This window comes from Pseudomonas sp. LBUM1651, assembly GCF_059716135.1.
Genome location: NZ_CP166805.1, coordinates 1541837 through 1599507 on the forward strand (window position 1 = coordinate 1541837; position 57671 = coordinate 1599507).

The window sequence follows — 57671 nt, forward strand, 5'->3', positions numbered from 1 at the left end:
AAGCCGAAGCTGTTGCTCATCACGGTGTTGAAGGCGACGTCTTCGCGAGTCTTGGTCAGGATCGGCATGTCTGCCACTTCCGGGTCCAGTTCGTCGATGTTGGCGGAACCCGCCATGAAGTTGCCTTCCATCATCAGCATGCAGTAGATCGCTTCGTGAACGCCGGCGGCGCCCAGGGAGTGACCGGACAGGCTCTTGGTGGAGCTGATGGCCGGGGCCTTGTCGCCGAACACTTCACGCACACCTTTCATTTCCGCGACGTCGCCGACCGGAGTCGAAGTGCCGTGGGTGTTCAGGTAGTCGATCGGTGCGTCAACGGTGGACATGGCCATCTGCATGCAGCGGATGGCGCCTTCACCGCTTGGAGCGACCATGTCGTAGCCGTCGGAGGTCGCGCCGTAGCCAACGATTTCCGCGTAGATCTTCGCGCCGCGGGCCAGAGCGTGTTCCAGCTCTTCGACCACGACCATGCCGCCACCGCCGGCGATGACGAAACCGTCACGCTTGGCGTCGTAGGCACGGGAAGCTTTTTCCGGGGTTTCGTTGTACTGGCTGGACAGTGCGCCCATGGCGTCGAACAGGAACGACTGGCTCCAATGTTCTTCTTCGCCGCCGCCGGCGAACACGACATCCTGCTTGCCCATCTGGATCTGTTCCATGGCGTTACCGATGCAGTGAGCACTGGTGGCGCAGGCAGAAGCGATGGAGTAGTTCAGGCCCTTGATCTTGAACGGGGTGGCCAGGCAAGCGGAAACGGTGCTGCTCATGGTCCGCGTTACACGGTAGGGGCCAACGCGTTTCACGCCTTTCTCGCGCAGAATGTCCAGCGCTTCCATCTGGTTCAGCGTGGAGGCGCCACCGGAACCGGCGATCAGGCCGGTACGCGGGTTGGAGACTTGCTCATCGGTCAGACCGGAGTCGGTGATGGCGTCTTTCATGGCCAGGTAGGCGTAAGCCGCCGCGTGGCCGACGAAGCGATAGATCTTGCGATCGATCAGCTCTTCGAGGGGAAGGTCAATGGAGCCGGAAACCTGGCTACGCAGACCCATTTCGGCATATTCCGGGTTGAACCGGATGCCAGGGCGGCTTGCACGCAGGTTAGCGGAGACGGTCTCTTTGTCATTGCCCAGGCACGAAACGATGCCCAGACCAGTGATAACGACGCGGCGCATGCGGATAACCCTTAGAAGTTGTCAGTGGAGGTGAAAACGCCGACCCGAAGGCCTTCGGCGGTGTAGATCTCGCGACCGTCGACAGTCACCGAACCATCGGCGATGGCCAGGTTCAGCTTGCCTTTGAGGACGCGCTTGATATGAATGTTATAGGTCACTTTCTTCGCGGTCGGCAGAACCTGACCAAAGAACTTCACTTCGCCCGAACCCAGGGCGCGGCCGCGGCCCGGCAGGCCTTGCCAACCGAGGAAGAAGCCGACCAGTTGCCACATGGCGTCGAGGCCCAGGCAGCCTGGCATCACCGGGTCACCTTCGAAGTGACAGGCGAAAAACCACAGATCCGGAGTGATATCCAGCTCGGCGACCAATTCACCCTTGCCGTACTTGCCGCCTTCTTCGCTGATCAGGGTGATGCGGTCCACCATCAGCATGTTCGGGGCGGGCAGTTGCGCGTTACCCGGGCCGAACAGCTCACCGCGACTGCAGCGCAACAGGTCTTCCCGAGTAAAGGCGTTTTGTTTGGTCATGCGAGCTCCTCAATAGTCCCATGCGGCAGGTGGGGCAAATCTTCCCGGCCGATCGAAGCGTTCATGCCTCGAATCAGCAGCCTACTCATAGACTATTGCGTTGTGGTGAAAGTCACAGCACCAAGGACATGAATGTACACTTGTGCACTGAAATTTTTATTCAAGCCCCTTTTCGGGCCTGTTCGGGTGCCTAAGACTGCCGCACTTTCGCCTTTCACGCCAGTCGCAGATGGTCGAAAGGCCTGCACTACTGCACCCATCGCTGCAGAATTTGCTGCAAATCAGTGCGTTTGAACGGCTTGGCCAGGTAATCGTTCATTCCCGCGGATAAACAGGCTTCACGGTCGCCCTGCAAGGCGTTGGCGGTCAGCGCAATGATCGGAAGGTCGGTGCAACCGGGCAGTTGGCGAATCTGTCGGGTGGCTTCGTAGCCATCGATGATCGGCAGTCGGCAGTCCATGAGAATGGCTTCGAAGATCAGACTTTCGGCGCTGCGTACCGCCTGAGCGCCGTCGGTGGCGACGCTGACAGTAAAGCCCAGGCTGCGCAACATGGCTTCGACGACGGTCTGGTTGACCGGGTTGTCCTCGACCAGCAGCACATTGCGGCCTTCGCCATCACCACTGCCGGTCTGCGCGCGTGGCGTGCGCACCGGCAGCGTTTGTTTGTAGAGCGCCAGCGGGATTTCCAGGGTGAATACCGAGCCGCGACCTTCCTCACTCTGGGCGCGCAAGGTGCCGCCCATGCGTTCCGCCAGGGTGCGGGCAATTGGCAATCCCAGTCCGGTGCCGCCGTAACGCCTTGAAATAGAACTGTCGGCCTGCTGGAACGCATTGAACATCAACTCCAGGCTTTCGGCCGGGATACCAATCCCGCTGTCGCGCACGGTGCAGGTGAACCACAACAATTCGTGATCCAGCGACTGCCATTGCGGTTCGATGGTGACGCGGCCCTGCTCGGTGAACTTCAGCGCATTGCCCACCAGGTTCACTAGAATCTGCCGGATCCGCGTCGGGTCGCCCTGAACCTGCAACGCACGCATGTCTTCGGGGATCAGCAACGCCAGATCGAGCCCGCGTTGCAAAGCGCTGTGCTGGAACGACTGGGCGCAACTGCTGATCAAGTCCGCCAGATTGAACGGAATGTGTTCCAGCTCCAGTTCCGAACGCTCGATGCGCGAGAAGTCGAGAATGTCGTTGATGACTTTGAGCAGGTGTTCGGTGGACTCCGAGGCCAGCGCCGCGTACTCGACCTGCTCTTCGGTCATCTCGGTGGTTTCCAGCAGTTGCAGCATGCCGAGCACGCCATTCATCGGTGTGCGCAGTTCGTGGCTCATCATCGCCAGGAAATCGGATTTGGCGTTGTTGGCCTTTTCCGCTTCTTCGCGCGTCTGGATCAACTGCGCCATGGCCTGATGCTGTTCACGGCTGGCCTGTTCGAGACCGTTGGCGAGGTTGTTGATGTGCTGCGACAGCGCGCCCAGTTCGGTGTCGTCGACAATCGGCAGCGGCGTCTTGTAGTCGCCGCTCTGGATCGCCTTGACCGCATTGCCGATATCGCGGATCGGCTGCGACAGGCTGCCGGCCAGGCGCCGGGCGATCAGGAAGGTAAACAACAGGGCGAACAACGCGAGGACACCGGCCTTGAACAGGATTTCCTGTTGGCGCTTGCTGAAGGCGTCATTTGACAGACCGACGATCACTCGCCCCAGATAATCCTCGGCGGGGGCGGTGGTGGCGTTGGCGCCCTGGAAGAAATCATTGTGCAGCTCGATCCGTTGCAAGCGCACCGGCGCCTGGAACACTTCGACCTGTTGCGAGCGGGTGTGGGTTTCCGACGGGTGCTCGACGTACACCAGAATCCGGTTGGCGCTGTCCTGCACTTCCAGAAAGCGCACATTGGGCGTGGCCAGGGTGGCCTTGAGCAGACTTTCGAGCACCTCGTTGTTGCCCGAAATGACCCCATATTCGGCGGCCGGCGCCAGTTGGTTGGCAATCAGTTGACCGGTGTGATTGAGCTCCTGACGCAGGTCCTGGATCCGCACGAAGGTGAAGAAGCTGATCAGCAACAAGGTCAGCAGCAGGGCAGGGCCGAGGCTGATGATCTGCGTGCGGGTATTGATGTCCCAACGACGACGGAAAGTCATGGGCGGCTTTCTCCTTCGGCCAACTGTGTTGCGACCAACGCTTCATTGATCTGTTCAATGCCTAATGAACGAGCCACTTGCGGGTTACTCAAGACTTTGAAGCGATTGGCGTAATGCGTGCGTGGCCAGTTGGCCGGTGGCTGGTCGAGCAGTTCGTCGAGAATCGCCAGCCAGTCGCTCTGGTCGCTGTAGCTGCTGGTCAGGCTTCCGGCCTTGACGAAGCCGGCGTTCGGGCCGATCAGCGCGGTTTGTCGTGCATAGCTGCTGAGCAGCAGGTTTTTTGCGGTTTTGGGGTTATACAGGTCGGGATCATCGAGGCCCAGCAGCACGTCGCTGTTTTTCAGCAGGGTTTGCAAGGGGCGGCTGTCATTGGTGTTGTCCCAGCGTTCGGTGACGATTTCGAGGCCAAGCGGTTGAGCGGCCTCGCGCAGTTCATTCAGAAGAAACTCGCTATGGTTGTCGTACAGCACGCCGATTCGTCTGGCCTGAGGCAGCAGGATTCGGGCCAGGCGTAATTGCCGATCAGGCGGCGGATCGCTCCAGAGCAGACTCAAACGGGCAGGCAGGACAGTGCCCAGGCGTTGACGGGCTTGCAGGCGACTGATGCGCAGCACCAGCGTCGCTGGGCCCTGGGCATCTTGCAGGCGCCAGTCGAGGCTGGGCAGATCCAGCAGGATCAAACGAATGCCGGTCGGCAATTTGCTCGGTGCCGGCAGACCGGCCAATGGCTGGAAGCGCACCGTGTCGCCAGGGCGCAATTCGCCAAGGGCCGTCGCGAAAGCCTGCATGCCGGGGCTGTCGTCGGCACCGGTCAGCAGAATGTCCTCGGCGCTGACCGGCAGGCTCAGCAGCCAACCGGCAAACACCAGGCACAACCCGGCCAGCAGGCGGCCAAGGATTGGCGTCTTGCGCGACGGACACAGCAGCATCTAGAACGCCAGCTCCGCGCTGAAGTACATCACCCGTCGCTCGTCGTAGTTGTTATCGACGAACGTGGTGGGTTGATTGTCGAGACGTTGCTGGAGCACGCCGGCCAGTTCCAGGCTGGCCTTGCCCAGACTGATGCGCTTGGCGATGCGTGTGTCGATCCGTTCAAAGCGATAGCCGTTGAGCGCGTCGTCACCATAATAGAAGAGTGCGCTGTTCCAGCCGTGGCCCCAGTTGCGCAGCCAACCGGCGGAGCCACTGTTGCGTGCGGTCTGTTGCGCATCCAGCGGATTGCTCGCCTGAGCATCGACGTAGGCGTAGGTCAGGCGCAGCCGGTCGGCACTGCCGAGGCGCCAGTCGAGCTGGGCTTCCGCCCCGGTGAAGCGCGAGCTGTTGGCGTTGCTGGCGATGTACTGATTGTTGCGCAACGGCTCGCTGATCATGCCGGTGATCTCGTCGTGGAACACCTTCACGTCCACCGCCAGCCCCCGCTCGGCGAAGAAGCCGTTGTAGCCCAGTTCTCTGGAGCGCATGTGTTCCTGCTCAAGGTTACCGGGCCCGCGGGTCCTGACGAAATAACGGGCGCTGCTCTGGCCATAGGCAGCGGGTTGCAGGTTGGTCACCCGGTAACTCCAGTTGACGTTGTTCTCGAACATGTCTGGCGAACGGATGGCTTCCGAATACACCGCACGCAAACCGTGGCGCGGAGTGATCAGATAGTTGACCGCCACCCGCGGGGTCAGCGAACTGCCGGTCAATTGCGTGTCTTCGAACATCGCACCGCCCTGCAACAACCAGTGTTCGGTCGCTCGCCACTCGAGTTGGCCGAATGCTCGCCACGTAGTGTCATCGAGCGTGCCGTTGAAATAGGTCTCGGAATCGGCCCGGTCGTAACGATAGTTCAAGCCGCTGACCAGTCGCAGACTGTCGGACAGGCTGAGGGTGTCCTGCAATTCGAGGTCGTAGCGCGATTCCCGGGTGCTCTGGTCAATGTCACCGCACAGGGTTCGCCGGGCGCCGTTTCGCCACTGGTCCAGCACTTGATTGGCCAGGGCTTGCTCCGCCGCCGTGCCGGCCGGTGCGCCGGGACCGAGGTAGCGCTCGATGTTGCGCGCCAGGCGTTCGGTGTAATTCGGGTTGAGCTGCCAGAGTTCGGTCAGTTCGGGGCTGAACGAGACTTCAGCGTCGCAGGCGCGCCAGGTTTGCTGACGATCCCAGTGCTGGGCCGAGCCTTGAATATAAAGGCTGTGATCGGGATTGAGGTCGAGATTCCAGCGCAAGGAGCCGGCGTAGTCTTTGGCGACGACGTCGGAATTGTTCCCAGCGGCAGTAATCCCCGAGAACACTGGACGGTAGGTATAAGGCCGCTGATTGCTCCCGTCCTTGGCATTTAATTGCCAGTCGATGCTTTGCTGTTCGTTGAGCGTCTGGCTGACCGCAAGGTTGAAGCGGTTCAGGCGGCGGCTGTCGCGATAGTCGGCGCCCTTGCGGTCCGAGTCGAAGCCGTCGTCCTGTTGGCCGGACAGTGACAGACGCAAGTCGCCACCGTCCCAGCCCACGCCCTGACTGGCGTAGAAATCGTCGATGCCGCGCTGGCCGCGGGTGACCTTCATACGCGTGCCGTGGCTGTCGGCCGGATTGCGGGTGATGATGTTGACCACCGCCATCAGCGCATTGGCGCCATAGCTGACGGTATTCGGGCCGCGAAAGACTTCGATGCGCTCGATGTCTTCCATGGCCACCGGAATGTCACTCCAGTCCACCGTGGCCAGGCCGGCGCGGTACACCGAACGGCCGTCGATCAGCACCTGCATGCGCCGCGCTTCGCTGGCGTTGGTGCCGTGGTAATTCACCGCGGCCTGATTGCCGGTGATGTTGCCGACCATCATTCCTGGCACCAGACGCAGCAACTCGCTGATGTCCCGGGCGCCGCTGGCGTTGATCAGTTCGCTGTCGATCACCGTCATGCTCCCCGGCACCGCGGCCGGCGACTGTTTCAGGCGCGTAGCCGTCAGCACGTGGGGTAGCGGCTCGCTGTCGAGAAACAGGTCGTCGGCCAGCAACGGCGGGCTGAAGATCAGCGCCAGAACCAGCGGCGAGGGGGGTGAAGCAGAGCCAAACGACACAACACATCCTTGATAGCGACTTTACTGGCGCGCATGTTAACCGAGCCGGTCGACTTTTCCAGTCACGATGACGGCATTTTCCTCGGATTTATTGGTCTTCTTCAGACAAGTGCCGGTAATTGACGCGGGGGCTGGCCGCCACTGGGCCGCTCCGTATAATGCCGGCATCGCCACTGGTATGGATTAACGGATTGCATATGACTGAACAGCGCCCGATTGCGGTCCTGGGAGGCGGAAGTTTTGGTACCGCCGTGGCTAACCTGCTGGCCGAGAACGGGCTTCAGGTCCGGCAGTGGATGCGTGACCCTGAACAGGCAGAAGCCATTCGGGTCAATCGCGAGAACCCGCGTTACCTCAAAGGCATCAAGATTCTGCCGGGCGTGGAAGCGGTCACTGACCTGCAAGCCACACTGGAGGCTTGCGACCTGTGCTTCGTTGCGCTGCCGTCCAGCGCACTGCGTTCAGTGCTGGTCCCGTACGCCGAACGATTGAGCGGCAAACTGCTGGTCAGCCTGACCAAAGGCATCGAAGCCCACACTTTTAAACTGATGAGCGAGATCCTCGAAGAGATCGCCCCGCAAGCGCGCATCGGCGTGCTGTCCGGGCCGAACCTGGCCCGTGAAATCGCCGAACACGCACTGACCGCCACCGTGGTCGCCAGCGAAGACGAGGAACTCTGCCAACGGGTTCAGGAAGCGCTGCACGGCCGCACCTTTCGCGTGTACGCCAGCGCCGACCGCTTCGGCGTAGAGTTGGGCGGGGCGCTGAAAAACGTCTACGCGATCATCGCCGGCATGGCGGTGGCGCTGGGCATGGGCGAAAACACCAAGAGCATGCTGATCACCCGGGCGCTGGCGGAAATGACTCGCTTTGCCGTGAATCAGGGCGCCAACCCGATGACGTTCCTGGGGCTCGCGGGCGTGGGGGATTTGATCGTGACCTGTTCGTCGCCGAAAAGCCGCAATTATCAGGTCGGGTTCGCCCTCGGCCAAGGCTTGAGCCTGGAAGACGCGGTGACGCGCCTGGGCGAAGTCGCTGAAGGTGTGAACACTTTGAAAGTGCTCAAGTCCAAGGCTCAGGAGGTGGGCGTGTACATGCCGCTGGTCGCCGGGCTGCACGCGATTCTGTTCGAAGGGCGCACGCTGAATCAGGTGATTGAATTGTTGATGCGCGGCGAACCGAAAACCGACGTCGACTTTATTTCCACCAGTGGTTTCAACTGATCACGCTTTTAAAACAGGCAGGGACTTGCATATGAACGATCCGAAAGTGGAAGCCAGGTACGAATCCATCCTGCTGCGAGTGTTGTGGATGATCGTCTTCCTGCTGGTCTGGCAGGTGGCGCAATTCATCCTCGGCGCCGTGGTGCTGGTGCAACTGGTCTATCGTTTGATTTATGGCGCCCCGAGCGCCAGCCTGATGAATTTCGGCGACAGCCTGAGCCAGTTCCTGGCGCAGATCGGTCGTTTCGGCACGTTCCACAGCGACCAGAAGCCCTGGCCGTTCGCCGACTGGCCAACGCCGCGTACGCCGGAAGGTGAAGCGCCACACGTCGTGGCGCCTGCGCCGCATCCGGCCCGAGATGAGGAACCCAAGCTATGAAACTCTGGGTATTGCGTCATGGTGAAGCCGAGCCACACGGCAAACGTCCTGATTCCGAGCGGGCATTGACGGCACACGGTCGTGAGGAGGTGTTGCGCACTGCTGCCAAGCTGATCGGCACACCGATTACAGCCATTTATGCCAGTCCTTACCTGCGAGCGCAGGAGACGGCAGAAATTGTGCGTACGGCGCTGAATTTCGCGCCGGAGATTCGCACTGTCGAATGGCTGACCCCCGACAACCGCCCGCAAGCAGTGGCTGAACAGTTGGTGTCTGTGGATCACGCTCTGCTGATCAGTCACAACCCGCTGGTGGGAAACCTGCTCGGTTACCTTCAGCACGGTCATGTGCAAGAACCGGAAGCGGTGCAAACCGCGGGCCTGGCGGAACTGGAAGGTGATTTGCCGGTGGCGGGCGCAATGAAGCTCAAAGGCATCAAGCATCCGTAACTGCTTTTGCTTTTGTAGGAGCAAGGCTTGCCCGCGAAGGCATCAACTCGGTTTGACTGAAACACCGTGGTGTCTTCATCGCGGGCAAGCCTTGCTCCTACAGGGGCGTGTTATGTTTCTTTGTGTGAAATAGTCAACCAAGCAACCGCTTGGTTGACTACGCTTGCTCCAGACCAAAAATAAAGGAGCGAGTCGCATGTCTGCTGCTTTTCGTTTGCCGCTGGACGTCTTTTACGAACGTGAGACCCGTCATCCCCGTCAGCGCTTTCTGGTTCAACCGGTGGGCGGCGGTCAGGTCGAAACCCTGACCTGGGAAGACGTCGGTCATCAGGCCCGTTGCGCCGCGCACTGGCTGCGGGCGCGGGAATTGCCGCAAGGCAGCCACATCGCCCTGATCTCGAAAAACTGTGCGCACTGGATCGTCGCCGACCTGGCGATCTGGATGGCCGGGCACGTTTCGGTGCCGTTGTACCCGAACCTCACCGCCGAATCCGTCGCGCAAGTCCTCGAACACTCCGAAGCGGCGCTGGCGTTCATCGGCAAGCTCGATGACTGGCCCGGCATGTCCCGCGGGGTCCGCCCCGACCTGCCGACCATCAGCCTGCCACTGCATCCGCCGGGCAGCTTCGATTTCAGCTGGGCCGACCTGCAAAGGAGTTCGCCGATTCAGGATGACCCGAAGCCCGCCGCCGACCAACTGGCGACCATCATTTACACCTCCGGCACCACCGGCATGCCCAAAGGCGTGATGCACAGCTTTGGCACTCTGGGCTTCGCCACCACCCACGGCACGCAATTGTTCGGCCTCAATGAGTCGGATCGGCTGCTGTCCTACCTGCCGCTGTGCCATGTCGCCGAACGAATGTTCGTTGAACTGGCCTCGATCTACACCGGACAAACCGTGTTCTTTGCCGAGAGCCTCGATACTTTTCTGACCGATTTGCAGCGTGCGCGGCCGACCGCGCTGTTCGGTGTGCCGCGCATCTGGACCAAGTTCCAGATGGGCGTGTACAGCAAGATCCCGGCGAAACGCCTCGACTTCCTGCTCGGATTGCCCTTCATCGGCAAGCGGGTAGGGCATAAAGTGCTCGCCGGGCTTGGGTTGGACGCCTTGCGCGTAGCGTTGTCCGGCGCGGCACCGGTGCCGCAGACCTTGTTGCTGTGGTACCACAAACTCGGGCTGGACGTGCTGGAGGTTTACGGCATGACCGAAAGCTGCGGTTATTCCCACATCGGCCGGCCCGGCGAGAACAAGCCCGGCTGGATCGGCAAGCCTTGCCCGGAGGTTGAAGTGCGGATCGCCGAATCGGGCGAGGTCATGGTACGCAGCGGCGCGACCATGCTCGGGTATTTCAAGGAGTCGGAAAAAACCGCCGACACGATCAGCGAGGACGGCTTCCTGCGTACCGGTGACAAAGGTGAGCAAGACGCCGAAGGCAACCTGCGCCTGACCGGACGGCTGAAGGAAATCTTCAAGACCAGCAAAGGCAAATACGTGGCCCCTGCACCGATTGAAAACCGCCTGGCCGTACATTCGCGAATCGAACAGGTGTGCGTGGTCGGCGACGGTTTGAGCGCGCCGCTGGGACTGTGCGTGCTCTCGGCGGTGGGGCAGCAGGACGCGGGTGGAACCGCGCGCGCCGGTCTGCATTCAAGCCTGGAAAAACTGCTGGAGGAGGTCAACGACGCCCTCGACAAGCATGAGCGCCTGCGCCGGCTCGTGGTGGTCAAAGACAGCTGGGCGGTGGAAAACGGTTTTCTGACACCGACCCTGAAGATCAAACGCAGCGTGATCGAAGCGGCTTACGGGGCCAGGTTCGAAGAATGGAGCGAGCGCAGCGAAGCGGTGCTGTGGCAGGATTGAGTCACGAACAAAACCAACAAAGGATGTCTGCAATGAGTTTGTGGCGTACCACTCCCAACATCGAGCAGTTGAACGCGATTCAGAAAAACACCATCGGTGAAGTGCTGGATATCCGCTTCGAAGCCTTCGACGAAGAGTCACTGACCGCGAGCATGGTCATCGACCACCGCACGCACCAGCCTTATGGTCTGTTGCACGGCGGTGCCTCGGTGGTACTGGCGGAAACGGTCGGCTCCATGGCCAGCTATTTGTGCATCGATGCCAGCAAGTTCTACTGCGTGGGCCTGGAAGTCAACGCCAACCATTTGCGTGGACTGCGCAGCGGTCGCGTGACAGCCGTGGCCAAGCCGATTCACATCGGGCGCACCACCCATGTCTGGGATATACGGCTGACCAGCGATGAGGGCAAGGCCAGTTGTGTGTCGCGGTTGACCATGGCCGTTGTGCCGTTGGGAGAAAATCCGCCGGCGCGTTGATTAACGGCCCGCTCCGCTGCGGGATGTGCGCCAGGCTCCTTGAAACATAGGCATGACCGGACTGTCATCATTCCTGGCAGTTACGGTCATTGCTGTAGGACGTCGTCTTACGGACAATCAACGCCTGTTCTCGCTTATGGATTTGCCGGTATGTCGCAGCAGATATTTTTCGCCCACGCCAACGGTTTTCCTTCGGGGACCTACGGCAAGTTGTTCGCGGCGCTGGCGCCCGAGTATCAGGTGACGCATCTGGAGCAGCACGCCCATGACCCGCGTTTCCCGGCGGACGACAACTGGCACAACCTGGTGGACGAGCTGATTCATCACCTCGAACAACAAGCAGAGCCGGTGTGGGGTGTCGGCCATTCCTTCGGCGGCGTGCTGCACCTGCACGCCGCGTTGCGCTGTCCCGAGTTGTACCGCGGCGTGGTGATGCTCGATTCGCCGGTGCTGACTCGCGCAGATCAATGGGTGATCCTCGCCGCCAAGCGCTTCGGCTTTATCGACCGCCTGACCCCGGCCGGTCGTACGCTGGGGCGTCGGGAAGAGTTCGCCGACCTCGAAAGCGCCCGCCGCTATTTTGCCGGAAAAACCCTGTTTCGCAGCTTTGATCCGGAATGTTTCGACGCCTACCTGCAACACGGTTTGCACAAGGTCGGCGACAAACTGCGCCTGCGTTTCGACCCGGCCACGGAAATCAGCATCTACCGTGGTGTGCCCCACACCAGCCCCGGCCGCGCTCGGCAGTTGAAGGTGCCGCTGGCGGTGGTGCGCGGGCACAAGAGTCGAGTGGTGATGCGTCATCACGCCAGTTCTGTCGGTCGCATGCCGTTGGGCGAATCCCTGACCATGCCGGGCGGGCACATGTTTCCCCTCGAACGTCCCCAGGACACGGCCTTGCTGCTGAAAAACCTGTTCAGCCGCTGGGACGGTCGCCATCAACAGGATTGTGCATGAGCCATGTCGTCGAAGAAGTCCGCCTGAGCCTGCCGCACATCGAACTGGCAGCGCACCTGTTCGGTCCCGAAGACGGTTTGCCGGTGATCGCCTTGCACGGCTGGCTGGACAACGCCAACAGCTTTGCCCGGTTGGCGCCAAAACTCAAAGGACTGCGCATCATTGCGCTGGACATGGCCGGTCACGGTCATTCCGGGCATCGTCCTGCGGGTGCCGGTTACGCGATGTGGGACTACGCCCATGACGTGCTGCAAGTCGCCGAACAACTTGGCTTGAAGCGTTTTGCGCTGATGGGGCACTCCATGGGTGCGATCGCTTCGTTGATCATTGCCGGTTCGCTGCCGGAACGTGTCACCCATCTTGCCTTGATCGACGGCATCATTCCTCCTACAGACAAAGGCGAAAATGCCGCCGAGCGCATGGGCATGGCCCTGCAAGCGCAGCTGGATCTGCGGGAGAAAAGCAAACCGGTCTACAACACCCTCGACCGCGCCATCGAAGCGCGCATGAAAGGTCTGGTGGCCGTCAGCCGCGAAGCCGCCGAACTGCTGGCCCAGCGTGGCTTGATGCCGGTGCCGGGCGGCTACACCTGGCGTACCGACAACCGCCTGACGCTGCCGTCACCGCTGCGTCTGACCACCGAACAGGCCATGGCCTTCGTCCAGCGGGTCAGCTGTCCTGCGCTGCTGGTCGTCGCGGCCGACGGCATGCTCGCCAAACATCCCGAGTTGCTGGAGCGTCTACCCTTTAGCCGTGAACAGCTGCCTGGCGGTCATCATTTGCACCTGAATGACGAATCCGGTGCCGACCTTGTCGCAGACTGTTTCAATCGGTTCTTCGCCGTTCCTTGACTTGCGCCGGGCAACTGTCGAGGCTGGGCGGGTTGAAATGGGAGACAACCATGATAGATCTCTACACCGCTGCGACCCCGAATGGCCACAAGGTCTCTATCGTGCTCGAGGAACTCGGCCTGCCCTACACGGTGCACGCCTTGAGTTTCGATAAGAAGGAACAGAAGTCCGCGGGCTTCCTCAAGATCAACCCCAATGGCCGCATTCCGGCGATTGTCGACCGCGCCAACGGCGATTTTGCCGTGTTCGAGTCCGGCGCCATCCTGATTTACCTCGCTGAAATGACCGGCAAACTGCTGCCTCAGGACCCCAAGGGGCGTTCGGTGGTGTTGCAGTGGCTGATGTTCCAGATGGGTGGAATCGGCCCGATGCAGGGCCAGGCCAACGTGTTTTTCCGTTACTTTCCGGAGAAACTCCAGGGCGCCATCGACCGCTATCAGCATGAAACCCGTCGCCTGTATGAAGTGCTCGACACGCGCCTGCAAGACGTGGAATTCCTCGCGGGCGAGTACAGCATTGCCGACATCGCCACTTTTCCGTGGGTGCGTGGGCATGAGTGGTCCGGTGTCGACGTGGACGGCTTGACGGCCCTGCAACGCTGGATGGCGACTATGGAAGCGCGTCCGGCGGTGCAGCGTGGTTTGCTCGTTCCCGAACGCATCGACGACGCCAGCGTCGTCAAGGGTGCCCAGGCCATGCTGATCCAATGAGCTTATCCATGCGTTCAATCAGTCTGCTGGCGCTGTGTTGTTTCAGTCCTCTGGTGTTTGCCGCCGATGTGCCGGGCAGTCAGGACCTGCCGATCGTACCGCGGGTGACCGATTCGCAGATCGTCGACTATCGCCCGGCGGTCGAACTTGAGCGGATCTATCCGCTGGGTTCAATCCGCAAGATCAGCGGCCAGTTGCGTTTCGACGGTCAGGTCAGCGCCCGTGGGCAAACCACTTCGGTGACCTACGAGTTGCCACCGGAACATTCGTCTACCGAAGCATTTACTGCCGCTCGCGAAGCCTTGCAGAAGCAGGACGCGCAGTTGCTGTTCTGGTGCCAGGCCCGTGATTGCGGTGAAAGCAGCCTGTGGGCCAATGAAGTCTTCGGCAATGCCAAGCTCTATGGCGCTGACGATCAGCAGGCCTATCTGCTGTTGCGGTTGGCGGCGCCAAAGGACAACACGCTGGTGGCGCTGTACAGCATCACTCGCGGCAATCGCAAAGCCTATCTGCACGTTGAACAGTTCGATGCTGGCGCACCGCTGGGTGATCTGCTGCCCACTTCCGCTACCTTGTTGCGAGAGCTCAAAAGCACCGGTGAACTCGATTTTCCGAAACTGACCAATGCGCCCGACGAGACCTGGCTGCGCTTGCTCTCGCGTGGCCTGAACCTGGACACGACCCTGCGGGTGACCGTTTCCGGACCCAATGCCGAAGCCTGGCGTCAGGCATTAATGAGCCAGGGTGTACGGTCGGCGCGGATGGAGACGGGCAGCGTCGAAGGCTCTGGCCTGCACATCGAGTTGTTGCGATAAGCTGGATCAGGCGGACGCGCTGGCCGCGTTCGCCTACTCTTTTGCGAACTGACTTTTTTCGAGATTCGGATGATCAATAACGATCGGCTGTTGGTGCAAATCCTGCTCCTGGTGCTGTTTGGCGCGAGCTTCTGGGTGATGGCGCCGTTCTGGTCGGCGTTGTTCTGGGGCGCGGTGCTGGCGTTTGCCAGTTGGCCGCTGATGCGTTTGCTGACGCATTGGCTCAACGGTCGCGAATCCCTGGCGGCGGTATTGCTGACTCTGGGCTGGATGTTGGTGGTGGCGGTGCCGCTGGTGTGGCTGGGTTTCAACCTGGCGGACCATGTACGCGACGCCACGGCGTTCATCAAGGATGTGCAGATGGATGGCTTGCCTGAAGCGCCGACCTGGCTGGGCAGCATTCCTCTTGTTGGTGAACGGTTGGTGGTGATCTGGAACACTATCGATCAGCAAGGCGCGGCGATGATGGTGTCGCTCAAACCTTATCTGGGGCAGGTCGGTAACTGGCTGCTGGCGCGCAGTGCACAGATTGGCGGCGGCATTCTCGAGCTGACCCTGAGCATCGTGTTCGTATTCTTTTTCTACCGGGACGGGCCGCGCCTGGCGGCGTTTGTCCACGGCCTGCTGCAACGGTTGATCGGTGATCGCGCCGGTTACTACATCGAACTGGTGGCGGGTACGGTTCAGCGCGTGGTGAACGGCGTGATCGGGACGGCGGCAGCCCAAGCGGTGCTGGCGTTGATCGGGTTCCTGATTGCCGGAGTACCTGGAGCGCTGGTGCTTGGCATCGTCACTTTCATGCTCAGTCTGATTCCCATGGGGCCGCCGCTGGTGTGGATACCGGCGACCGCCTGGCTGGCCTGGAAGGGCGAGTACGGGATGGCAGTGTTCCTCGGGATCTGGGGCACGTTCATCATCAGCGGAGTCGACAACGTGCTCAAACCTTACCTGATCAGTCGCGGCGGGAATTTACCGTTGGTGATCGTGCTGTTGGGGGTGTTTGGCGGGTTGATCGCTTTTGGGTTCATCGGCCTGTTTATCGGGCCGACGTTGTTGGCTGTTGCGTACAGCCTGTTGACTGACTGGAGCAAGAGTCAGGCGCGGGTGGAAGATCGGCGGCCTTGAGGTTTTTTGTCGAGGCGTAGGGCCTCTTCGCGGGCAAGCCTCGCTCCTGCAGGTCATATGTCGTTCACGGACAATACGTACGACATATGACCTGTAGGAGCAAGGCTTGCCCGCGAAGCTTTTGACTCAGCTCGTTACGTTAAGGTACTTGCCCACTGTCGCCACCTTGTCGAGCGAGTACTGCTTGCTCAGGTTGGCGATCATTTTGTTCAGCGCTTCCGCCACGTTCGCCTGATCGGTCGAACTGTCGCTGTTTTTCTCGCGACCGGCCTGCAGCGCGGCTTTCAACTCGTCGCTGCTGACTCCGCCACTGCTGTCGCTATCCAATACCTTGAGCAGCGCAGCACTGGTGTAGGTGCTCGTCGATGGCGTGCTGTCACTCGCCTGCAACGCGCTGCTCAGTTCGGTGGCGCTGACACTGCCATCGCTGTCCGCATCGAGCTGGCTGAACAGTTCTTCGCCGGACACCTGCTGAGGTGGCAGCGGTGGCGGGGCGAGACTGGCGGCGAGTTCGTCCTTGCTGACGACGCCATCTTCGTTCTTGTCCAGGGCCGAGAAGATTTCCGTGCTGTCAGCGCTGCTGCCGGCGCTGGTCAGACCGTTGCTCAGTTCGTCGCCGCTGATGGCACCGTCGCCGTCGGCGTCCAGAGCGCTGATCAGCGCGTCGGCCAGTTCGGTGTCCGGCGCCTGATCATGCGGCGGTGGCGGAGGCGCCATCGCGGCCATTTCTTCGCTGCTCAGGCTGCCGCTGTCGTCACTGTCCAGGTCGGCGAAGTTTTTACTCAGACTGACCAGCAGACCGTCATCGGATTTCTGTGACAGGGCGCTTTTGAGCTCGTCCTGATCCACCGAACCATCGCTGTTGGTGTCGAGTTTGGAGAGCAGTTCTTTCTGGAATTGCTGGCTACGGGCATTGCTGGTGGTGGTGCTGGCGGTATTGTTATAGCTCGTGTAGTTGCTGACGCTACCGATCATTGGGCTCACTCCCTGGAATGGAAAGCCGGCGGGTGCACCGGCTTATGCAGCCTCAAGGAGCTAGTTGTCGTGGGTATGTGGGGTTTGTACCGAGTGGTATACACAGGTCTCCGGTCAGACTCAGATCCTTGTGGCTCAGGTGCGGGGCAACGAGATAACGGCGGTCAGGCCACCACCGGGGGTTTCTTCCAGCGTCAATTGCCCACCCAACCGTTCAGCCGCCTCACGGGCAATGGTCATACCCAGCCCGACACCACCGGAGTTGCGATTGCGCGAACCTTCCAGGCGAAAGAAAGGTTCAAACACGGCTTCGCGTTTGTCAGCCGCGATCCCCGGTCCGTGGTCGATCACCCGAATCACCAGGTGTTCGCGATTGTCTTCAAGCGCGATCTGCGCCTGCCCGGCATAACGCAGGGCGTTATCCAGCAAGTTGTTGATGCATGAACGCAGAGCCATCGGCTGAACCTGCAACGGTGCGCAGTGGCCGTTGGCCTGGACATCAGAACCCTGGTCCTGGGCGTTTTCACTCAGGGATTCGACCAGCGCCTGCACGTCCATCCACTGCGGGGCCTCGCTGGTGCGCTGCTCGTGCAGGTAGGTGAGGGTGGCGTCGAGCATGCTGATCATGTCGTCCAGATCCTGGCGCATCTGACCTTGCAGCTTGTTGTCGTCGATCTGCTCCAGCCGCAGCTTGAGCCGGGACAGCGGCGTGCGCAGGTCGTGGGAGACCGCGCCGAGCATCCGCGAACGCTGCTGCATTTGTTCGATGATGCGTTTTTGCATCAGGTTGAAGGTGTAGGCCGCCTGCCGGGCTTCCCGTGGGCCGGACTCATCCAGCGGCGGGCTGTCGAGGTTTTCGCTCAGGCGCTCGGCGGCGTCACTCAGGCGCTGGATCGGTCGGCTCAGCAGTTTTGCGCCGTACCAGGCTGCAATGATCAGCGAGATCAACTGGAACGTCAGCGGCACCAGCGGCCCACCGAACCAGGGCCGTGGTGGCCGTTTTTCGAAACGCGGCTCCATCGGCGGGCGTTGCCCTTCCAGACCCTGGAAGAACTCGGGCGGCGGAGGCGGTGGAGGTGGACCGTAATGATGGAACCAGGCAAACGCGAGCAGATGCGCCAGGATGATCGCCACCAGCAGCACGCCAAACAGGCGGCCGAACAGCGTATCGAAGCGCGCACGCATCAGCCGATGTCTCGGGCGTCGAACAGGTAACCCTCACCGCGAACCGTCTTGATCAACTGCGGGGCTTTCGGGTCGTCCCCGAGTTTTTGGCGCAGACGCGAGACCAGCAAATCGATGCTGCGATCAAAGGCTTCGATCGAGCGACCGCGCGCCGCATCCAGCAGTTGTTCGCGGCTGAGCACTCGGCGCGGACGTTCGATGAACACCCACAGCAAGCGGAATTCGGCGTTGGACAGCGGAACCACCAGGCCATCCGCCGCGATCAATTGGCGCAGGACGCTGTTCAGGCGCCAGCTGTCGAAGCGAATGCTCGCACGCTGTTCGGTGCGATCGTCGCGCACTCGCCGCAGAATGGTCTGAATCCGCGCGACCAGTTCTCGCGGTTCGAACGGCTTGGCCATGTAGTCGTCTGCGCCCAGTTCCAGGCCGATGATCCGGTCGGTGGGTTCGCAGCGCGCGGTGAGCATCAGGATCGGAATGTCCGACTCGGCGCGCAACCAGCGGCATAGCGACAGACCGTCTTCACCGGGCAGCATCAGGTCAAGCACCACCACGTCGAAATGCTCGGCTTGCAGCGCCAGACGCATGGCGGCGCCATCGGTGACGCCGCTGGCGTGGATGTTGAACCGGGCCAGGTAATCGATCATCAGCTCGCGGATCGGGACATCATCGTCGACGATCAGCGCGCGGATGCTCCAGCGCTTGTCGTCGCCGGGCGCTTTTTGATCGTCGTTCAAGGGGGCTTGGGTGCTGTGCATGCGTGCGTTCATCTGCCAGGTAGGCTGCCAACCACAAAGATAGGCTGCGAGGTTGTGGCTTCAGCATAGGCGTCCGGCCCGGAGGCGGGAAGTGCTGTAAGGACGTGTTGCGGCTGCCGAGGGTAGCGGGCAAGGGTGTTGTGGGCGTGTCGTGTGTGTATCGGTCTCGACACAATCGGCGAAAGGGCTAGTCTTGGCTGAGCGCCGACGACGATTTACCGATCATCGGGTCCCGCAGCCGCGCTGGTTCCGCTACAATGCGCGCCGATTTCGTCCTGCCTGAGAGCCCGCACATGTCCGTCTGCCAGACTCCTATCATCGTCGCCCTGGATTTCCCCACCCGTGACGCCGCACTGAAGCTGGCCGACCAGTTGGACCCGAAACTGTGCCGGGTCAAAGTCGGCAAGGAACTGTTCACCAGCTGCGCCGCGGAAATCGTTGGCACCTTGCGCGACAAGGGTTTCGAAGTGTTCCTCGACCTGAAGTTCCACGACATTCCGAATACCACCGCCATGGCAGTAAAGGCTGCGGCGGAAATGGGCGTGTGGATGGTCAACGTCCATTGCTCTGGCGGTCTGCGCATGATGGCTGCTTGCCGTGAAGTGCTGGACCAGCGCACCGGGCCGAAACCGCTGCTGATCGGCGTGACCGTGCTGACCAGCATGGAGCGTGAAGACCTGGCGGGGATTGGCCTGGACATCGAACCGCAGGAGCAGGTGCTGCGCCTGGCGGCACTCGCGGAAAAAGCCGGGATGGACGGCCTGGTGTGCTCGGCCCTGGAAGCCCAGGCCTTGAAATCGGCTCACCCGTCGTTGCAACTGGTGACCCCGGGGATTCGTCCGGCGGGCAGCGCCCAGGACGATCAACGCCGCATCCTGACCCCGCGTCAGGCGCTGGATGCCGGTTCCGATTATCTGGTGATCGGCCGTCCGATCAGCCAGGCGGCAGATCCGGCCAAGGCGCTGGCCGACGTAGTAGCCGAGATCGCCTGACACTCTTTGTAGGAACCGGCTTGCTGGCGATGGCATCACCGCGGTGTTTCAGCCGAACCGCAGTGATGCCATCGCCAGCAAGCCGGCTCCTACAGGTTGGGGTTAAACCTTCAGCACCAACTTCCCGAAATTCTCCCCGCTGAACAACTTCATCAGCGTCTCCGGGAATGTCTCCAATCCTTCAACAATGTCTTCCTTGCTCTTGAGCTGCCCCTTGGCCATCCAGCCGGCCATTTCCTGCCCGGCAGCGGCGAACTGTGCGGCGTAGTCCATCACCACAAAGCCTTCCATCCGCGCGCGGTTCACCAACAGCGACAGGTAGTTGGCTGGCCCTTTGACCGCTTCCTTGTTGTTGTACTGGCTGATGGCGCCGCAAATCACCACCCGCGCTTTCATGTTCAGGCGGCTCAGCACCGCGTCGAGGATGTCACCGCCGACGTTATCGAAATAAACGTCGACGCCTTTCGGGCATTCACGCTTGAGGCCGGCGACGACATCTTCGCTCTTGTAATCGATGGCGCCGTCAAAACCCAGTTCGTCGATCAGGAACTTGCACTTGTCCGCGCCGCCCGCGATGCCGATCACACGGCAGCCTTTAATTTTGGCAATCTGCCCGGCAATACTGCCCACCGCCCCGGCCGCGCCGGATAGCACCACAGTGTCACCTTCTTTCGGTGCACCGACATCGAGCAGGGCAAAGTAGGCGGTCATTCCGGTCATGCCCAGCGCGGACAGATAACGTGGCAGCGGTGCCAGTTTCGGATCGACCTTGTAGAAACCGCGCGGCTCGCCAAGGAAATAATCCTGCACGCCCAGGGCGCCATTGACGTAGTCACCGACCGCAAAGCCTGGATTGTTCGACGCCACGACTTTGCCTACGCCCAATGCGCGCATGACCTCGCCGATACCGACGGGCGGGATGTAGGACTTGCCCTCGTTCATCCAGCCGCGCATGGCCGGGTCGAGGGACAAATATTCGTTTTTGACCAGGATCTGACCCGCGGCCGGTTCTCCGACCGGTACTTCCTGATAGGTGAACGTCTCGCGGGTAGCCGCGCCCACCGGACGTTTGGCGAGCAGGAACTGGCGATTGGTCTGGGTAGTCATGACAGGCACTCAAGATGAATGAAGCCTTGTTGATAGACCTTCATTGTCGCCGCCGCAAGTTTGGCTGATGCGGCGAATGCAGCCTGATCCAGTGCAGTGATAGTCAGGCCGGTCGTTCTATCACTGCAACTCATGGGCGCCCAACCGGCCTTCTGATAGTGCTGCCGTGGCGGTAGCGCCTGTGGCTAGACTGGGCCCACGCGAAACCCCGCATTCTTCTCTTCGAGGACAAAACAATGAGCATGACGTTTTCCGGCCAGGTCGCCGTCGTAACGGGCGCCGCCAACGGTATCGGTCGCGCGACCGCCCAGGCGTTCGCCGCCGAAGGGTTGAAAGTGGTGGTGGCCGACATGGATACGGCTGGTGGCGAGGGCACTGTGGCGCTGATTCGCACGGCAGGCGGCGAAGCGACCTTCGTGCGCTGCAACGTCACCGTGGAAAGCGATGTAAAAAATCTGATGGACGAGGTGGTGAATACCTACGGCCGTCTTGATTACGCCTTCAACAATGCGGGCATCGAGATTGAAAAAGGCAAACTGGCCGAGGGCACGGTCGACGAGTTTGACGCGATCATGGGCGTTAACGTCAAAGGCGTCTGGTTGTGCATGAAGTACCAGTTGCCGCTATTACTCGCCCAGGGCGGTGGCGCGATCGTCAACACCGCTTCCGTCGCCGGCCTCGGTGCTGCGCCGAAGATGAGCATCTACGCGGCGTCGAAACACGCGGTGATCGGCCTGACCAAATCGGCGGCCATCGAATACGCCAAGAAAAAAATCCGCGTGAATGCGGTGTGCCCGGCGGTCATCGACACCGACATGTTCCGCCGCGCCTATGAAGCGGACCCGAAGAAGGGCGAGTTCGCCAACGCCATGCACCCGGTGGGTCGTATCGGCAAGGTTGAAGAAATTGCCAGTGCCGTTTTGTATCTGTGCAGCGATGGTGCTGCGTTCACTACGGGTCATTCGCTGGCGGTGGATGGGGGGGTTACGGCGTTTTGATACGCCGCGGTTCTTCGGGTACATATCCATTTCTGCGGTAACGGCGGCTATTGGTTCCGCCTTTACGGCGGGTCACTTGGAAGAGCGCCAAGTAACCAAGCGCTTTTGCCCCTTTCGTTCGGTGCCTCGCTAAGGCTCGGCATGCCCTCGTTCCGGTCCTGCTCCGTGGGCCCGCCGCCATCGGTCATCCATGGCCGGGGGCGGCTAACCCGGCATCCTTGCCGGGTTGCCCACTGCGCAGAACCGGAACGAAGCCTCTCGAGGGGGCGACTACCGCCACAGCACCGCGAGGCGGCCTACCGGCCGGCCTGGCTCTTTGATCGTACGCATTCCCCTTGTGGGAGCTAGCCTGCTAGCGATGGGCGTCAACGATAACGCGTGCTGTCTGAATGAACGCGGTGTCTGGACGTCTATCGCTAGCAGGCTAGCTCCCACAGGTATGAGTTCGCTCTAGTTGTTGATCTGGCTTTGGCTTTGGCTTTGGCTTTGGCCGTTGATCTTGCTTTTGATCTTGATCTGCCCCGTCGGAAGGCCGTACGTCAGGGGCGAAAGCGCTTGGTTACTTGGCGCTCTTCCAAGTGACCCGCCGTAAGGGCGGAACCAATAGCCGCCGTTACCGCAGTAATGGATATGTACACCCAGCCCCAACCCCAACTACCGCTTTTTTTGCTCCGTGAAAATCTCGGCAATGTGTTTCAAATGGTTAGAATCGTGAGTTTTGACGGCGTTGTCGCACAGCCCATCGAGCGCGCCTGTGATTAACTGATTCCGTCAAACGAACAGGAGTTTGCTTGCTCATGGAATTGAGAATCGATCGACAGGCCTTGGTGCCGGTCGTACAGCAAGTCGTCGACGCGCTAGCGTGCTGGCTGCGTCAGAGCGACATGGAACCGGGGACGCGTTTGCCGTCTGCACGGCAAATCGCGCGGACCAATTTACTCAGCCAGTCCAGCGTCGTTGAAGCGTGCGACCGGCTGGTGGCTCAAGGGGTGCTGGCATCGCGTCATGGCGCTGGCTTCATAGTCGCAGCCCCAACGTTGGCCGCTGCGGATACACCCTGGTTCGAAGGCGCGGAGTTACAGCCATTCAACGCTGTGGGCAAGCTGAAACTGGGATGTGGCGGGCTCCCCGAAAGCTGGCGCGAAACGGATGACCTGACGTACGCGATCCGCGAGGTCAGCCGTACCGACATGGCTGGCCTGTTCAATTACAGCTCGCCGCTGGGTCTGCTTGCGTTGCGTCAACAAATCATCAAGCGCTTGAGCCAGCTTGATATCGACGCAGAAGAAAACCGGATCATGACGACAGCAGGAGCTAGTCAGGGGCTCGACCTGATCGTGCGTACCTTGCTCAAACCGGGTGATTGCGTCGTGGTCGAAAGTCCCGGCTATTCCTTGCTATTCGAGCTGCTCAGGCTGCACGGTGTCTCGATGATTGAAGTGCCGCGCACGCCGCGCGGGCCTGACATCGAGGTGCTCGAGGCACTGCTGCTTGAGAAAAAGCCCCGAGCGTTGTTCATCAACAGCTTCTATCACAACCCTACTGGCAGCAACCTGACGCCGGTGGTGGCGCAGCGGATTCTGCATCTGGCCAAAAACCATGGCGTGCTGGTGATTGAGGACGACGTCTACGCGGATTTTCACAGTGGCCCTGGTACGCGGCTCGCCGCGCTGGATACCGATGACAACGTCATCTACGTCGGCAGCTTCTCCAAAACCCTCAGCAGTTCGTTACGGGTCGGTTTTGTCGTGGCCGGTGCCGACGTTATTTCGCGACTGGCCGAGGTCAAGCGGATCAGCAGTCTGGGCGCTTCCGGGTTTTGTGAGTCGGTGCTGGCCTGCCTGCTGGCCAGCGGTGCTTACCGCAAGTTGGTGCTGCGGCTGCGGCAGCGACTAAGACATGACCGAGAGGCCGCACTGCAGGTGCTGGAAGACGCCGAGTGGGAGGTATTCGGTAAACCCGTCGGCGGTTTGTTCATCTGGGCGCGGTCGCGCAAGTCCGACTACGCTCACGTGCGGACACAGGCACGGCGCTTCGGCGTCCTGCTGTCTTCCGCGACGGCATTCAGTCCCGCCAGTGAGGCCAGTGAGGCCAGTGACTGGCAGCGTATCAATGTGGCCTGCGCCTGTGATCCGCGAGCCCGGGCGTTTTTTCAGGCCACCGCTTCGGATCGACCTCAAGCGTTCTGAAAACGACGTTGGCGTAGCTTTTTGCCATTATTCCGACGCCAGAGACTTGTGTTGACACAGGCCCGTTGCGAATCTGCGTCAACAGACTATGTCAGGGGACTAAGTGCAATGATTTCGGCCGTGCAAGGACGTTTTGCCAACCTCGGTATGGCAAAAAAACTGGGTGTCGGGTTTGTGCTGGTGCTGCTGTTGACAGCCTTGGTGGCGGCCATCGGTGTATGGTCCCTGCAAACGATCAGCCAGCGCTTCGACGGGCTCAAACAGATGTCGTCGCTCAACAGTGGCTTGCTCAAGGTGCGCCTGCTCGAGCAGGAGTATGCGTTGCACGGCAACCCGAAAATTGTCACGGCCTTGCACGAGGGTGTCGATGGCCTGGTCGTCCTGGCGAATCAGCTGAAGGCGCAATCGCCCGCCAACGTTGCCGTGATGAGCGACGTCGAGCAGTCGTTGGGGGCTTACCGCAATGCGTTTGACGAATTTGTCTCGCTGAGTCAGGCCAAGGACCTGGCGCTGGAAATGGCCAGTTGGTCGGTCTCCAGCGTGGCCAATAATCTCGACGTTTTGCAGGCCGGGCTCGCGGATGATGGCGCCTACGCCTTGAAGGAATCCGAAGGCAAGGACGGTTCCCAGTTCATCGAGCAGGCCAATCAGGTCAGCCAGGTATCGCGGCTGATGCTGCAAGCCATGAACGAAGCACGTGTGCGCCTCGACCAGAGCCGCAAGGGTGACGACAGCGCCGGGCAAGGCAAGATCGAGCAGGCCGACCAGGCGCTGACTCAGGCCGAGCAACTGAAAACCACGGTCAAGGATGAGGGCTACCTGACTGTCCTCAATGAAGTGGTCGGGCATATCGGCGGTTTCAGCGAAAAACTGGCGGAATACACTGGCCTGCTGGCTCAGGAAAAAACCGTCTACGAGCAGTTGCATCAACGCGCCGCGCAGGTAGTGGAGCGGGTGGACCAGGCCTACGTCGCCGAAGACCAGTCGATGCAGACCGAGCTGAAAAAGAACTCGTTGCTGATTATCGGTTCGTCGGCCCTGGCCTTGCTGGTCGGGCTGATCGCGGCGTGGGTGATTACCCGATTGATCGTCGGACCGCTGCGCAGTGTGATTCGCGTTGCCCAGCAGATTGCCGCGGGCGATTTGAGTGCGACGGTTGAAGTGACCCGTCGTGATGAGATCGGCCAATTGATGCAGGCCATGCAGCAGATGGGCGCGGGGCTCAGCAGTATTGTCAGCGGTTTGCAGGCAGGCATCGAACAGTTGGCCAGTTCGGCTCAGTCGCTGTCGGCGGTGACGGAGCAGACCAATCTTGAAGTCAGCAGTCAGAAGGAAGAAACCGAGCAGGTCGCTACGGCCATGAATCAGATGACCGCTACCGTGCACGACGTTGCGCGTAACGCAGAGGAGGCTGCCCAGGCCGCACAGACGGCGGACGGCAAGGTCGAAAGCGGCCAGGCGGTGGTGCGCCAGAGCATGGCGCGGATCGAGCAACTGGCGGACTCGGCGTCCTCGGCCAGTTCGAGCATCGAAAGTCTGAGTGCGGAAATCCAGAATATCGGCACGGTGCTCAGCGTCATCAAGAGTGTGGCCGAGCAGACTAACCTGTTGGCGCTCAACGCGGCTATCGAGGCGGCACGGGCCGGCGAGCAGGGCAGGGGGTTTGCGGTGGTTGCCGATGAGGTGCGGGCTCTTGCCAGGCGGACCCAGCAATCGACCGAGGAAATCGAGCGACTGGTCAGCGCCTTGAGATCGGCGGCGCATTCGTCGGTGCAGCAGATTCAAAGCAGTAGTGAGCTGGTGAAGCTGACAGTCAGTGATGCGCTACAGACCGAGAGTGCGCTGGGCAGCATTGCAGCGGCGGTGTCGTTGATTCAGCAGATGAACCAGCAGATCGCGGCGGCTGCGGAGGAGCAGAGTTCGGTGGCTGAGGAGATCAACCGCAGTGTGACCAGTATTCGGGCCAGTGCGGATCAGTCTTCGTTGGCGATGCAGGGGAATGCGGCTTCGAGTATCGAGCTGGCGCAGTTGGGGGTTGAGTTGAAGGGGATGGTCGGGCACTTCAGGCTTTGAGGCTTGAGAACCTGGCGGCCTGGTAGCCGACCAGGTTCTTGTTGTGGGTGTACATATCCATTTCTGCGGTAACGGCGGCTTATGGTTTCGCCCTTACGGCCAGCCCTTTCAAGGTCTTCGTTTAGAATCTCCCAAAACTCCAGTCAGGGTGACGAAAACGATGTGGGCAGAAATTCTAGCGCGATTTGAGAAAAAGACACCGGCCAGTGTCATGGCGAAATTGATACTGGAACAGGCTGTTCCTGCCGAATGGGTCGATCAGGTGTTCGAGGAACACCGTCAACGCCAATACCCGCGTGAGCTGTTGTTTTCGACCATCGTTGAGCTGATGTCCCTTGTTTCATTGGGTTTGCGTCCTTCCTTGCATGCCGCGGCACGCCAGATGGAGGATCTACCGGTTACCTTGGCAGCGCTCTATGACAAGGTCAGTCGCACAGAGCCGGCGTTACTACGGGCGTTGGTCACCGGCAGCGCAGAACGCTTGGCTCCGACGATAAAAGAGCTGGGCTGTTCAGCGATTTTGCCCGGCTGGCAATTGCGCATTGTTGACGGTAATCACCTGCCTTCTACCGAGAAGCGTTTGGGGGCTTACGCCGTGAACGAGGCGCGGCTCGACCGGGTTTTTCGGTAGTGGTCTACGAGCCGGACCTGGATCAGATTGTCGATTTGCAGCCTTGCGAGGACGCCTACGCGAGTGAGCGCGTCAGTGTGCTGCCCTTGTTGGCTCGCGCCAGTGAAGGACAGCTTTGGATGGCTAATCGGCTGTATTGCACGCTGCCCGTCATGCAAGCCTGCGAGGAAGCGCGCGCCTCGTTCATTATTCGCCAGCCCAGCAAACATCCACGCCTGATTCAGGAAAGCGACTGGCAAGAACCGGTGCCAGTCGAGGCCGGAACAGTGCGCGAACAAACGATCGAGCTCAAAGGTGGCCACCGCTGGCGCCGAGTTGAGCTGAACCTGCAAGCACCGACCGAATCAGGCGACTCAGTGATGTGGTTCTGGAGCAATCTGCCCGAGAGCATCAGCGCCGAGCAGATCGCCGATTTGTACCGTCGCCGCTGGAGTATCGAGGGAATGTTTCAGCGTCTCGAATCGGTGCTGGACAGTGAGATCGAAAGTTTGGGTTCTCCCCGCGCGGCCTTACTGGGCTTTGCTTCGGCGGTGTTGGCCTATAACGTTTTGGCCGTTCTCAAACGCAGTGTGGAGCAAGCCCATCGCGAGACTCAGGCCGAAGGCTGGGAAGCCTCGACGTTCCACTTGGCGGTACAAGTACGCAGTGGGTTTGAGGGTATGCAGATCGCGTTGCCCTCGGATGTCCTACTACTTCAATCGAGCTCAGAAACTCTGGTTCAACGCCTGTTGGCGCTGGCCAGAATGATCAAACCCAAACAGGTCGCCAAAAGCGTACGCGGTCCGAAGGTCGCCAAACCCAAGGAGTGGCTGGAGGGCAAGGCTGCACATGCTCATGTGTCGACGGACCGAGTGCTTAAGGCTCATAAAAAGAAAACACCTTGAAAGGGCTGGCCCTTACGGCGAGTCACTTTCGAAAAGCCTGCGCGGCCCGGCGGAAAGTAACCAAAGCGCTTTTGCCCCTTTCGTTCGGTGCCTCGCTTAGGCTCGCCATGCCCTCGCTCCGGTCCTGCTCCGTGGGCCCGCCACCATCGGCCATCCATGGCCGGGGGCGGCTACCGCGGCATCCCTGCCGCGGTGCCCACTGCGCAGAACCTGTGCTCGGCCTCTCGAGGGGGCGTGCACCGCCACAGCACCGCGAGGCGGCCTACCGGCCGGCCTGGCTCTTTGGGTGTATGCATTCCCCCTGTGGGAGCTAGCCTGCTAGCGATGGACGTCAACGATTACGCGTGCGGTCTGAATGAACGCGGTGTCTGGACGTTTTTCGCTAGCAGGCTAGCTCCCACAGGGGATGTTTGACGGGCATGACATGGGTGTTCACCGCCGATGACCTTGACGAATATCAGGTCGGCTATCAGGCCGCCTCGCTTTGGCTGTTGATCTGGCTTTTGATCTTGATCTGCCCCGTCGGAAGGCCGTACGTCAGGGGCGCAGGCGCTTGGTTACTTGGCGCTTTTCCAAGTAACCCGCCGTAAGGGCGGAACCAATAGCCGCCGTTACCCAAAAACGGATATGTACCCCGACCAAAAAACAGACGGCCTTGTCATTTGCTCAGCGCATGCTCCGCCCGCACCGAATTCATGAACGCCTGCATCGCCGACGATTGAATCCGATGACGCCGGGTAATCAACCCATACGGCGGCAACCGCGCTTCAAACTTGATCGGCAACACCGCCAGCAAATCCCGCCCCGGATAATCCTCGACCACCGACACCGGCGTAACGCCGAGCATGTCAGTCTGCTGGATCAACGAGAGCAAGGTCATGATCGACGTGGTTTCAACGATGCTGCTGGGGATGTCGACCCGCGCATTGTGGAAGACCTGATTGATGATCGCGCGCATCGGGCTGGGTTGCTGTTGCAGCACCCAGGTCATGTTCTGCAACTCCGCCCAGCTCAGGTGCTTTTCCTGCGCCAACGGGTTCTGCGCGCCGGCAATGACGCACAACGCCTCTTCGCCGAGACTGTCGAATAGCAACTCTTCGGCCCTCGCACCGGCCGGAATCCGCCCCAGCACGATGTCGAGTTGATCCTGCAACAGTGCCTGGACCAAAACATCGCTGGTGTCGACCTGAATGCTCATCGACAACCGTGGATGGCTTTGCTTCAAGGTGGCGATGGTGCGGGTCAACAACCCCGAGGCCAACGCCGGAATCGCGCCGACGGCGACCCGTCCAAGGTTGCCGGATTGCAGTGCGACCAGTTCTTCACGCATGCCGCTGAGTTCGGCAAACACCATGCGCGCGTAGTAGATGACGGTTTCACCGAACGGAGTCGAGCGCATGCCCCGAGGCAGGCGTTCGAAGAGTTCGACGCCGAGCAAGTCCTCGGCCTCGTGCAGCATCTTGGTCGCCGCTGGTTGGGTCATGCCGATGTGATCGGCAGCGCGGCGCAACGAACCGAATTCCTGCAACGCCAGCATCAACCGCAATTGGCGCAGACGCAGTCGACTGTGGATCACATTGGCATCAGGAATTCGGGTCATGGGCCGCGCTCGCATGAAAGACTGCGGCAAGCCTGACAACAAATGCCAGGCGTTGCCAGCATTGCTGTGTCACAGCACCGATTTGGTCTTGGCGACAGGCGGTTTGCGCAGGCCCACCAGGGCGCCCAGTGCCTTGGAAATCAGCGGCCAGAACAGCATCAGCAGCGCTGCCGTGGTCAGGCAACCCACCAATGGGTTGGACCAGAAAATTCCCAACTGCCCGTCAGAAAACAGCATCGATTGACGGAACGCATCCTCAGCCTTGTCCCCCAGAACAGCGGCCAACACCAGCGGCGCAATCGGGTAACCGAGTTTCTTGAACAGATAACCCAGCGCGCCAAAGCCCAGCATCAGCACCACGTCGAAGAACGAGTTGTGCACCGAGTAAGCACCGATGGCGCAGACCATGATGATGATCGGCGCAATGATCGAGAACGGAATGCGCAGAATCGAGGCGAACAGCGGCACCGTGGCCAACACCACGATCAGACTCACCACGTTGCCCAGGTACATGCTCGCGATCAGGCCCCAGACAAAATCGTGCTGCTCGACGAACAGCGTAGGGCCAGGGTGCAGGCCCCAGATCATCAACCCGCCGAGCATCACCGCCGCCGTGGCAGAACCGGGAATGCCCAGTGTCAGCATCGGCAGCAGGGCGCTGGTGCCGGCGGCGTGGTCGGCGGTTTCCGGGGCGATCACGCCTTCGAGTTCACCCTTGCCGAAGTTCTCGCGGTTTTTCGAAAAGCGCCGCGCCAGGCTGTAGCTCATGAACGAAGCCGCCGTCGGGCCGCCCGGCGTGATGCCCATCCAGCAACCGACTAGTGTGCTGCGCACAATCGTCCACCAGTAACGCGGCAACTTGGCCCAGGTGCGCAAAATCACCATCGGCGTAATGCGCGCATGCTCGCCGCGAAACACCAGGCCTTCCTCGACGGTGCAGAGGATTTCGCCAATACCGAACAGCCCGATTACTGCCACTTCAAAACTGATCCCGGTCATCAGGATCGGCTGGTCGAAGGTCAGGCGCAGGTTGCCGGACACCGTGTCCATGCCGACCGCTGCCATGGCGAAACCGATCATCATCGCCACCACGGTTTTCAGCGGTGGGTTCTTGCTCATGCCGATGAAGGTGCAGAACGCCAACAGGTACACCGCGAAGAACTCCGGTGAGCTGAAGGACATGGCGAACGCGGCGATCTTCGTCGACAGGAAGGTCAGCAACAATACCCCGGCCAGCGCGCCGATCAGCGCCGAACTGAACGCGGCGGTCAACGCTTCGGCGGCGCGACCTTCGCGGGCCATCGGGTAGCCGTCAAACGTCGTCGCCACCGATGAGGGCTCGCCGGGTATGTTGAACAGGATCGAGGTGATCGAGCCGCCAAACAGAGCGCCCCAATACATGCACGACAGCAGGATGATCGCCGACACCGGCGACATGGTGAATGTCAGCGGCAGCAGCAACGCCACGCCATTGGGGGCGCCGAGGCCGGGCAACACGCCGACCAGAATGCCCAGCAGCACGCCGATCACCATCAGGCCGATGTGGCCCGGGGTCAGGATCAGGTTCATGCCTTGCAGCAGGGAATCGAACTCGCTCATTTGAAATTTCTCCCGGCCAGGGCAATCCAGTTGCCCATCGGGCCGGCATCCAGCGGGACCTTGAACCACAGCGCGAAAATCAGGTAGCTGGCAAGTACCGCGCCGAGGGATACGCTGCCGATCATCAACTTGCCGTAAGGCTTGGTGCGGACCTTGTCACGCCACATGAACCAGGCGATGAAACAGGCCGACGCCACATAGATGCCGGTGAACGGCATGGCGCCAACGAACAGCGCAATCGGGATAAACACCGACAGCACTTGTTTGAACGCGCTGCGGCTGACGAATGAAAGGCTCAGGGCGTGCCAGCGCACCAGGGTCCATACGCCGTTGGCCACGCTCGCGGCGCTCAGCATCAGGCCGATGTAGAAGGGGAAGTAACCCGGCTCGGGGCCGGAATCACCCCAGCCGATACCTTGTTCGACACTGCCGAACATCACCACCACGCCGATCAGCGCAGTGAAGACGGCCAGACCGAGTTCGACCCAGCAGGTACCGACCAGCGACGGTGAATCCGAAGAATGGGACATGAAGACACCTCCAGAGGTGACGGCCGTGCTCAGGCGGACGGCCGTGGGCAACTCAGTTTTTCAGCCAACCGGCTTCTTTGAACACCGGGGTGACGCGGGCGGTGTCTTTCTCAATGTAGGCGGTCAGCGGCTCGCCTTCGAGGAAGGTCGGCACCAGCGCGTTCTGCTTGACGTAGGCCTTGAACTCCGGGGTCTCGGTGACTTTGCGCATCAGTTCGACATAGAACGTCCGCTGCTCGGCGGTGACTTCGCCGGGCATGAACACCGTGCGCGGGAAGCGATACTGATCGATGCCCAGGCCCTGTTCGTGGCAGGTCGGCACATCGGCCCAGGATTTGTCGCCGGCGACCTTCTCGGTATAGCTCATGCGCTCCTTGCTGAACACGCAGAGTGGCTCGACCTGGTCACCGCGCCATTGGCTGATGCTTTCGCTGGGGTTGTTGACGTTGGCGGCGATGTGTTTGCCGGCCAGTTGAGTCGCGGCTTCACTGCCGCTCTTGAACGGGATGTACACCAGTTTGCTGTTGTTGGTCTGGTTCAGCAGCAGGGTCAGTGTCTGGTCGACGTCCTTGGACTGGCTGCCGCCCATGCGCAGGTTCGACGGGTCAGCCTTGACCGCCTCGTAGAAGCCTTTGGCGTCCTTCCATGGCGCGTCTTTATAGCTCCAGAGAATGAAGTCGTCCTCGGCCACGGCGGCAATGGGGGTCAGTTCCTGCCATTGGTAGCCGAGCTTGGACACCAGTGGCAGCAGGTAGATGTTGTTAGTGCCGATCACCAGTTTTTCCGGATCGCCCTTGTTCATTTTCAGGTCGAGGAAGGCTTCGGCGCCATTGCCGCCACCCTTGTTGAGGACGATGGTATTCACGTCGAGAAACTTGTGGGTGGTGATGATCGACTGGATCAGTCGGCCGAGCTGGTCGGTGCCGCCACCGGGACCACCGGCGACAACGATTTCGACGTTCTTGTCCGGTTGCCAGGCGGCATGAGCGAGAACGGGAAGGGTTCCGGCGGCGACCAGCGTGCAGCCAAGAAACAGACGGGATGTGCGACGGACGAATGCATTTCGCATGATGGAAGGCCTCGTTTTTGTAGTTGTTATGAGTGACTTGTCGGTATTCAAAAGCTGCAAGCCTGGCCTGAGTGTGGGAAGCCTCCGCCCCCGCGTCTAGTCAAAACAATACATACACCGATAGCCTGCGGTTATAGGTCTGGAAGGCAAATATCGCCATGATCGTCAAGGCCTTTGCGCCAGAGCGGTTTGAGAGGAAAGTCAGGGTAGGCGCTGCCCATTGAAAGCCCCCTGAAAGCAGGGCGTGACATAACCCGAGGCTATCGCCGTATTTCAATCTTTGATTAGACGGTTATCACTGAGCCTTCGATAGTGCTCACCAACGCCGTGAAAACGCGGCAAAACGCCGACTTTTGTAGGAGCCGGCTTGCTGGCGATGGCGGCGCATCATCCAACATTGATGCGCCTGACACACCGCTATCGCCAGCAAGCCGGCTCCTACAAGGTCCGCGTTTGAACTCCACAAAAAAATAATAAAAGAGGTACGCACCATCGCTCGTCCCAGTGCTTCCCTGCATCTGCCCGGCGCAGTTGCCCAGCCCGTCGCAGCGGCCACACCGCTGACCGGCATGACCAAGGCCAGCAGTGTGCGCTGGCGGATCTTCGCGATCATCTTCGCGTTGACCATGGTCAACCTGATTGATCGGGTGTCGCTGTCGATTGCGATGCCAACTATCGCCCATGAATTTTCCCTGTCGCCGAGCATGCAAGGGCTGATTCTCAGCAGCTTCTTCTGGGCCTATGCATTGCTGCAGATTCCTGGCGGCTGGATGATCGATCGCTTCGGGCCGCATCGGGTCATCAGTTGGTCCACCGGGTTGTGGGGCACGTTTCAAGTGCTGGCGGCGTTTGCCACTGGCGGGTTGTCGTTGCTGTTCGCCCGGGTTGCGCTTGGCGCTGCCGAGGCGCCGTTGTTCCCTTCGGGCGGCAAGTTGATTTCCCTGTGGCTGGCGCCGAGCGAGCGCAGTCGCGGCGCGGTGCTGATGGACAGCGGCAGCCCGCTGGGCGTAGCGCTCGGCGGGTTGATCATTGCCTACCTGATCGCTTCGCTGGACTCATGGCGTCTGGCATTCGTGATCGCCGGCATCGCAACGCTGGTGCTGGCCTGGCTGGCGCGGCGGTATCTGCGTGATGACCCGGCCACTCACCCGCAAGTGAATGCCGAAGAACTCGAGAAGATCAACGCCGGGTGCGCGACGCCTGCTGCCGAAGCGGCGCGTGTGCCGGTCAAGGGCCTCGGCATCGCCGCCCGTTCCCTGAGCGGTTTGCTGATCGGACGTGCCAGTTGGGCGATGGTGTATTTCGGTCTGCTGACCTGGGGCCCGAGTTATCTGGCCCAGGCCCGTGGCTTCGATATCAAAGGCATTGGCGCGGCGACGTTCGTGATTTTCGTGTGCGGCGCGCTGGGATCGTTGACCGGTGGATTCCTCTGCGACGAGCTGATCCGCAAAGGCGTCAGTCGCGGTATCGCGGTCAAGAGCCTGCTGGCATTTTCCGGTCTGGTAGCCCTCGGTGCGTTCCTGTTGCTGCCGACCCTGAGCAATCCTTTTGCCGCTGTGGCGCTGTTGGCCATGACCGCGTTTTTCCTGATGTGGGGCAGTCTCTACTGGAGCTTCCCGGCATTGCTGGCGGCACCGGCGCGAGTCGGGTTGATCGGCGGTGTGATGAACATGGCTGGCAGCACGGGCGGTATCGCGGTGCCGATTCTGGTCGGCGTGATCCTGCAAATGGCCGGTGGATTTGCGCCGGTGCTGGGGTTCTTCGCGGCGTGCTCGGCCGTCTTCGTTTTCGCCACGTTGTTCATCAGCCTCGACGAGGTGCGGCATGACTAAAATGTATGACGGCCCGATCATCGACGCCCATCATCACTTCTGGGATCCGACGATCAATCACCATCCGTGGCTCGCGCCCGAGGCCAACATCCCGTTCCGCTACGGTGATTACAACGCAATCAAGCGGCGCTATTTTCCCGACGATTATTTCGCCGATGCCGGTCCGCACAACGTCGTGCAAACGGTGTACATCGAGACGGAATGGGACCCGCAAGACCCGATCGGCGAAACCCGTTTCATCGAGCAACTCGCCGCCCGTTACGGCGTGCCGAATGCGATCGTTGCGCAAGCCTGGCTCGATCACCCGGACGCCCTCGCGGTGCTCAGCGAGCAAGCCAGTTTCAAGTGCGTGCGCAGCGTGCGCCACAAGCCCGGCGGACCGACAACACCCGCGCAAGTCGGCCATGTGCGCAGCCTCATGAGCAACGAACACTGGCGTCGCAGCTACGCCGCATTGCAAGGGCTGGGGCTGCATTTCGATTTGCAGACGCCCTGGTGGAACCTGCACGAAGCCGAACGGCTGGCCCGGGACTTTCCCGGCACCACCCTGATTCTCAACCACGCCGGTTTGCCCAATGACCGCAGTGCCGAGGGCTTGGCAGGCTGGCGTCTGGCAATGGCGCGGCTGGCCGAGTGGCCGAACGTGCAGGTGAAGATTTCCGGCCTGGGCGTGGCAGGGCGGGCATGGCGTGCAAAGGACAATGCGTGGATCGTGCGCGAGGTGATCGCCATGTTCGGCACCGATCGGGTGATGTTCGCCAGCAACTTCCCCGTGGACAGCCTGTGCGGCTCGTTCGACGACATCTACAGCGGTTTCAAATCCATCGTTGCTGACCTGCCGCAGGCCGATCAGGAGCACCTGTTCTACAGCAACGCGCAGCGGGTTTATCGCTGCGAGCCTTGCGCCATTGACCGTACATGGCCCGAACCCTTGAGGAGTGAAGCATGAACAAGACAACCATCGCCATGGTCCTGGGCGACCCGGCGGGCATCGGCCCGGAACTGATTGCACGCCTGCTCGCGGAACCTCAGGTTCGCAGCCAGGCCAACGTGATCCTGATTGCCGACGAGGCGGAAATGCGTCGCGGCATGCGCATCGCCGGGGTGGAATTTCCTTACCGTCGTGTGGAGTCGCTGGAACAGCTGTCATTTGTCGATGACACGCCGCTGTTCTATGACTTTCGCGGCGACACCATCGGTGAATTTCCGCGCAGCGAAGCCAGTGTCATCGGCGGTCGCTACAGCCTCGACACCCTGGAAAAAGCCCTGCGCCTGACTGAGGCCGGCACCACCGATGCCATTCTGTTCGGGCCATTGAACAAGACCTCGCTGCACATGGCCGGGATGGCACACAACGATGAGCTGCACTGGTTCGCCGAGCTGCTGGATTTCCATGGGCCGTTCTGCGAGTTCAACGTGCTCGACAATCTGTGGACGTCGCGAGTGACGTCCCACGTGGCACTGGCCGAGGTGCCGGGCATGCTGACTCAAGCGCGGGTGGTGGAAGCGATCCAGCTGATTGACACCGCGCTCAAGCGCAACGGCCTGGAAAAACCGCGCATCGGTGTGTGCGGCTTGAACCCTCACAACGGCGACAACGGCTCGTTCGGGCGCGAAGAATTGGACATCATCGGCCCGGCGGTGCGCTCGGCGCAGGCGTTGGGGATTGCGGCTGAAGGTCCGTACCCGGGCGACACGATTTTCCTCAAGGTTCAGGGCGATGCCAGCGTCTTCGACGCGGTGGTGACCATGTACCACGACCAGGGGCAGATCGCGATCAAGTTGATGGGCTTTTCCCGTGGGGTGACGGTGCAGGGCGGCTTGCCGATTCCGATTACCACGCCGGCCCACGGCACCGCGTTTGATATCGCGGGGCAGGGCAAGGCGAATGTCGGGGCGATTCGCCAGGCATTCGAGATCGCGTGCCGGATGGGCGGCAACAGCTACTGACCCCGATCTATAAAACAACACAACTCCAATGTGGGAGCGAGCCTGCTCGCGATGACGGTATGACAGACACCCTTGAAGTGCCTGACACAACGCTATCGCCGGCAAGCCGGTCTCGCTCCCACATTTGTTTTTGTGTTGGGCCGATAACCCGATCTACCGGATATCTCGTTTTTGCGATCACCCCAGGTTATCGACGGATGTGCATAAGTGATTATCCGTACCCCCCAAGCGCTGGCTAAAGTCGCTCCATCGAATGACCAGCGCCGATCACCCGAACGGCTCTGCGCAGCGACTCAACAACTACAAAAAGCCGGCAGCGCAAGGAATCCGTATCCATGAAAATCAAAGCAATCCGTACCCGCGTTTTCGAGTGGAAAGGCAAAGTCGTCCCGCCTCAAGCGCACTTCTGCACCAACGCCAGCGACATCCTGTTCGAGCGTGGCGATGCCATGGGCTCGTTCCGTTTCCACGGCTGGCTGGTGGTGGAAGTCGAGACCGACACCGGACTCGTCGGCATCGGTAACTGCGCCCTGGCGCCGCGTGTGGCCAAGGAAATCATCGACACTTACCTGGCGCCGATTGCGCTTGGCGAAGACCCGTTCGACAACGAATACATCTGGCAGAAGATGTACCGCCAGAGCCACGCCTGGGGCCGCAAAGGCATCGGCATGGCGGCGATCTCGGCGATCGACATCGCGATCTGGGACATCATGGGCAAAGCGGTCAACAAACCGGTGTTCAAACTGCTCGGCGGGCGGACCAAGGAAAAGATCTGGACCTACGCCTCCAAGCTCTACGCCAACGACAACCTTGACCTGTTCCTCGAAGAAGCCCAGGGCTATCTGAACCAGGGTTTCACCGCGCTGAAAATGCGTTTCGGCTACGGCCCGAAAGACGGCCCGGCGGGCATGCGCAAGAACATCGAACAGGTGCGGGCGTTGCGTGAACTGGCCGGCCCGGACATCGACATCATGCTCGAATGCTACATGGGCTGGACCCTCGAATATGCGCGGCGCATGTTGCCGAAACTGGCCGAGTTCGAACCGCGCTGGCTCGAAGAACCGGTGATCGCCGACGATATCGAGGGCTACATCGAGCTGAAAAAAATGGGGATCATGCCGATCTCCGGCGGGGAACATGAGTTCACCTCGTACGGCTTCAAAGACCTGCTGGAACGCCGCGCGGTCGACGTGATCCAGTACGACACCAACCGCGTCGGCGGCATCACCGCCGCGCGCAAGATCAACGCCATGGCCGAAGCCTGGTCTGTGCCGGTGATCCCCCACGCCGGGCAGATGCACAACTACCACCTGACCATGTCCACCACCGCCTCGCCGATGGCCGAGTTCTTCCCGGTGTTCGACGTCGAAGTCGGCAACGAACTCTTCTACTACGTGTTCAAGGGCGAGCCACAACCAGTCAACGGCTACATCCAGCTCGACGACAACACGCCGGGCCTGGGCCTGGAAATCTCCGATGAGTATTTGAGCGACTTCAACATCATCGAGTGACCCAAATCCCCGACTATATGGAGGGCCGTCATGCGCCTGATTCAATTTGAAAACTCTGCCGGTGAGCGCCAGGTCGGACTCGTCGAAGGCTCACAGGTCCAGGTGCTGAAAGGCACCCGCACCACCCGTGAACTGGCACTCGCGGCGATCCGCGCCCAACGCAGCCTGCAAGAAGAAGTCTTCCTGCGCGGTACCGAGCCTGGCCCGGATTACGCGCAGCTGTTGCAGCAGGGCAAAGTCCTGCCGCCGCTGGACCACGAAGACCCGGCCCATTGCCTGATCAGCGGCACCGGCCTGACCCATCTGGGCAGTGCCTCGGCGCGAGACAAGATGCACCAGCAGGACGGCGCCGTTGAAGCCGGCATGACCGACACCATGCGTATTTTCAAGTGGGGCCTTGAGGGTGGCAAACCCGCAGCCGGCCAGATCGGCGCGCAGCCGGAATGGTTCTACAAGGGTGACGGCAGCATCGTCGTGCGCCCCGGCGCGGACTTCCCGGTGCCGCCGTTTGCCGAGGATGCTGGCGAGGAACCCGAGCTGACCGGCCTTTACGTGATCGGCGACGACGGCCTGCCATATCGCGTCGGTTATGCGCTGGGCAACGAGTTCTCCGACCATGTCATGGAGCGGCGCAATTACCTGTACCTCGCCCATTCGAAACTGCGTTTCTGCGCTTACGGTCCGGAGTTGCGCGTCGGTGAGTTGCCCCGGCATCTGGCTGGCACCAGCCGCATCATCCGCAACGGCGAAACCCTCTGGGAAAAAGAGTTTCTCAGCGGCGAAGACAACATGTGCCACAGCCTCGCCAACCTCGAATTCCATCACTTCAAGTACGCGCAGTTTCTGCGGCCCGGCGATGTCCACGTGCATTACTTCGGCACCGCCACGCTGTCGTTTGCCGACGGGGTGAAAACCCAGCCGGGCGACCGCTTCCAGATCAGCCTCGATGCGTTCGGCGCAGCGCTGGAAAACGGTATCGGCGAGAGCGCAGCGCCATTGGCCATCGGCCAGATTCGCGCGCTCTAGAAGCTAGCGGAGCATTCGCTCCCTGTAGGAGCCGGCTTGCTGCGGGCGGCGTTCCGACGATAGCGGCCTGACAGACACCCAAGATGTGACAGTCCCACCGCAATCGCCAGCAAGCCGGCTCCTACAGGTCCGTGCCAATCGATCAGGAAAAACTTTATGACCACGCTACTCGGACACAACTACATCGGCGGTCGTCGCAGTGCCAACGGCACGTTGCAGCTGCAAAGCCTCGATGCGACCACCAGTGAGCCGTTGCCCGGCAGCTTCTTCCAGGCCACTGAAGCCGAAGTGGATGCCGCCGCCAAAGCCGCTGCCGTGGCGTACCCGATCTACCGCAACCTGAGCGCGGAAAAACGCGCGACCTTCCTCGACGCCATCGCCGATGAAATCGATGCGCTGGGCGATGATTTCGTCGCCACTGTATGTCGGGAAACTGCCTTGCCGGCCGGGCGTATTCAGGGTGAGCGCGGACGGACGAGCGGTCAGATGCGTTTGTTCGCCAAAGTCCTGCGGCGCGGTGATTTCTATGGTGCGCGGATTGACCGCGCATTGCCGGATCGTCAGCCGTTGCCGCGTCCGGATCTGCGCCAGTACCGTATCGCCATCGGCCCGGTTGCGGTGTTCGGCGCCAGCAACTTTCCGCTCGCCTTTTCGGCGGCGGGTGGCGATACCGCCTCGGCGCTGGCGGCCGGTTGCCCGGTGGTGTTCAAGGCGCACAGCGGGCACATGGCGACAGCCGAATGGGTGGCGGATGCGATCATCCGCGCCGCCGAGCGCACCGAGATGCCGGCCGGCGTGTTCAACATGATTTATGGCGGTGGCGTCGGTGAGTGGCTGGTCAAGCACCCGGCGATTCAGGCGGTGGGTTTCACCGGTTCGCTCAAGGGCGGCAATGCCCTGAGCCACATGGCCGCGACCCGACCGCAGCCGATCCCGGTGTTTGCCGAGATGTCGAGCATCAACCCGGTGTTCCTGTTGCCCGAAGCCCTCAAGGTGCGTGGCGAGCAGATCGCTGCGCAACTGGCGGGTTCAGTGACGTTGGGCTGCGGTCAGTTCTGCACCAATCCGGGTCTGGTCTTCGGTCTGCGCTCACCGCAGTTCAGCACTTTCCTCGAAACGTTGTGCGCCAGCATGAACCAGCAACCGGCGCAAACCATGCTCAACGCCGGCGCACTCGTCAGCTACAGCAAAGGCCTCGGTGAGCTGCACGAACATCCGGGGCTGACGCACCTGGCGGGCAAACCGCAGCAGGGCAATCAGGCGCAGCCACAGGTGTTCAAGGCGGATGTCAGCCTGTTGCTCAAGGGCGATGAACTGCTTCAGGAAGAAGTGTTCGGGCCGACCACCATCGTCATTGAAGTCGAAGACCAGGCGCAACTCGCGGCCGCGCTGCACGGTTTGCGCGGGCAACTGACGGCGACGCTGATTGGCGAGGCCGAAGAGCTGCTGGAATACCGCTGGCTGGCCGAGTCGCTGCAGGAAAAGGTCGGGCGGATTTTGCTCAATGGCTATCCGACCGGGGTCGAGGTGTGTGAGGCGATAGTGCATGGCGGGCCGTATCCGGCGACGTCGGATTCACGGGGAACCTCGGTGGGGACGCTGGCGATTGATCGATTCCTGCGGCCGGTGTGCTTCCAGAATTATCCGGATGCGTTGTTGCCCGAGGCGCTGCGCAACGCTAATCCGCTGGGGATTCGGCGGTTGGTGGATGGGGAGGTCAGTCAGTCAGCTTTGTAGTGTCTGAGCGATGCCTTCGCGGGCAAGCCTCGCTCCTACAGTGCAGTGTCGTTCACGTACATTGAGCACGACACTAAACCTGTAGGAGCGAGGCTTGCCCGCGAAGGCGTCATCAGCCGCACCACAACTCTACTTGGCAGCCACCGCTGCAGCCTTCACCACCGTGGTCTTCAACACCAACCACAACGCCGCCGCAATCAACACCCCGCCATAAATGTGCGCCATCGACAGCGGCTCATCCAGCAACAACGCCCCCCACAACACCCCGAACGGCGGGATCAGGAAGGTCGTGGTCATCGACTTCACCGGCCCGACCGAGCTGAGCAGACGGAAGTAAATAATGTACGCCAAGGCGGTACACATCAGCCCCAACCCCAGCAGCGACAACCACACACTCCAGCCGCCCCAGCTCGCCGGTGGCTGGCTGATCACGCTGTAACCAAACAGCGGCAACAGAAACAAGGTCGCCCCAAGCATGCTGCCCAGTGCCGAAAGACGACTGTCGAGACCGCCGGCCTGATCGAGCCAGCGGCGAGCAAGGAACCCGGCGAAGCCATAACAGGTGGTGGCGAGCAGGCAGGCGAGGGCGCCCATCAGCAGTTGCAGGTCGAACGCCACCGGACCGGCGCGGGTCAGGATGCCGACCCCGAACAGACCGAGGAACACCCCGCCCAGCTTGGCGGCGGTGAGTCGTTCACTGAAGAACAGCCCGCCGATCAACACGCCCATCAATGGCGTGGTGGCGTTGAAGATTGCCGAATAACCGGCCGGCAGCACCTGGGCCGCCACGGAATAGAGGGTCGCCGGGATCCCGGAGTTGATCACCCCGAGCAGCATCACGGTTTTCAGTTTGCCTTTGAAATCCCAGCTGATGCGCATCAGCCCGAGAATCACCAGCAACCCGACCGCCGCGATCGAGACGCGGAAAAACGCCGTGGGCACGGTGCCGATCACCGGGGCAATGATGCGCATGAACAGGAAGCTCGCGCCCCAGATGGCCGCCAGCGACAGTAAACGAACGGTATCGACAGGGCTCACGACGCACTCCTTCCTTGATGGGGACGAGAGTGTTGCCGAGAGCCTTGCCTATGGCAACCGAAAAACCGGCACTCAATTTTTGTGGCGAGGGAGCTTGCTCCCACCGGGCCGCGCAACGGCCCCAAAAACAGGTGAGCGCTGCGCACTCAAGCGGGAGCAAGCTCCCTCGCCACCGTTAAATTTGAAAGCGGGTGACTAGCCCGTTGAGGTCGACCGCCAGCCGCGACAGTTCCTGGCTGGCGGCGGAAGTCTGGGTGGCACCGGCGGCGGTCTGGGTCGAGAGGTCGCGAATGTTCACCAGGTTCTGATCGACTTCCCGGGCCACCAGCGCTTGCTGCTCGGCGGCGCTGGCGATGACCAGGTTGCGTTCGTTGATCTGCGAGATCGACGCGGTGATTTTCTCCAGGGCCTGGCCCGCGCCGTTGGCCCGGCGCAAGGTCTGGCTGGCATGCTCGGCACTGCTTTGCAGCGCGCTGACCGTGGCCCCGGTGCCGTTCTGGATGTTGTTGATCATCAGCTCGATTTCTTCGGTGGAATTCTGGGTGCGTTGCGCCAGCGAACGCACTTCATCGGCCACCACCGCAAAGCCGCGTCCGGCTTCACCGGCGCGAGCGGCTTCGATGGCCGCGTTGAGCGCCAGCAAGTTGGTCTGCCCGGCGATTGCGCGAATCACTTCCAGGACTTTGCTGATGTCCTGCGCCTGAACCGCCAACCCCTCGGCCTGTTCCGACGCGCTGAGCACTTCGCTGACCAGTCCCTGAATCGAGGTGATGGTTTCACTGACCTGCACGTGCCCGTGCTTGCTGTCCTCGTTCGACGCCTGGGAAGCTTCGGCGCTGGACACGGCGTTCGCGGCGACTTCGTCCACCGCAGTGCTCATCTCGGTGACCGCGGTGGCGGCCATCTCGATCTGGTCGTTCTGCTGTTGCAGGCCTCGGGTACTTTCCTCCATCACCGAACTCATTTCCTCGGCAGCCGACGCCAGTTGCCGCGCCGAGTCGCTGATGCCGCGAATGGTGGTGCGCAGGTTGCCTTGCATCTCGTCGAGGGCGTTGAGCAATTGCGCGGCTTCGTCCTTGCCGGTGCTGTCAATCTGTCCGCTGAGGTCGCCCGAGGCAATCCGGCGTGCGACCTGCAGCGCCTGATTGATGGGCGCCGTGATGCTGCGCGTCAGCAGCCAGGCCAGTAGCAGCGTGGCGACCAGCGCGACGACGATGATTGCGCCGACGATCCATTGCGCACGCTGGTACATCAACGCGGCGGCGTCCGCAGCAGCATCGGCGCCTTGCTGATTAAAACTGATCATCGACTCCAGGGATTTATCCAGCACGCTGCCCTGCGGGGCCAGTTCATTGTTGAGGCGGGCGTAGGCCTGGTCATCCTGGCCCGCATCGATCTGCGCGAGGATCTGGTCGAGGATGGCCATGTACTTGGCGACGGCGGCATTCAGGCTGTCGAGCATGACCCGTTCCTGGTCGCTGGACAGCAGCGTCTTGTGGTCGTTAAGGCGCTTTTGCAGTTCCTGGCGTTGGGCGCTGAGAATGCCTTTGCTCTTTTCCCGCACGGCGCTCTGGCGGTTGGCGATCAAGCGCAACGATTCCAGACGGATGGTGGCGATGTTGGACGCGCTGTCATGGATGCTCTCGATGCTCGGCATCCACGATTCCTCGATGACCGATGCACTCTCGCGCAGGGTCGCCATCTGACCCAGGCCAAACAGCCCGACCAGCACCAGAAGGCTGGCCAACACGGCAAAACTCAAGCTCGCGCGCAAACCTATGCGCATGTTCCTTATAGGCATCTAAAGTGCTCCTTGGGCATTTTGGGAGGTAGTCCTCGTGTACCGAGGATCTTGTTTTTAGGCGGGTGGAGGCGGGTGTATATCAAAGAGCCATCATCTTGGTAAGGCCAATTCACGAGCGCTTTTCCGGCTGGCAGGCCGTCCGGGCAAAGCAGAATCGCAGCGGCTGTCGATTGCCTGAGCGTGGATTGGATCCGAAAGCCAGATAATTAGAGGGCTGCAGATGAATCGAATAAGTCGTGGAAGGATGACTCGGCAGGTTGTTTGCTGACCGAACGGTCGATTAAAAAAACTCGAAAAAATCTGCGCCCCTGAACGACTCATTCGTTTTCTGGCTGAAATTACGCTTCTCCTGTACCCGGTTCACTGGCTAAGCTCAGGCCTTCCGAATTCCCGCAGAGGTCTCACCATGCCGCAGCAATGGCCAGCCGCCGACATCGCCCGAATGATCCTCGATGGCTTTGACGATTACCGCGAGCATTTCCGGCAAATCACCGACGGCGCCCGGGCGCGTTTCGAGCAGGCCAAGTGGCAGGAGGCGCAAGTCGCCTCGGCGGCGCGGATCAACCTCTACGAAGAAAAAGTCAGTGAAACGGTCGACCGGCTGCACATCGCTTTCGACGCCGACACGCTGGATGTCAGTTGCTGGCCCCTGGTCAAGAGCGCCTACATCAGCCTGATCGACCTGCGCTTCGACGATGAACTGTCCGAGACCTGGTACAACTCGATCTTCTGCGGGCTGTTCAGCCATGACCTGATCAGCGACGGCTGCATGTTCATCCACACCACCCGGCCGAGCCTGCGTCGGGCACGCGCCGCACAGACCCGCACCTACAAGCCCCAGGGCAAGCTGTCCGACATGCTGGAGAGCATTTTTGCCGACTACCGCTTCAGCGAGGATTACGCCGACCTGGCGGGCGATCTTCGCCGTCTCGAAGCACAACTGCGCGAGAACCTGCCGGACTGGGTGTGCAAAGACCCGGAACTGAGCGTCGAGCTGTTTTCCTCGGTGCTCTATCGCAACAAAGGCGCGTACCTGGTGGGCCGAATTTTCACCCGGGACGAGCAGTGGCCGCTGGTGATTCCGCTGCTGCACCGCGAAGGGCGGGGGATTCAGATCGATGCGTTGATTACTGATGAAGCCGATGTGTCGATCATCTTTTCGTTCACCCGTTCGTACTTCATGGTCGACGTGCCGGTGCCGGCGGAGTTCATCGGTTTCCTGCGGCGCATTCTGCCGGGCAAACACATCGCCGAGCTGTACACCTCGATCGGTTTCTACAAGCACGGTAAGTCCGAGTTCTACCGGGCGCTGATCAACCACCTGGCCAACACGGACGACCAGTTCATCATGGCCCCCGGCGTGCGCGGCATGGTGATGAGCGTGTTCACCCTGCCGGGTTTCAACACCGTATTCAAAATCATCAAGGACCGATTCTCGCCGTCGAAAAACGTCGACCGCGCGACGGTGATCGAGAAGTACCGTCTGGTGAAAAGTGTCGACCGGGTCGGGCGCATGGCCGATACCCAGGAGTTCGCCGACTTCCGTTTCCCGTTGAGCAAATTCGACCCGGCGTGCCTGGAAGAATTGCTGGAGGTGGCCGCGTCCACGGTTTCGGTGGAGGGCGACACCGTGTTGATCCGCCACTGCTGGACCGAGCGGCGGATGACGCCGTTGAACCTGTACCTGGAAAATGCCAACGAGGCGCAGGTGCGCGAGGCGCTGGAAGATTACGGTCTGGCGATCAAGCAACTGGCGGCGGCGAACATCTTTCCCGGCGACATGCTGCTGAAAAATTTCGGCGTCACCCGTCACGGTCGTGTGGTGTTTTATGACTACGACGAGATCTGCTTCCTGACCGAAGCCAACTTCCGCCACATCCCGCAACCGCGCACGCCGGAAGACGAGATGGCGTCCGAACCGTGGTATTCGATCGGGCCGCTGGATGTCTTCCCCGAGGAATTTCCGCCGTTCCTGTTCGCCGATTCCGGTCAGCGACGCTTGTTTGATCAGTTGCATGGCGAGTTGTACAACGCCGATTACTGGAAAAGCCTTCAGGAAGCCATTCGCGGCGGCAAAGTGATCGACGTGTTCCCGTACCGCCGAAAAGGCCTCGATAACGAGTAACGCAGTACAGGTGATCACCGACCTGTAGGAGCAAGGCTTGCCCGCGATGGCGTCCGCAAGATCGCTATCGCGGGCAAGCCTTGCTCCTACAAGGGAGTGGTACGCCCGAAATATGCCACGCTCATTTCTGCCGCCAAATCTGCGACAATCGCCCCCCTGCGCCACTAGACGACTTATTGCGTACCTGATGACTGACGAATCGCCTTCCATCGACAAGCTGCTGAAAAACCTCGATCACGCCATGCTCGCCGACCGCCACCGGCTGCGGCGGCAGTTGCTTGAGCTGCGCAAGAAACCCGACGAGGCCAAGCTGGCCCAGTGGGTGACGCGCCTGCAGGCGTCCTGTGATCAGGTGCTGGCGCGACGTGCCAGCCTGCCGGTGATTCGTTACGACGACAGCCTGCCGATCGCCGCCAAGCGCGACGAAATCAAAGAGGCGCTGCTCAAGCATCAGGTGCTGATCATCGCCGGCGAAACCGGCTCGGGTAAAACCACCCAGTTGCCGAAAATCTGCCTGGAAATCGGTCGCGGCCAACATGGCCTGATCGGCCACACCCAACCGCGTCGAATTGCGGCGCGCAGCGTCGCGAGCCGGGTCGCCGAAGAACTGGCGACGCCCTTGGGCGCGCTGGTCGGCTATCAGGTGCGGTTCGAGGACCAGAGCGATTCCAACACCCTGATCAAACTGATGACCGACGGCATTCTGCTGGCGGAAACCCAGAACGACCGCTACCTCGAACGCTACGACACGATCATCGTCGACGAAGCCCACGAACGCAGCCTCAACATCGACTTCCTGCTCGGTTACCTGAAAACCCTGCTGCCGCGCCGCCCGGACCTGAAAGTCATCATCACCTCGGCGACCATCGACCTGGAGCGCTTTTCCAAGCACTTCGACGATGCGCCGATCGTTGAGGTCTCCGGTCGCACCTTCCCGGTGGAAACCTGGTACCGCCCGCTGACCCTGGAGCAGGATGAAGAGGGCAACCGCGTCGAAGACGACCTGACCGTGGACCAGGCGATCCTCGCCACCCTCGACGAAATTGCCGCGTTCGAACGCAGCGAACGCAAGAGCCCCGGCGATGTGCTGGTGTTCCTGCCCGGCGAGCGCGAGATCCGCGACGCCGCCGACATGCTGCGCAAGGCCCAACTCAAGCACACCGAAATCCTGCCGTTGTACGCGCGGCTTTCGCCCGCCGAACAGCAGCGGATTTTCCAGTCGCACCCAGGGCGTCGCGTGGTGCTGGCGACCAACGTCGCGGAAACCTCGTTGACCGTGCCGGGCATCCGTTACGTGATCGACAGCGGCACCGCGCGCATCAGCCGCTACAGCTACCGCGCCAAGGTCCAGCGTCTGCCCATCGAGGCGATTTCCCAGGCCAGCGCCAACCAGCGTAAAGGTCGTTGCGGGCGGGTCGAGCCGGGCATCTGCGTGCGGTTGTTCAGTGAAGAAGATTTCCTCGGGCGCCCGGAATTTACCGACCCGGAAATCCTGCGGACCAACCTGGCGGCGGTGATTTTGCAGATGCTGCACCTGCGCCTCGGCGAGATCACTGATTTCCCGTTCATCGAGCCGCCGGATGGCAAAGCCATCAGTGACGGTTTCAACCTGCTGCAAGAACTGTCGGCAGTGGATCGCAACAGCCAACTGACGCCGCTCGGTCGCCAGTTGGCGCGCCTGCCGGTGGACCCGCGCATGGGCCGCATGCTGCTGGAAGCGGCGAAACTCGGCAGCTTGCAGGAAGTGCTGATCGTCGCCAGCGCCATGTCGATTCAAGACCCGCGTGAACGGCCGCCGGAGCGTCAACAAGCGGCGGATCAGGCCCACGCCCAATGGAAAGACGTGGACTCGGACTTCGCCGGGCTGGTCAATCTGTGGCGTGGTTTCGAAGAACAGCGCCAGGCATTGACCGCCAGTCCGCTGCGCAACTGGTGCCGCAAGAATTTCCTGAATTACCTGCGTCTGCGCGAGTGGCGCGACTCGCACCGTCAGTTGAGCCTGATCTGCCGCGACATGCAGTTGAGCCTCAACAAAGAGCCGGCGGATTACCCGAAACTGCACAAAGCCGTGCTGTCCGGATTGCTCAGCCAGATCGGGCAGAAAACCGAGGACGGCGATTACCTCGGCGCCCGTCAACGGCGCTTCTGGATTCACCCGTCATCGGGCCTCGGCAAGAAGCGTCCGCAATGGCTGATGACCGCCGAACTGGTGGAAACCACCAAGCTCTATGCGCGCATGGTCGCCAAGATCGACGCTGACTGGATCGAGCCGCTCGCCGGGCACCTGATCAAGAAAAACCACTTCGAACCGCACTGGGAGAAGAAGCGCGGTCAGGTCGTGGCGTTCGAACAAATCACCTTGTTCGGGCTCATCGTGGTCGGTCGCCGGCCAGTGCATTACGGGCCGGTCGATCCGGTGGTCTCCCGCGAGCTGTTCATTCGTGAAGCGCTGGTGCGTGGCGAGATCCAGTCAAAGGCCAAATGCCTGACGGCCAACAAACAACTGCTGGAACAACTCGACGAACTGGAAGCCAAGGCCCGTCGGCGTGACATTCTGGCCGACGAAGAAACGCTGTTCGCCTTCTACGATGCACGGCTGCCGGCGGAGATCCATCAGACCGCGACCTTCGACAGCTGGTACCGGGTCAACAGCCAGAAAGATCCGCAGTTGCTGATCATGCGCGAAGAAGACGTGCTGGCCCGCGAGGCCAGTGAAGTCACCGCCGCACATTACCCGGACACCTTGCACATCGGCGATCTGGAACTGGCGCTCAGTTACCACTTCGAACCGAACCATCCGCGCGACGGCGTGACCCTGCGCGTGCCGGCGCCGTTGTTGCCGATGCTGCCACCGGAGCGTCTGGAATGGCTGGTGCCCGGCGTCATCGAGGCCAAGTGCATCGCGCTGGTGCGCAACCTGCCCAAGGCGCTGCGCAAGAATTTCGTGCCCGTGCCGGACTTCGTCAAAGCCGCGTTGCAGCGCATGACCTTCGCCGAGGGCTCTTTGCCTCAGGCGCTGGGCCGTGAACTGCTGCGCATGACCGGTGCGCGGGTCAGCGATGAAGCCTGGGCCGAAGCGGCGCAGCAAGTCGAAAGCCATCTGCGCATGAACCTGGAGATCGTCGACGGCAAGGGCAAGTTCCTCGGCGAAGGGCGTGATCTGGCAGAACTGACCGCTCGATTCGCGGAAGCGAGCCAGGCTGCACTGGCGGTGCCGCAGACGGCGAAAAGCCAACAACCGGTGGAGGCGAAAGTCTTCGCGGCCGTGGCGGAAAAGACTCAACAGAAGATTGCCGGGCTGTCGATGACGGTGTATCCGGCTCTGGTGGAAGAGGCCGGCACGGTCAAGGAAGGGCGGTTCTCGACGCCGGCCGAAGCCGAGTTCCAGCATCGCCGCGCCTTGCAGCGCTTGCTGATGCAACAGCTGGCGGAACCGGCGAAGTTCTTGCGCGGCAAGTTGCCGGGCCTGACCGAACTGGGCCTGATGTACCGCGACATGGGCCGCATCGACGCTCTGGTGGAAGACATTCTGCTGGCCAGCCTCGACAGCTGCATCCTCGACGGTGAAGACCCGCTGCCGCGCGATGGCGCCGGGCTGGCGGCGTTGGCCGAGCGCAAACGTGGCGGCTGGACCGAGCATGCCGAGCGGCTGGCAAAGCTGACGCTGGAGATTCTCAAGCTCTGGCACGGCCTGCAAAAACGCTTCAAGGGCAAGATCGATCTGGCGCAAGCCGTGGCGCTGAACGACATCAAGCAGCAGCTCAGTCATCTGGTGTATCCGGGTTTTGTCCGCGAAACGCCAATGCAGTGGCTCAAGGAGCTGCCGCGTTACCTGAAAGCCATCGAGCAGCGCTTCGAGAAACTTGGTGCTCAGGTGCAGAAGGATCGGGTGTGGAGCGGCGAGTTGTCTGGCCTCTGGACCCAATACCAGACCCGCGCCAGCAAACACGCCCAGGAAGGCAAGCGCGATCCGCAGCTTGAGCTGTATCGCTGGTGGCTTGAGGAATACCGGGTTTCGCTGTTTGCCCAACAGCTGGGGACCAAAGTGCCGATTTCCGACAAGCGCCTGAACAAGCAATGGAGCCAGGTAGAGCCCTGACGACCCCTGTAGGAGCGAGCTCGCGATGGTCGTCAACGATAACGCTGCGAGCATGGCACCCTGCGGCGCTCTCAGGTTTTTCGCGAGCAAGCTCGCTCCTACAGGGATCGCGTTGTTCTCGCAAATAGGGCTAAAACCCAACGTTTATGGCAAACTTCGCGCCTATAAGCGCCAGCCCCGCGGTTTTGAGCCTTTGAGGTTCGGGCGAATTGGAATACAGCGATGCCAGGTTTGCGTCCCCCGGATGGGAATAGACCCTTTATGCGTTGGTACGTCGGTGCCAACGCTTTCTGCCTGAACAGATTAGAGAAACGACCATGCATAACGTCGTCATCAGCGGCACCGGCCTGTACACCCCGGCCAACAGCATTTCCAATGAAGAGCTGGTGCAGTCTTTCAACGCTTACGTCGCGCAATTCAACGCCGACAACGCCGACGCCATCGCCCGTGGTGAAGTCGAGGCATTGACCGAATCCAGCGCAGCGTTTATCGAAAAAGCCTCCGGCATCAAAAGCCGCTTTGTCATGGACAAGGACGGCATTCTCGACCCGCAACGCATGGCGCCACGCCTGCCGGAGCGCTCGAACGACGAGTGGTCGGTGCTTTGCCAGATGGCCATCGGCGCGGCCGAGCAAGCCTTGCAGCGCGCCGGCAAAACCGCTGCCGACATCGACGGCGTGATCGTTGCCTGCTCCAACCTGCAACGCGCCTACCCGGCCATCGCCATCGAAGTTCAGGAAGCGCTGGGCATCCAGGGTTTTGGTTATGACATGAACGTCGCCTGCTCCTCGGCGACTTTCGGTATTCAGGCGGCCGCCAACAGCGTGCAACTGGGCCAGGCCCGGGCAGTCCTGATGGTCAACCCGGAAGTCTGCACCGGTCACCTGAACTTCCGCGACCGTGACAGCCATTTCATCTTCGGCGATGCGGCCACCGCGGTGATCATCGAGCGCGCCGACCTGGCAACGTCCAAGCATCAGTTCGACGTGGTCAGCACCAAGCTGTTGACCAAGTTCTCCAACAACATCCGCAACAACTTCGGCTTCCTCAACCGCGCGGCGGAAGAGGGCATCGGTGCCAAGGACAAACTGTTCGTGCAGGAAGGCCGCAAGGTGTTCAAGGAAGTCTGCCCGATGGTTGCCGAGCTGATCGGTGCGCATCTGGAAGAGAACCAGCTCAACGTCGGCGACGTGAAGCGCTTCTGGCTGCACCAGGCCAACCTCAGCATGAACCACCTGATCGTGAGGAAACTGTTGGGCCGCGAAGCCACCGAACAAGAAGCACCGGTGATTCTCGACACCTACGCCAACACCAGCTCCGCCGGTTCGGTGATTGCGTTTCACAAGCATCAGGATGATCTGGCCGCCGGTTCGCTGGCCGTGCTCAGCTCGTTTGGCGCCGGTTACTCGATTGGTAGCGTGATTCTGCGCAAGCGTTGATCGCTAGTCTGATGAGGGGCTTTTGTGGCGAGGGAGCTTGCTCCCGCTCGGGTGCGCAGCAGCCGCAAAACCAACCGATGAGGTCTGCCTGAAAAGTAGCGGTCGCAGGTTTTGGGACCGCTTCGCAGTCCAGCGGGAGCAAGCTCCCTCGCCACAAAAGGCGCATGCGGGTCTTACAGCGGGGCAATAAAAAAACTCGCGCTGCGGTATCGGACGGATGATGGGGACCGATACAGCAACGCGAGTTTGTAAAAGCAGTCCGGGCTTCCTTGCCCGAACCGTGTAGCAGGGATCAGAACTTGGCTTCAGCATCCAGTTGCAGGGTGTTGATTTTCGAATCGCGCAGAGTGGCGTTGGTGTAGTCGGAGTCAGCCATGAAGTACGTCGCGCCGAGGGCGAAGTTCTTGTCGATCTCGTAGCTCACTTTCAACTTGCTGCCGCGCGAACCGGTGAAACCGTTGGCGAAGTCGGAGTCGGTGAAGGCGCCGACCACTGCGTTACGCTGTACGTCGCGGTAGTTGTAGTCCACGCCGAAGCCGAAGACGTTGGTCTTGACACCGGCCAACCAGCCCATGTCCTGATCGTTGCTGGCATCGTCGTTGTTGACGACTTGACCGTAAAGCGACAGCGGCATTGGCAGGCCGCCGATGTCGATCTGACCAAAGCCTTCGTACAGTTTGAATTGTTCGTTCGCAGTGTTGCCGTTAATGGCCAGTCGGCAGGTGTTCGCAGCACACGTATTGTTGATGTCGTTGTCGTTGTCGTAAGCGTAGAGACTGCCGCCCAGAGTCATTTTCAAGTTGTCGGTGATCGCGAAGCGCGCGCCCAGCTGGCCTGAGTACAGACGCAGGTCGTGACGGAACTGCTTGCCTTCGCCGTCGACGTTGTCCTTGAGGGTGAAGTGGCCGGCGCTACCGAACAGCTCGGTGCTGCCGCCCAGCGGGTATTTGTAAGTCAGTGCCAGACCTTCCGGGCTGATGTCGCTATCCCAGATGATGTCGCCCATGCTCACCCATGGTTGTGGCATCTTGCCGCCGATCAAGTGCAGATTCTTGATGGCGTCAGGGTGGTAGTCGACGTAACCCTGGTCCAGCCAGATATCCTTCTTGGTGAAGTTGTTGTCCAGACTCTGGTTGGTGGAACGAGGATCGTTGTCGCTGCCAGTGGCAATACGGATGCCGGTGTCCACTTGCGGGTTGATTGCAGTGTAGGCACCCAGGCGGACACGAATACGTTGACGATCCTGGTCGCCGGTGTTCGATACGCCATCGTTCTTGACCGTTTCCTGACGGAAACGCACGTCACCCTTGAACTGGGTCTTGGCGGCCCACGCCAGCTTCTGGTCGAAGGTGCTCAGCTCATTGGTTTTCTTCGCTGTCGCTGCGATCTGCTCGTTGCTCTCTTGCTGAGCCTGACGAGCGATTTGCTGTTCTTTCTGATCCCGGGCCAGTTCGGCTTGCAGTTCGTTGTACTGCGCGTTGTTAATCGAACCGTTAGCCTTCAGCATGTCGAGCAGTTTGGCGTCGACTGCGGCACTGGCCGGAACACTCATGGCCAGCAGCAGACCGCCACACAGGGCCGCCGCAGTTTTCGTGGAAGCAAGACGCATATCAATCTCCGAAGATGAAAGGGGATGACTGAGCCATCCGGGGCACAACCGACCGTTGAAGGACGGAATCAGTGGCCGGGTTAGAACCCGACGCTCTAAAAACTGGCGCCAGTATCGCGATGGTTTATGACAAAGCAGTGGCAATGTGATGGCGGCTCGATGACGATACAAAGCTTTTACGAACTTTTTACTCGCCGGTCTGTCGGCGGATCGCGGGGTGTGGAACAGGCGTCGATAAGCGATACTCGCAGGACTTTACGCCGCGAAGTGGAGAGAAGTGGATGCCGTTGCAACGTCTGGAAAAACTGTCTGATATAGCACCGCACACCTGGGATGCCCTGGTGCCGGATGATCAGCCGTTTCTGCGCCATGCCTTTCTCAGCGCACTGGAGGACAGCGGCAGCGTTGATCCGCATTCCGGGTGGCAGCCCGAGCATTTGCTGCATATGGAAAGTGGCCGATTGATCGCCGCGCTGCCCAGTTACCGCAAATGGCACTCCTACGGCGAGTACGTGTTCGATCATGCCTGGGCCGATGCGTGCGAGCGTGCCGGCATCGACTATTACCCCAAATTGCTGACCGCCGTGCCCTTCAGCCCGGTCAGCGGACCGCGTTTGCTGGCGGCCACGGTTGAGGACGGTTTCGAACTGCTGAAGAGTTTGCCCGGCTACCTTGAGATCGAAGAACTCTCAAGCGCTCACATCAACTTCACGGACCCGTTCACCGACGCGGCATTGGCCGAACAACCCGGCTGGCTGCAGCGCATCGGCTGTCAGTACCACTGGCAAAATCGCGGGTATCGGGATTTTCAGGACTTCCTCGACGTCCTCAGTTCACGCAAGCGCAAGCAGATGCGCAAGGAACGCGAGCAGGTGGCGGGGCAGGGCTTCGAGTTCGAGTGGCTGGAAGGCCGGCAACTGGATCAGGTGCAGTGGGATTTCGTTTACGCCTGTTACGCCAACACCTATGCAGTGCGTCGGCAACGGCCTTATCTGACGCGAGAATTTTTCAGCCTGTTGGCCGAACGCATGCCGGAATCCATTCGCGTGGTGCTGGCCAAACAAGGCTCACGCCCGGTGGCCATGGCCTTCAGCCTCGTGGGCGGCGACAGTTTTTATGGACGTTACTGGGGCTGTCTGGCGGAGTTCGACCGTCTGCACTTCGAGACGTGTTTCTATCAAGGCATGGACTACGCGATTGCCAACGGCTTTCAGCGTTTCGATGCCGGTGCTCAGGGTGAGCACAAGCTGATTCGCGGGTTTGAACCGGTGATCACCCATTCCTGGCACTACTTGCGTCATCCCGGCCTGAAAGCGGCGGTAAAAGACTTCCTTCATCAGGAACGTCTCGGCGTGTTGGCGTATGCCGAGGAAGCGAGGACTGCTTTGCCTTATCGGCAAGACTGATCCTTCGTCCGTGAGCTCAGGTGCATTCCTTGCTGGAATTCCAGCGAGCATGAAAAAACCGCCAGGGCCTGTGGTTGGCGGGCTGTGGCGGTTTTTTTGGATTGGGTGAATATCCGTTACCGCAGAAACGGATACTCACCCAATCAAAAAGCCTCAATCGATGCCAACAAACCCCCCAGTCTGGTGCTGCCACAACCGCGCATACAACCCACCCTGCGCCAGCAGTTCAGCATGGGTCCCCGTCTCGGCAATCTGGCCTTTCTCAAGCACCACCAACCGATCCATCCGCGCAATGGTCGAGAGCCTGTGGGCGATGGCAATCACCGTTTTACCCTGCATAAGGGTTTCGAGACTTTCCTGGATCGCCGCTTCAACTTCCGAATCCAGCGCTGAGGTGGCTTCGTCCATGATCAGGATCGGCGCGTCCTTGAGCAGCACCCGTGCGATGGCGATCCGCTGACGCTGGCCGCCCGAGAGTTTCACCCCGCGTTCACCCACATGCGCATCAAACCCGGTGCGCCCTTCGGCGTCCGACAGCAACGGAATGAACTCATCGGCACGGGCCTTGTGCACCGCTTCCCAGAGTTCGGCGTCGGTGGCATCGGGTTTGCCGTAAAGCAGGTTGTCGCGGATCGATCGATGCAGCAGCGACGTGTCCTGGGTGATCATGCCGATGCGCTCGCGCAGGCTCTCCTGGCCGACGTCAGCGATGTTCTGGCCGTCGATCAGGATTTGCCCGCCCTGCACGTCATAGAGGCGCAACAGCAGGTTGACCAGGGTCGATTTGCCGGCGCCGGACGGGCCGATCAAGCCGATTTTCTCACCTGGTTTGATCGTCAGGTTGAGGCCGCCGATGATTCCGCTCTTCTTGCCGTAGTGAAAATCCACGTGCTCGAAGCGCACTTCACCACGGGCAACGGCCAGCGGTTTCGCCGCTTCACGGTCGGTGACGCTGACCGGTTGCGAGATGGTCTGCAAACCGTCCTGAACCATTCCGATGTTTTCGAAAATGCCGGTGACCACCCACATGATCCAGCCGGACATGTTGACGATCCGGATCACCAGGCCGGTAGCGAGGGCGATGGCACCGACGGTGATCAGCGACTGCGTCCACAGCCACAACGCCAGACCGGTGGTGGTGACGATCAGCAAGCCGTTCATGCTGGTGATGACCACGTCCATGCTGGTGACCACGCGGCCGGCCAGTTGGGCTTTTACGGTCTGTTCTTCGATGGCTTCCTTGGCGTATTGCTGTTCGAAGTTGGTGTGGGCGAACAGCTTCAGCGTGGTGATGTTGGTATAGCCGTCGACGATCCGCCCCATGAGTTTGGAACGCGCATCCGAAGACACCACGGAGCGTTCTTTCACCCGTGGCACGAAGTAGTAGAGGGCGCCGATGTAGGCGGCGATCCAGGTCAACAACGGGATCATCAGGCGCCAGTCGGCTTCGGCGAACAGTACCAGCGAACTGATTGCGTAGATCAGCACATGCCACAGCGCGTCCACCGCTTGCACGGCGGAATCGCGCAGCGAGTTGCCGGTCTGCATGATGCGTTGGGCGATGCGCCCGGCGAAGTCGTTCTGGAAGAAATTCAGGCTCTGCTTGAGCACGTAACTGTGGTTCTGCCAGCGGATCATGCTGGTCATGCTCGGGCTCAGGGTCTGGTGCACCAGCAGGTCATGCAGGCCCACAAACACTGGGCGCAGGAGCAGTGCCACCACTGCCATCCAGGCCAGTTCGATGCCGTGTTCCTTGAAGAAGTTGACGTTCGGCGTGCCCTGGGCCAGGTCGATGATGCGGCTCAGGTAGCTGAACAGCGCCACTTCGATCAATGCGCCGAACAGGCCGACGGTCAGCAGGGCGGCGAAACTCGGCCAGACCTGCTTCAGGTAATAGGTATAGAAGGGGAAAACACGGTCGGGCGGAGCCGCCGTCGGGGCGTCACGGAATACGTCGATCAGTTTCTCAAAACGGCGATAAAGCATTGGTTCTCCGCCCGCGTGCGGGCTCTCCTTTAAACGCTATGAGCGGCGCCGAATGCCGGCGGCCGCTCAACATCCCTGTGCCTGTAGGTCTTAGTCGATGCGCTTGGCCGACTTGATGAACACAGGATCGGCAGGCACATCTTTCATGCCGCCGCGGGTAGTCGTTTGCGAGTTGACGATGACGTCCACGACATCCATGCCTTTCACGACTTTACCGAAGACCGCATAGCCATCGCCCTGGTCCAGGAAGTCGTTGTCCTTGACGTTGATAAAGAACTGGCTGGTGGCCGAATCCGGCACAGAAGTACGGGCCATGGACAGCGTGCCACGGACGTTATGCAGGCCGTTTTTGGACTCGTTCTTGATCGGTGCCTTGGTTTCTTTCTGCTGCATTTGTTGAGTGAAACCACCGCCCTGGACCATAAAGCCCGGGATCACACGGTGGAAAATCGTGTTGTTGTAGAAGCCGCTGTCGACGTACTCAAGAAAGTTCTTGGTACTGATCGGCGCCTTGACCGGGTCCAGTTCGATTTCGATCTGACCGTTGGTGGTTTCCAGCAGCACGTGCGGCGCCTTGGCGGGCGTGGCGGCCATCAGGTTGGCGGCAAACAGAACGGAGCCAGCGACGAGGGCGATTTTTTTCAGCATGGGTCAGTGATCCTGAGTGTAGTGGTGTCGACTGCGGTGAGAAACTCGAGCAGGGTTTGGTTGAAGCGTTCGGGTTGATCCAGCGGGGTGGCGTGACGCGAATCGGCGATCACCACCAGCCGCGCATCGGGCAGCAGTTTTACGTAAGTCTCCTTCAGCGACACCGGTGTGTAGTCACGGTCGGCGCTGACGATGAGGGTTGGACAGGACACTCTGGAAAGTCGTTCCTGAACACCCCAACCAACGATCGCGTCGAAGCTGGCGAGATAAGCATGTTTGTCGTTTTTTGCCCAGCGCTCTGCCATCTTTTGACGCAATTCGGCCTGTTCCGGTTTCGGGAACAGCTTGGCACCCAAGGCTTTGCCGATGGTGCCCAGACTGAGCGCGCGCATCAGGCTCCAGCGCTTGAACCACTGCCAATAATCGTCGCGGCTGCGCAGTTTGACCTCGGGCGCGCTGTTGACGATGCACAGGCTTTTGAGCAGTTGCGGCTGATCCACTGCCAGTTGAAAGCCGATCATGCCGCCCATCGAAAGTCCCACATAATGTGTCGGGCCGAGGTTCAAATGCTCGATCAGGGCGATCAGGTCAGCGCTGAACCCAGCGATGCTGTAGCGCTCGCGGGGTTTGTCCGAGCGACCGTGGCCGCGCACATCCGGCACGATTACCCGGTAGCGGGCGGACAGCGCCGGGATCTGCTCTTCCCAGTCCAACGTGCTGGAACCCAGCCCGTGGACCAGCAGCAACGGCGTGCCGTGGCCATATTCTTCGTAGTGCAGGTTGCAACCTTCGTGTTCGAAATAGGCCATGGGTTACTCCGTGTCAGGCTTGTTCAGGGGCGGCGAAGGGGGCATCCAGCGGCGCGGTGTCGAAAGTGCGCAGCAGTTCGATGAGGATTTGCGTCGCCGGGCCCAGCGGTTTGTCCTTGTTCGAATACAGGTAGAAGCTCGGGTTACGGCTGCCGCCCTGGTCCAACGGTAGCAGCTTAAGGGTCCCTTCCTTCAATTCGCGTTCGATCATGTGCCGGGGCAACCACGCAAAACCCAGCCCGCTGCCGACAAATGTCGCGGCGGTGGCGAGGCTGCCGACGGTCCAGCGCTGCTCAGCGCCGAGCCAGCCGACAT

At 60.8% G+C, this 57671-nt stretch carries 43 protein-coding genes and 3 pseudogenes (2 of these 46 running past the window's edge); 26 read left to right on the forward strand and 20 right to left on the reverse strand.

Annotated features, from left to right (window positions below):
- The 5 genes from fabB to ACA066_RS07180 form a co-directional block, all read right to left on the reverse strand.
- Positions 1–1172 carry the 5' portion of a beta-ketoacyl-ACP synthase I gene (gene fabB, locus ACA066_RS07160; protein ID WP_497698661.1) on the reverse strand. The gene continues 49 nt to the left of window position 1, outside the view, so the window shows 1172 of its 1221 coding nt (coding positions 1–1172); the start codon lies at positions 1170–1172; the stop codon falls past the left edge of the window.
- Between the two features lie 11 nt (positions 1173–1183).
- A complete protein-coding gene (fabA, locus tag ACA066_RS07165) occupies positions 1184–1699 on the reverse strand; it encodes a 3-hydroxyacyl-[acyl-carrier-protein] dehydratase FabA (protein WP_003179264.1) in 516 nt (171 codons plus the stop codon).
- Positions 1700–1946: 247 nt separating this feature from the next.
- On the reverse strand, positions 1947–3845 hold the full coding sequence (locus tag ACA066_RS07170; protein ID WP_497698662.1) for an ATP-binding protein: 1899 nt from the start codon (positions 3843–3845) through the stop codon (positions 1947–1949).
- Positions 3842–4774, reverse strand: coding sequence for an ABC transporter substrate-binding protein (locus ACA066_RS07175; protein WP_497698663.1), 933 nt, complete (start codon positions 4772–4774; stop codon positions 3842–3844). The genes ACA066_RS07170 and ACA066_RS07175 overlap by 4 nt, the downstream gene beginning before the upstream one ends.
- The gene (locus ACA066_RS07180; RefSeq protein ID WP_497698664.1) at positions 4775–6898 is read right to left on the reverse strand and encodes a TonB-dependent receptor plug domain-containing protein; all 2124 of its coding nucleotides are present in this window, start codon (positions 6896–6898) and stop codon (positions 4775–4777) included.
- A 197-nt stretch (positions 6899–7095) separates the two neighbouring features.
- On the opposite strand from ACA066_RS07180, the gene ACA066_RS07185 reads away from it, so the two are divergent.
- The 10 genes from ACA066_RS07185 to ACA066_RS07230 all read left to right on the forward strand — a co-directional run bounded on the left by ACA066_RS07185 (position 7096) and on the right by ACA066_RS07230 (position 15747).
- Complete coding sequence (locus ACA066_RS07185) at positions 7096–8121, forward strand: NAD(P)H-dependent glycerol-3-phosphate dehydrogenase (RefSeq protein ID WP_497698665.1); 1026 nt, start codon at positions 7096–7098, stop codon at positions 8119–8121.
- A gap of 31 nt (positions 8122–8152) precedes the next feature.
- The gene (locus tag ACA066_RS07190) at positions 8153–8500 is read left to right on the forward strand and encodes a DUF4389 domain-containing protein (RefSeq protein WP_214377915.1); all 348 of its coding nucleotides are present in this window, start codon (positions 8153–8155) and stop codon (positions 8498–8500) included.
- Positions 8497–8949 (forward strand): phosphohistidine phosphatase SixA, encoded by a 453-nt coding sequence (gene sixA, locus ACA066_RS07195; RefSeq protein WP_497698666.1) that lies wholly within the window; start codon positions 8497–8499, stop codon positions 8947–8949. The genes ACA066_RS07190 and sixA overlap by 4 nt, the downstream gene beginning before the upstream one ends.
- A 196-nt stretch (positions 8950–9145) precedes the next feature.
- Complete coding sequence (locus tag ACA066_RS07200; RefSeq protein ID WP_497698667.1) at positions 9146–10813, forward strand: AMP-binding protein; 1668 nt, start codon at positions 9146–9148, stop codon at positions 10811–10813.
- A 32-nt stretch (positions 10814–10845) separates the two neighbouring features.
- Positions 10846–11289 carry a hotdog fold thioesterase gene (locus tag ACA066_RS07205; RefSeq protein WP_497698668.1) on the forward strand — a complete coding sequence of 148 codons (444 nt, stop codon included), beginning with the start codon at positions 10846–10848 and terminating at the stop codon, positions 11287–11289.
- Between the two features lie 150 nt (positions 11290–11439).
- Positions 11440–12246, forward strand: a complete 807-nt coding sequence (locus ACA066_RS07210; protein ID WP_497698669.1) for an alpha/beta fold hydrolase — start codon at positions 11440–11442, stop codon at positions 12244–12246.
- Positions 12243–13097, forward strand: a complete 855-nt coding sequence (locus tag ACA066_RS07215) for an alpha/beta hydrolase (protein ID WP_214377905.1) — start codon at positions 12243–12245, stop codon at positions 13095–13097. Before ACA066_RS07210 ends, ACA066_RS07215 begins: the two co-directional genes overlap by 4 nt.
- A gap of 50 nt (positions 13098–13147) precedes the next feature.
- The gene (locus ACA066_RS07220; RefSeq protein WP_497698670.1) at positions 13148–13807 is read left to right on the forward strand and encodes a glutathione S-transferase family protein; all 660 of its coding nucleotides are present in this window, start codon (positions 13148–13150) and stop codon (positions 13805–13807) included.
- A gap of 8 nt (positions 13808–13815) precedes the next feature.
- Complete coding sequence (locus ACA066_RS07225; RefSeq protein WP_497698671.1) at positions 13816–14622, forward strand: DUF4892 domain-containing protein; 807 nt, start codon at positions 13816–13818, stop codon at positions 14620–14622.
- 69 nt (positions 14623–14691) lie between these two features.
- Positions 14692–15747, forward strand: a complete 1056-nt coding sequence (locus ACA066_RS07230) for an AI-2E family transporter (RefSeq protein ID WP_497698672.1) — start codon at positions 14692–14694, stop codon at positions 15745–15747.
- A gap of 126 nt (positions 15748–15873) precedes the next feature.
- Here the strand turns inward: ACA066_RS07230 and xopAW are convergent, their stop codons facing one another.
- From xopAW to ACA066_RS07245, 3 genes are all read right to left on the reverse strand, one after another.
- Positions 15874–16722 carry a XopAW family type III secretion system calcium-binding effector gene (gene xopAW, locus ACA066_RS07235; protein ID WP_497698673.1) on the reverse strand — a complete coding sequence of 283 codons (849 nt, stop codon included), beginning with the start codon at positions 16720–16722 and terminating at the stop codon, positions 15874–15876.
- 135 nt (positions 16723–16857) lie between these two features.
- A complete protein-coding gene (locus tag ACA066_RS07240) occupies positions 16858–17907 on the reverse strand; it encodes a sensor histidine kinase (RefSeq protein WP_497698674.1) in 1050 nt (349 codons plus the stop codon).
- Complete coding sequence (locus ACA066_RS07245; RefSeq protein ID WP_497698675.1) at positions 17907–18665, reverse strand: response regulator; 759 nt, start codon at positions 18663–18665, stop codon at positions 17907–17909. The genes ACA066_RS07240 and ACA066_RS07245 overlap by 1 nt, the downstream gene beginning before the upstream one ends.
- Before the next feature lie 293 nt (positions 18666–18958).
- Here ACA066_RS07245 and pyrF point away from each other — a divergent pair, with 293 nt between their 5' ends.
- Positions 18959–19657 (forward strand): orotidine-5'-phosphate decarboxylase, encoded by a 699-nt coding sequence (gene pyrF, locus ACA066_RS07250; RefSeq protein ID WP_167370440.1) that lies wholly within the window; start codon positions 18959–18961, stop codon positions 19655–19657.
- Positions 19658–19759: 102 nt separating this feature from the next.
- Here the strand turns inward: pyrF and ACA066_RS07255 are convergent, their stop codons facing one another.
- On the reverse strand, positions 19760–20764 hold the full coding sequence (locus ACA066_RS07255; protein WP_497398606.1) for an NADP-dependent oxidoreductase: 1005 nt from the start codon (positions 20762–20764) through the stop codon (positions 19760–19762).
- Positions 20765–21000: 236 nt separating this feature from the next.
- Here ACA066_RS07255 and ACA066_RS07260 point away from each other — a divergent pair, with 236 nt between their 5' ends.
- The 5 genes and pseudogenes from ACA066_RS07260 (at position 21001) to ACA066_RS07280 (ending at position 27539) form a co-directional block, all read left to right on the forward strand.
- Positions 21001–21762 carry an SDR family oxidoreductase gene (locus ACA066_RS07260; RefSeq protein ID WP_084322014.1) on the forward strand — a complete coding sequence of 254 codons (762 nt, stop codon included), beginning with the start codon at positions 21001–21003 and terminating at the stop codon, positions 21760–21762.
- Between the two features lie 797 nt (positions 21763–22559).
- Positions 22560–23951 (forward strand): aminotransferase-like domain-containing protein, encoded by a 1392-nt coding sequence (locus ACA066_RS07265; RefSeq protein WP_497698676.1) that lies wholly within the window; start codon positions 22560–22562, stop codon positions 23949–23951.
- Positions 23952–24938: 987 nt separating this feature from the next.
- Positions 24939–25115, forward strand: a pseudogene (locus ACA066_RS07270) (HAMP domain-containing protein); the annotation flags it as partial.
- A 204-nt stretch (positions 25116–25319) separates the two neighbouring features.
- On the forward strand, positions 25320–26024 hold the full coding sequence (locus ACA066_RS07275) for a methyl-accepting chemotaxis protein (RefSeq protein ID WP_497699822.1): 705 nt from the start codon (positions 25320–25322) through the stop codon (positions 26022–26024).
- 211 nt (positions 26025–26235) lie between these two features.
- A pseudogene (locus tag ACA066_RS07280) lies at positions 26236–27539 on the forward strand (IS4 family transposase).
- Between the two features lie 658 nt (positions 27540–28197).
- On the opposite strand, the gene ACA066_RS07285 reads toward ACA066_RS07280, so the two are convergent.
- From ACA066_RS07285 to ACA066_RS07300, 4 genes are all read right to left on the reverse strand, one after another.
- Positions 28198–29139: a LysR family transcriptional regulator gene (locus ACA066_RS07285; protein WP_497698677.1), complete on the reverse strand. Its 942-nt coding sequence runs from the start codon at positions 29137–29139 to the stop codon at positions 28198–28200.
- Positions 29140–29208: 69 nt separating this feature from the next.
- Entirely contained in the window at positions 29209–30738 is a 1530-nt protein-coding gene (locus ACA066_RS07290) for a tripartite tricarboxylate transporter permease (protein ID WP_497698678.1), read from the reverse strand.
- Positions 30735–31268: a tripartite tricarboxylate transporter TctB family protein gene (locus tag ACA066_RS07295; RefSeq protein WP_497698679.1), complete on the reverse strand. Its 534-nt coding sequence runs from the start codon at positions 31266–31268 to the stop codon at positions 30735–30737. Before ACA066_RS07295 ends, ACA066_RS07290 begins: the two co-directional genes overlap by 4 nt.
- 52 nt (positions 31269–31320) lie before the next feature.
- Complete coding sequence (locus ACA066_RS07300) at positions 31321–32337, reverse strand: Bug family tripartite tricarboxylate transporter substrate binding protein (protein ID WP_497698680.1); 1017 nt, start codon at positions 32335–32337, stop codon at positions 31321–31323.
- A 569-nt stretch (positions 32338–32906) separates the two neighbouring features.
- Here ACA066_RS07300 and ACA066_RS07305 point away from each other — a divergent pair.
- From ACA066_RS07305 to ACA066_RS07330, 6 genes are all read left to right on the forward strand, one after another.
- Entirely contained in the window at positions 32907–34169 is a 1263-nt protein-coding gene (locus ACA066_RS07305; RefSeq protein ID WP_497698681.1) for an MFS transporter, read from the forward strand.
- The gene (locus ACA066_RS07310; protein ID WP_497698682.1) at positions 34162–35118 is read left to right on the forward strand and encodes an amidohydrolase family protein; all 957 of its coding nucleotides are present in this window, start codon (positions 34162–34164) and stop codon (positions 35116–35118) included. Before ACA066_RS07305 ends, ACA066_RS07310 begins: the two co-directional genes overlap by 8 nt.
- Entirely contained in the window at positions 35115–36119 is a 1005-nt protein-coding gene (locus tag ACA066_RS07315; RefSeq protein ID WP_497698683.1) for a 4-hydroxythreonine-4-phosphate dehydrogenase PdxA, read from the forward strand. The genes ACA066_RS07310 and ACA066_RS07315 overlap by 4 nt, the downstream gene beginning before the upstream one ends.
- A gap of 335 nt (positions 36120–36454) precedes the next feature.
- A complete protein-coding gene (locus ACA066_RS07320) occupies positions 36455–37630 on the forward strand; it encodes an L-rhamnonate dehydratase (protein ID WP_214381363.1) in 1176 nt (391 codons plus the stop codon).
- A gap of 30 nt (positions 37631–37660) precedes the next feature.
- The gene (araD1, locus tag ACA066_RS07325; RefSeq protein ID WP_497698684.1) at positions 37661–38656 is read left to right on the forward strand and encodes an AraD1 family protein; all 996 of its coding nucleotides are present in this window, start codon (positions 37661–37663) and stop codon (positions 38654–38656) included.
- Positions 38657–38812: 156 nt separating this feature from the next.
- The gene (locus ACA066_RS07330) at positions 38813–40393 is read left to right on the forward strand and encodes an aldehyde dehydrogenase (NADP(+)) (protein WP_497698685.1); all 1581 of its coding nucleotides are present in this window, start codon (positions 38813–38815) and stop codon (positions 40391–40393) included.
- A gap of 129 nt (positions 40394–40522) precedes the next feature.
- Here the strand turns inward: ACA066_RS07330 and ACA066_RS07335 are convergent, their stop codons facing one another.
- Positions 40523–41431 carry a DMT family transporter gene (locus ACA066_RS07335; protein WP_497698686.1) on the reverse strand — a complete coding sequence of 303 codons (909 nt, stop codon included), beginning with the start codon at positions 41429–41431 and terminating at the stop codon, positions 40523–40525.
- Between the two features lie 175 nt (positions 41432–41606).
- Positions 41607–43232: a methyl-accepting chemotaxis protein gene (locus ACA066_RS07340; protein ID WP_497698687.1), complete on the reverse strand. Its 1626-nt coding sequence runs from the start codon at positions 43230–43232 to the stop codon at positions 41607–41609.
- A 409-nt stretch (positions 43233–43641) separates the two neighbouring features.
- On the opposite strand from ACA066_RS07340, the gene aceK reads away from it, so the two are divergent.
- The 3 genes from aceK to ACA066_RS07355 all read left to right on the forward strand — a co-directional run bounded on the left by aceK (position 43642) and on the right by ACA066_RS07355 (position 50898).
- Entirely contained in the window at positions 43642–45360 is a 1719-nt protein-coding gene (gene aceK / locus ACA066_RS07345; RefSeq protein ID WP_497698688.1) for a bifunctional isocitrate dehydrogenase kinase/phosphatase, read from the forward strand.
- Positions 45361–45547: 187 nt separating this feature from the next.
- Complete coding sequence (gene hrpA, locus ACA066_RS07350) at positions 45548–49459, forward strand: ATP-dependent RNA helicase HrpA (RefSeq protein WP_497698689.1); 3912 nt, start codon at positions 45548–45550, stop codon at positions 49457–49459.
- A 317-nt stretch (positions 49460–49776) separates the two neighbouring features.
- Positions 49777–50898: a beta-ketoacyl-ACP synthase III gene (locus tag ACA066_RS07355; protein WP_497698690.1), complete on the forward strand. Its 1122-nt coding sequence runs from the start codon at positions 49777–49779 to the stop codon at positions 50896–50898.
- A 292-nt stretch (positions 50899–51190) separates the two neighbouring features.
- Here ACA066_RS07355 and ACA066_RS07360 read toward each other — a convergent pair whose 3' ends face one another.
- Positions 51191–52507, reverse strand: a complete 1317-nt coding sequence (locus tag ACA066_RS07360) for a putative porin (protein ID WP_497698691.1) — start codon at positions 52505–52507, stop codon at positions 51191–51193.
- 281 nt (positions 52508–52788) lie between these two features.
- On the opposite strand from ACA066_RS07360, the gene ACA066_RS07365 reads away from it, so the two are divergent.
- Entirely contained in the window at positions 52789–53913 is a 1125-nt protein-coding gene (locus ACA066_RS07365) for a GNAT family N-acetyltransferase (protein WP_497698692.1), read from the forward strand.
- Positions 53914–54066: 153 nt separating this feature from the next.
- Here ACA066_RS07365 and ACA066_RS07370 read toward each other — a convergent pair whose 3' ends face one another.
- From ACA066_RS07370 to ACA066_RS07385, 4 genes and pseudogenes are all read right to left on the reverse strand, one after another.
- The gene (locus ACA066_RS07370; RefSeq protein ID WP_497698693.1) at positions 54067–55899 is read right to left on the reverse strand and encodes an ABC transporter ATP-binding protein; all 1833 of its coding nucleotides are present in this window, start codon (positions 55897–55899) and stop codon (positions 54067–54069) included.
- Positions 55900–55989: 90 nt separating this feature from the next.
- Complete coding sequence (locus ACA066_RS07375; RefSeq protein ID WP_017337032.1) at positions 55990–56547, reverse strand: peptidylprolyl isomerase A; 558 nt, start codon at positions 56545–56547, stop codon at positions 55990–55992.
- 3 nt (positions 56548–56550) lie between these two features.
- A pseudogene (locus ACA066_RS07380) lies at positions 56551–57356 on the reverse strand (alpha/beta fold hydrolase).
- Between the two features lie 13 nt (positions 57357–57369).
- Positions 57370–57671, reverse strand: the end of a protein-coding gene (locus ACA066_RS07385) for a PA3225 family LysR-type transcriptional regulator (RefSeq protein WP_017337034.1). The gene runs 622 nt beyond the window's last position; the window shows 302 of its 924 coding nt (coding positions 623–924); the start codon falls outside the window, past its right edge; the stop codon is at positions 57370–57372.

Bases quoted from the DNA above. Each gene is read 5' to 3' on its own strand.
- ACA066_RS07185 (WP_497698665.1), top strand. From the start codon at position 7,096: ATGACTGAACAGCGCCCGATTGCGGTCCTGGGAGGCGGAAGTTTTGGT.
- ACA066_RS07300 (WP_497698680.1), bottom strand. From the start codon at position 32,337: ATGCGAAATGCATTCGTCCGTCGCACATCCCGTCTGTTTCTTGGCTGC.
- ACA066_RS07360 (WP_497698691.1), bottom strand. From the start codon at position 52,507: ATGCGTCTTGCTTCCACGAAAACTGCGGCGGCCCTGTGTGGCGGTCTG.
- ACA066_RS07330 (WP_497698685.1), top strand. From the start codon at position 38,813: ATGACCACGCTACTCGGACACAACTACATCGGCGGTCGTCGCAGTGCC.
- ACA066_RS07290 (WP_497698678.1), bottom strand. From the start codon at position 30,738: ATGAGCGAGTTCGATTCCCTGCTGCAAGGCATGAACCTGATCCTGACC.
- ACA066_RS07240 (WP_497698674.1), bottom strand. From the start codon at position 17,907: ATGCGTGCGCGCTTCGATACGCTGTTCGGCCGCCTGTTTGGCGTGCTG.
- ACA066_RS07295 (WP_497698679.1), bottom strand. From the start codon at position 31,268: ATGTCCCATTCTTCGGATTCACCGTCGCTGGTCGGTACCTGCTGGGTC.
- ACA066_RS07285 (WP_497698677.1), bottom strand. From the start codon at position 29,139: ATGACCCGAATTCCTGATGCCAATGTGATCCACAGTCGACTGCGTCTG.
- ACA066_RS07260 (WP_084322014.1), top strand. From the start codon at position 21,001: ATGAGCATGACGTTTTCCGGCCAGGTCGCCGTCGTAACGGGCGCCGCC.
- ACA066_RS07170 (WP_497698662.1), bottom strand. From the start codon at position 3,845: ATGACTTTCCGTCGTCGTTGGGACATCAATACCCGCACGCAGATCATC.
- ACA066_RS07230 (WP_497698672.1), top strand. From the start codon at position 14,692: ATGATCAATAACGATCGGCTGTTGGTGCAAATCCTGCTCCTGGTGCTG.
- fabA (WP_003179264.1), bottom strand. From the start codon at position 1,699: ATGACCAAACAAAACGCCTTTACTCGGGAAGACCTGTTGCGCTGCAGT.
- araD1 (WP_497698684.1), top strand. From the start codon at position 37,661: ATGCGCCTGATTCAATTTGAAAACTCTGCCGGTGAGCGCCAGGTCGGA.
- ACA066_RS07175 (WP_497698663.1), bottom strand. From the start codon at position 4,774: ATGCTGCTGTGTCCGTCGCGCAAGACGCCAATCCTTGGCCGCCTGCTG.
- ACA066_RS07365 (WP_497698692.1), top strand. From the start codon at position 52,789: ATGCCGTTGCAACGTCTGGAAAAACTGTCTGATATAGCACCGCACACC.
- ACA066_RS07210 (WP_497698669.1), top strand. From the start codon at position 11,440: ATGTCGCAGCAGATATTTTTCGCCCACGCCAACGGTTTTCCTTCGGGG.
- ACA066_RS07315 (WP_497698683.1), top strand. From the start codon at position 35,115: ATGAACAAGACAACCATCGCCATGGTCCTGGGCGACCCGGCGGGCATC.
- ACA066_RS07370 (WP_497698693.1), bottom strand. From the start codon at position 55,899: ATGCTTTATCGCCGTTTTGAGAAACTGATCGACGTATTCCGTGACGCC.
- ACA066_RS07305 (WP_497698681.1), top strand. From the start codon at position 32,907: ATGACCAAGGCCAGCAGTGTGCGCTGGCGGATCTTCGCGATCATCTTC.
- ACA066_RS07255 (WP_497398606.1), bottom strand. From the start codon at position 20,764: ATGACTACCCAGACCAATCGCCAGTTCCTGCTCGCCAAACGTCCGGTG.
- ACA066_RS07265 (WP_497698676.1), top strand. From the start codon at position 22,560: ATGGAATTGAGAATCGATCGACAGGCCTTGGTGCCGGTCGTACAGCAA.
- ACA066_RS07375 (WP_017337032.1), bottom strand. From the start codon at position 56,547: ATGCTGAAAAAAATCGCCCTCGTCGCTGGCTCCGTTCTGTTTGCCGCC.
- xopAW (WP_497698673.1), bottom strand. From the start codon at position 16,722: ATGATCGGTAGCGTCAGCAACTACACGAGCTATAACAATACCGCCAGC.
- ACA066_RS07220 (WP_497698670.1), top strand. From the start codon at position 13,148: ATGATAGATCTCTACACCGCTGCGACCCCGAATGGCCACAAGGTCTCT.
- ACA066_RS07245 (WP_497698675.1), bottom strand. From the start codon at position 18,665: ATGCACAGCACCCAAGCCCCCTTGAACGACGATCAAAAAGCGCCCGGC.
- ACA066_RS07320 (WP_214381363.1), top strand. From the start codon at position 36,455: ATGAAAATCAAAGCAATCCGTACCCGCGTTTTCGAGTGGAAAGGCAAA.
- sixA (WP_497698666.1), top strand. From the start codon at position 8,497: ATGAAACTCTGGGTATTGCGTCATGGTGAAGCCGAGCCACACGGCAAA.
- ACA066_RS07340 (WP_497698687.1), bottom strand. From the start codon at position 43,232: ATGCCTATAAGGAACATGCGCATAGGTTTGCGCGCGAGCTTGAGTTTT.
- ACA066_RS07355 (WP_497698690.1), top strand. From the start codon at position 49,777: ATGCATAACGTCGTCATCAGCGGCACCGGCCTGTACACCCCGGCCAAC.
- ACA066_RS07225 (WP_497698671.1), top strand. From the start codon at position 13,816: ATGCGTTCAATCAGTCTGCTGGCGCTGTGTTGTTTCAGTCCTCTGGTG.
- ACA066_RS07215 (WP_214377905.1), top strand. From the start codon at position 12,243: ATGAGCCATGTCGTCGAAGAAGTCCGCCTGAGCCTGCCGCACATCGAA.
- pyrF (WP_167370440.1), top strand. From the start codon at position 18,959: ATGTCCGTCTGCCAGACTCCTATCATCGTCGCCCTGGATTTCCCCACC.
- ACA066_RS07275 (WP_497699822.1), top strand. From the start codon at position 25,320: ATGACCGCTACCGTGCACGACGTTGCGCGTAACGCAGAGGAGGCTGCC.
- ACA066_RS07200 (WP_497698667.1), top strand. From the start codon at position 9,146: ATGTCTGCTGCTTTTCGTTTGCCGCTGGACGTCTTTTACGAACGTGAG.
- ACA066_RS07205 (WP_497698668.1), top strand. From the start codon at position 10,846: ATGAGTTTGTGGCGTACCACTCCCAACATCGAGCAGTTGAACGCGATT.
- aceK (WP_497698688.1), top strand. From the start codon at position 43,642: ATGCCGCAGCAATGGCCAGCCGCCGACATCGCCCGAATGATCCTCGAT.
- ACA066_RS07190 (WP_214377915.1), top strand. From the start codon at position 8,153: ATGAACGATCCGAAAGTGGAAGCCAGGTACGAATCCATCCTGCTGCGA.
- hrpA (WP_497698689.1), top strand. From the start codon at position 45,548: ATGACTGACGAATCGCCTTCCATCGACAAGCTGCTGAAAAACCTCGAT.
- ACA066_RS07310 (WP_497698682.1), top strand. From the start codon at position 34,162: ATGACTAAAATGTATGACGGCCCGATCATCGACGCCCATCATCACTTC.